We start from the raw sequence: 55,600 nt of genomic DNA, 5'->3' as shown, positions 1-55,600 counted from the left end.
TCGAAGGGGGGCAGGCCGTGGTCGAGCCGCAGGTCTGGAAGGGCGCCGTGAAGACGGTGAAGCTGGGCCAGGCGCAACCGCTGGTGCTGGCCGTGCCGGCCGGCAGCGGCAGCAAGATCAAGACGCAGGTCGTCCGCCCGGACCCGCTGGTGGCCCCTTTCACCAAGGGCCAGCAGGTCGGGACCCTGAAAGTCCTGGCCGGCGACCAGGTCCTGCGGGAAATGCCGCTGGTGGCCCTGGAAACCGTGGAGCAGGCCGGCATCTTCGGCCGGGCCTGGGACGCGATCCGGCTCTGGATCCGGTAATTCCGGTCCTGGGTCCCCACGTACGCTGCGCTCCTCCCGCGGGGATGACAACGCTCGGCCAAGGCCTCTGCGTTGTCAGTTTCCCCGTCCCGGGATATACTCGCGGGCTTTCCCGCAATTTGGGGCGGGAATTGCTTTCGCTTTTTCTTTTGCCGCAACCGCGGATTTCAGTGAACGTTTAGGGACGTTTTTTAATGCCAACCATCAATCAACTGGTGCGTCACGGGCGGGAGGTCGAAAAGACCAAATCCAAGAGCCCCGCGATGCAGAACAGCCCCCAGCGCCGGGGCGTGTGCACGCGCGTGTACACCACGACGCCGAAGAAGCCGAACTCGGCCCTTCGTAAAGTCGCCAAGGTCCGCCTGACGAATGGCTTCGAAGTCATCTCGTACATCGGCGGCGAAGGCCACAACCTCCAGGAACACTCGGTGGTCCTGGTGCGCGGCGGCCGCGTGAAGGATCTGCCCGGTGTGCGTTACCACATCGTGCGCGGCTCCCTTGACCTGCAAGGCGTCAAGGATCGCAAGCAGTCCCGCTCGAAGTACGGCGCCAAGCGTCCGAAGAAGGCCTAAGAGAGTTTTTGTTTGTCGGTGCTCGTTCGGCCCTGGCAGGCTGAATCGAAGCGTAGTGACCCACTGTCGGGTCGAGTAAGCGGGCCGCCAGGATGGCGCCCTGGGTCCTTCGAGGGCCAGCTGAAGCAAATCAAGAGGTGAAAAAATGCCACGTCGTCGCGAAGTCCCCAAACGTGAAATCCTGCCGGATCCCAAGTACGGCAATGTCGAGCTCGCCAAGTTCATGAACGTCATCATGCAAGGCGGCAAGAAGGCGATCGCCGAGCGCATCGTCTACGGTGCCCTCGAGCAGATCGAGAAGAAGAACCCCGGCCGTGACCCGGTCGAGGCCTTCACCTTGGCCATCAACAACGTGAAGCCCATGGTCGAGGTCAAGTCCCGCCGTGTCGGCGGCGCGAACTACCAGGTGCCGGTTGAAGTGCGCCCGGTGCGCCGCCTGGCGCTGTCGATGCGCTGGCTGAAGGAAGCCGCGAAGAAGCGCGGCGAGAAGTCGATGGCCCTGCGCCTCGCCAACGAACTCATGGAAGCCACGGAAGGCCGCGGCGGCGCCATGAAGAAGCGCGACGAAGTGCACCGCATGGCCGAGGCCAACAAGGCCTTCTCGCACTTCCGCTTCTAAGAAACGCCCCCATCTGAAGCATCTGGGAATGGGGCCCGCCACGAGCGGGCCTTTCCCCTTTTCAACGAAAGATCATCATGGCCCGCAAAACGCCTATCGAGCGGTACCGCAACATCGGTATCTCCGCGCACATCGACGCCGGCAAGACGACGACGACCGAGCGCATCCTGTTCTACACGGGTGTGAACCACAAGATCGGCGAAGTGCACGATGGCGCGGCCACGATGGACTGGATGGAGCAGGAGCAGGAGCGTGGCATCACGATCACGTCGGCTGCGACCACCTGCTTCTGGAAGGGCATGGACCTGTCGTTCCCCGAGCACCGCATCAACATCATCGACACCCCCGGCCACGTGGACTTCACCATCGAGGTGGAGCGTTCCATGCGCGTGCTGGACGGCGCCTGCATGGTGTACTGCGCCGTGGGCGGCGTGCAGCCGCAGTCCGAGACGGTCTGGCGCCAGGCCAACAAGTACCGCGTGCCGCGTCTCGCCTTCGTGAACAAGATGGACCGCACCGGCGCCAACTTCTTCAAGGTCTATGACCAGATGAAGGCCCGCCTGAAGGCCAACCCGGTGCCCATCGTCATCCCGATCGGCGCCGAGGAGAACTTCACCGGCGTGGTCGACCTGCGCAAGATGAAGGCCATCATCTGGGACGAAGCGTCCCAGGGCATGAAGTTCAACTTCGAGGAAATTCCCGCCGAGCTGGTCGAACAGGCCAAGGAATGGCGCGAGAAGATGGTCGAGGCCGCGGCCGAAGCCAACGAAGAGCTGATGAACAAATACCTGGAAGAGGGCGATCTGTCGGAAGAAGAGATCACCCACGGCCTGCGTACCCGCACGATCGCCGGCGAGATCCAGCCGATGCTGTGCGGCACCGCCTTCAAGAACAAGGGCGTGCAGCGCATGCTGGACGCCGTGATCGAGCTCATGCCTTCGCCGGTGGACATCCCCCCGGTCAAGGGCATGGACGAAGACGAGCAGCCGGTGTTCCGCAAGGCCGACGACAACGAGAAGTTCTCGGCGCTGGCGTTCAAGCTGATGACCGACCCGTTCGTGGGCCAGCTCACGTTCGTGCGCGTCTATTCCGGCGTGCTGTCCAAGGGCGACAGCGTGTACAACCCGATCCGCGGCAAGAAAGAGCGCATCGGCCGGATCGTGCAGATGCACGCGAACAACCGTCTCGAAGTGGACGAAATCCGCGCCGGCGACATCGCCGCTTGCGTGGGCCTGAAGGACGTCACCACGGGTGAGACCCTGTGCGATCCGTCCTCCATCGTCATGCTCGAGCGCATGGTGTTCCCGGAGCCCGTGATCGCGCAGGCCGTGGAACCCAAGACCAAGGTTGACCAGGAAAAGATGGGCATCGCCCTGAACCGCCTGGCCGCCGAAGATCCGTCGTTCCGCGTGCGCACCGACGAAGAGTCCGGCCAGACCATCATCGCCGGCATGGGCGAGCTGCACCTGGAAATCATCGTCGACCGCATGAAGCGCGAGTTCGGCGTGGAAGCCAACGTGGGCAAGCCCCAGGTGGCCTACCGCGAAACGATCCGCCGTGTCGTCGAAGACGCCGAAGGCAAGTTCGTGCGCCAGTCGGGCGGCAAGGGCCAGTACGGCCACGTCGTGCTGAAGCTGGAACCCAACGAAGCCGGCAAGGGCATCGAATTCGTCGACGCCATCAAGGGTGGCGTGGTGCCGCGTGAATTCATTCCCGCGGTCGAGAAGGGCATCAACGAAGCCGTCACGCAAGGCGTGCTGGCCGGCTACCCGGTGGTCGACGTCAAGGTCACGCTGCACTTCGGTTCGTACCACGACGTGGACTCGAACGAACTGGCGTTCAAGATGGCCGCGATCTTCGGCTTCAAGGAAGGCGCCAAGAAGGCCCAGCCGGTCATCCTCGAGCCGATGATGGCCGTGGAAGTCGAGACGCCCGAGGACTACGCCGGCAACGTGATGGGCGACCTGTCGTCCCGCCGCGGCATGGTGCAGGGCATGGAAGACATGGTCGGCGGCGGCAAGGCCATCAAGGCCGAAGTGCCGCTGGCCGAGATGTTCGGCTACTCGACGACCCTGCGCTCGATGTCGCAAGGCCGCGCCACGTACACGATGGAGTTCAAGCACTACAGCGAAGCTCCGCGCAACGTGGCGGAAGCCATCATCGCCGCGCGAGCGAAGTAACAAGCGATCGGTCTGCGATCGTGGGCCCCTCGTTCGTCGGTGGCGAGGGAGCAAGCACCGCGATGCAGACCTAAAACCCATACACCGGCATTGCTCTTTGGAGATCTGAAAAATGGCAAAAGGTAAATTCGAGCGGACCAAGCCGCACATGAACGTGGGCACCATCGGTCACGTGGACCATGGCAAGACCACGCTGACGGCGGCGATCACCTCGGTGCTGGCGAGCAAGTTCGGCGGCGAAGCCAAGGCGTACGACCAGATCGACGCGGCCCCGGAAGAGAAGGCGCGCGGCATCACGATCAACACCGCCCACGTGGAATACGAGACGGCGAACCGCCACTACGCCCACGTCGACTGCCCCGGCCACGCCGACTACGTGAAGAACATGATCACCGGTGCCGCCCAGATGGACGGCGCCATCCTGGTGTGCTCGGCCGCGGACGGCCCGATGCCCCAGACGCGCGAGCACATCCTGCTGGCGCGCCAGGTGGGCGTGCCCAACATCATCGTCTTCCTGAACAAGTGCGACATGGTCGACGACGCCGAGCTGCTGGAGCTGGTCGAGATGGAAGTGCGCGAACTGCTCACCAAGTACGACTTCCCCGGCGACGACACCCCGATCATCCACGGCAGCGCCAAGCTGGCCCTGGAGGGCGACAAGGGCCCGCTGGGCGAGCAAGCGATCATGAAGCTCGCTGACGCGATGGACACCTTCTTCCCGCAGCCCGCGCGCGCGGTCGACGGTGCCTTCCTGATGCCGGTGGAAGACGTGTTCTCCATCTCCGGGCGTGGCACGGTCGTCACCGGCCGCGTCGAGCGCGGTGTGGTCAAGGTCGGCGAGGAAATCGAGATCGTGGGCATCGTCCCGACGGTCAAGACCACCTGCACCGGCGTGGAAATGTTCCGCAAGCTGCTGGACCAGGGCCAGGCTGGCGACAACGTCGGCATCCTGCTGCGCGGCACCAAGCGCGAAGACGTGCAGCGCGGGCAAGTCCTGTGCAAGCCCGGCTCCGTGAAGCCGCACACGCACTTCACCGCCGAGATCTACGTCCTGTCCAAGGACGAAGGCGGCCGTCATACGCCGTTCTTCAACAACTATCGCCCCCAGTTCTACTTCCGCACGACGGACGTGACCGGTGCGATCGAGCTGCCGAAGGACAAGGAAATGGTCATGCCCGGCGACAACGTGACCATCACGGTCAAGCTGATCGCCCCCATCGCCATGGAAGAAGGCTTGCGCTTCGCCATCCGCGAAGGCGGCAAGACCGTGGGTTCGGGTGTCGTTGCGAAGATCATGGAGTAATCACATGGCCCAGCAAAAAATCCGCATCCGCCTCAAGGCCTTCGATTACAAGCTGATCGACCAGTCCGCCGCCGAGATCGTCGACACCGCCAAGCGCACCGGCGCCATCGTCAAGGGCCCCGTGCCCCTGCCGACGCGCATGAAGCGTTTCGACATCCTGCGTTCGCCGCACGTCAACAAGTCGAGCCGCGACCAGTTCGAGATCCGCACGCACCAGCGCCTGATGGACATCGTCGACCCGACCGACAAGACGGTCGACGCCCTGATGAAGCTGGACCTGCCGGCCGGCGTGGACGTCGAAATCAAGCTGCAGTAAAACCGGCCCTTCGCTGGGGTTGGAGGCGGCCATTTGCGGGAAACCGCGAATGGCCGCTATAATTTGCGGCTTCGCCCGAAACGCGGGCGGAGCATTTTTAACCCTCTTTCGTATCCAAACGCGCAGGCCAATTGCAGCAGGCGCGGCGAAAGCAACGGAGTAACAACATGAGTCTGAGCAGCCTCGGGTTGCTGGGCCGCAAGGTGGGCATGATGCGCCTATTCACCGATGACGGGGACGCTGTTCCTGTGACGGTGGTGGACGTGTCCAACAACCGCGTGACCCAGGTCAAATCCCAAGACAACGACGGCTACGTGGCCCTGCAGGTCACGTACGGTTCGCGCAAGACCTCGCGCGTGACCAAGCCGGTCGCCGGCCACCTCGCCAAGGCGGGTGTCGAAGCCGGTGAAATCATCCGTGAATTCCGTGTCGACGCCGACACCGCCGCCCAGTACAAGGCCGGCGCGCAGATCCCCGTGCAGGCGCTGTTCGCCGCCGGCCAGCGGGTCGACGTGCAGGGCACCTCGATCGGCAAGGGCTTCCTCGGCACGATCAAACGCCACAACTTCAAGTCGCAGCGCGCCTCGCACGGCAACAGCCGTTCGCACAACGTGCCCGGCTCGATCTCGATGGCGCAGGATCCCGGCCGCGTGTTCCCCGGCAAGAAGATGTCGGGCCACAAGGGCGACGTCACCGTCACCACGCAGAACCTTGACGTGATCCGCGTCGACGAAGCGCGCCAGCTGCTGCTGATCAAGGGCGCCGTGCCCGGCTCGAAGAACGGTTTCGTGACCGTCCTCACGGCCGTCAAGGGCCAGCCGAAGCCGGCCGCCGCGCCTGCCGCCGCCGCCGCGAAGAAGGGGAAGTGATGCAACTCGAACTCCTGAACGAGCAAGGCCAGGCCTCCTCCAAGTTCGACGCGCCGGAAACCGTTTTCGGCCGCGAGTACAACGAAGCGCTGGTGCACCAGATCGTGGTGGCCTTCCAGGCGAACGCCCGCCAGGGCACGCGCGCCCAGAAGGACCGTGAGCAGGTCAAGCACTCGACGAAGAAGCCGTTCCGCCAGAAGGGCACCGGCCGCGCTCGCGCCGGCATGACCTCCTCCCCGCTGTGGCGTGGGGGCGGCCGCATCTTCCCGAACATGCCGGACGAGAACTTCACCCAGAAGATCAACAAGAAGATGTACCGCGCCGGCATGGCGTCCATCTTCTCCCAGCTGGCCCGCGACGGCCGCCTGGCGGTCGTCGACTCCCTGACGGTCGACAGCCCCAAGACCAAGCAGCTGGCCGACAAGTTCAAGAAGATGAACCTGCAATCGGTGATGGTGATCGCCGATGAAGTCGACGAAAACCTCTACCTCGCGTCGCGCAACCTGGCGAACGTGCTCATCGTCGAGCCGCGTTACGCCGACCCGGTGAGCCTGGTGCACTACAAGAAAGTGCTCGTCACCAAGGGCGCGATCGACAAGCTCAAGGAGATGTTCGCATGAGCCGCGTCAATCCGACCCCCGCTTCGCGGAAGAACTACGACGAAGGCCGCCTGATGCAAGTGCTGGTCGCGCCGATCGTTTCCGAGAAGGCGACCCACGTGGCCGACAAGTCCAACGCTGTCACCTTCAAGGTGCTGCAGGACGCCACCAAGCCCGAGATCAAGGCCGCCGTCGAACTGATGTTCAAGGTCGAGGTCAAGGGCGTCTCCGTGCTGAACACCAAGGGCAAGCAGAAGAAATTCGGCCGCTCGGTGGGCCGCCGCGACAACGTGCGCAAGGCCTACGTCACCCTGATGCCCGGCCAGGAGCTCAACTTCTCCGGGGAGGCCGCTTAATCATGGCAGTCATCAAGATGAAACCGACTTCACCAGGCCATCGCGGCATGGTGAAGATCTCGCGGGACCACCTGCACAAGGGTGAGCCGTACGCGCCGCTGCTGGAACCCCAGTTCCAGAAGTCCGGCCGCAACAACAACGGCCACATCACCACCCGCCACAAGGGCGGTGGCCACAAGCATCACTACCGCGTCGTGGACTTCGTCCGCAACAAGGACGGGATCCCGGCCAAGGTGGAGCGCATCGAGTACGACCCGAACCGTTCGGCCCACATCGCGCTGGTGTGCTACGCCGACGGCGAGCGCCGCTACATCATCGCCCCGCGCGGCCTGGAAGTCGGCTCCACGGTGCTGAGCGGCTCGGAAGCCCCGATCCGCGCCGGCAGCACGCTGCCGATCCGCAACATCCCGGTGGGCTCGACCATCCACTGCATCGAACTGCAGCCCGGCAAGGGCGCGCAGATCGCGCGGTCGGCGGGCACCTCGGCGACGCTGCTGGCCCGCGAAGGCACCTACGCCCAGGTCCGCATGCGCTCCGGTGAGGTCCGCAAGATCCACATCGAGTGCCGCGCGACCATCGGCGAAGTGGCCAACGAAGAACACAGCCTGCGCCAGATCGGCAAGGCCGGCGTGAAGCGCCACATGGGCATCCGCCCGACCGTCCGCGGTGTGGTGATGAACCCGGTCGACCACCCGCACGGTGGCGGCGAAGGCAAGACCGGCGAAGGCCGCCATCCGGTGGACCCATGGGGCAACCTGACCAAGGGCTACCGCACGCGCAACAACAAACGCACGCAGACGTTCATCGTCTCGCGCCGCAAGAAATAAGGGGTCGCACGAATGACGCGTTCTCTCAAGAAGGGTCCGTTTGTGGATCACCACCTGGTGGCGAAGGTCGAGAAGGCCGTTGCCATCAAGGACAAGAAGCCGATCAAGACCTGGTCGCGCCGCTCCATGGTCCTGCCCGATTTCATCGGCCTGACCATCGCCGTGCACAACGGCAAGCAGCACGTGCCGGTCTACATCACCGACCAGATGGTGGGCCACAAGCTGGGCGAATTCGCCCTGACGCGCACCTTCAAGGGTCACCCCGCCGACAAAAAAGTCGTGAAGAAGTGAGGATGAACCATGTCTGAAACTCGTGCAGTCCTCCGCGGCGTGCGCCTGTCCTGTGACAAGGGCCGCCTCGTCGCCGACCTGATCCGCGGCAAGAAAGTGGACCAGGCGCTCAACGTCCTGAATTTCACCCAGAAGAAGGGTGCCGTCATCATCAAGAAGGTGCTGGAGTCCGCGATCGCGAACGCCGAGCACAACGACGGTGTCGACATCGACGAGCTGCGGGTCAAGACGATCCACGTCGAGCAGGGCGCCACGCTCAAGCGCTTCGACGCGCGCGCCAAGGGCCGCGGCAACCGCATCAGCAAGCCCACGTGCCACGTGTACGTGACGGTCGGCAACTAAGGCAGGAAGAAACAATGGGACAGAAGATCCATCCGACCGGCTTTCGCCTGGCGGTCACCCGCGCCTGGAACAGCCGCTGGTACGCGAACAACAACGACTTCGCCGGCATGCTGGGCGAAGACATCAAGGTCCGCGACTACCTGAAGACCAAGCTGAAGAACGCCGCCGTCTCGCGCGTGCTCATCGAGCGTCCCGCCAAGAACGCCCGCATCACCATCTACTCGGCGCGTCCGGGCGTGGTGATCGGCAAGAAGGGCGAAGACATCGAAGCGCTGAAGAAGGAACTGGCCACCCGCCTGGGCGTGCCGGTCGCGGTCAACATCGAGGAAGTGCGCAAGCCCGAAGTCGATGCCCAGCTGATCGCCGACTCCATCACCCAGCAGCTCGAGAAGCGCATCATGTTCCGCCGCGCCATGAAGCGCGCCATGCAGAACGCGATGCGCCTGGGCGCCCAGGGCATCAAGATCATGTCCGCCGGCCGCCTGAACGGCATCGAGATCGCCCGCACCGAGTGGTACCGCGAAGGCCGCGTGCCGCTGCATACCCTGCGCGCCGACATCGACTACGGCTTCTCCGAAGCCAAGACCACCTACGGCGTCATCGGCGTCAAGGTCTGGGTCTACAAGGGCGACACCCTGGGCCGCACCGACGCGCCTTCGCTGGACTCGACGCCGCGCCCCGAGGGCGAAGAGCGCCGTGGCCCGCGTGGCCCGCGCCGTGATGGCCGCGGCCCGGGCGGCCCCGGTGGCGATCGCGGCCGTGGCGCTCCCCCGTCGCGTGGCCGTGCGCCCGCCGGCGGCGGCGCCCCGGGAGCTACTTACGTTGCGCCGTCCGACGGCAGCGACAAGCCGGCGGAAGCCACCACCCCAGGTGCCGATGCACCGAAATCTACCGTTAAGCGCGTGCCTCGCAAGACCGCGCCGGCTGGGACTGCTCCCACCGACGGTAAAGGAGAGTAACCATGCTGCAACCCGCTCGCCGCAAATACCGCAAAGAGCAAAAAGGCCGCAACACTGGCGTCGCGACCACGGGCAACTCCGTGGCTTTCGGCGACTTCGGCCTGAAGTGCACCGACCGTGGCCGCCTGACGGCCCGCCAGATCGAGGCCGCGCGCCGCGCGATCTCCCGCCACGTGAAGCGTGGCGGCCGCATCTGGATCCGCGTGTTCCCCGACAAGCCGATCTCGCAGAAGCCGGCCGAAGTCCGCATGGGCAACGGCAAGGGCAACCCCGAGTACTACGTGGCCGAGATCCAGCCGGGCAAGGTCGTGTTCGAGATCGTCGGCGTGCCCGAGGAACTCGCGCGCGAAGCGTTCAAGCTGGCTGCCGCCAAGCTGCCGCTGCGCACGACGTTCGTCAGCCGCATGATCGGCCAATAAGGAGGACATGACATGACCAATGCCAAGACTCTCCGCGAGAAAGACGTTGCCGGCCTCGAAGCCGAATTGAAGAGCCTGCAGAAGGCCCATTTCGGCCTGCGCATGCAGAAGGCCACGCAACAGCTGAGCAACACGTCCACGCTGCGCAGCACGCGCCGTGACATCGCGCGCGCCAAGACCATCCTGGCCCAGAAGCGCGCCGCCACCACCGCAGGTGGTTCCGATGCCTCCGCTGCCAAGAATAAGGAATGACCATGACGGAAGCGAAAACCTCCCTCAAGCGCACCTTGGTCGGCAAGGTGGTGAGCGACAAGCGTGCCAAGACCGTGACGGTTCTCGTCGAGCGCCGCGTGAAGCACGCGCTCTACGGCAAGATCGTGATGAAGTCGAGCAAGTACCACGCCCATGACGAAAAGGGCGAGTACCACACCGGCGACGTGATCGAGATCACCGAGAGCAAGCCGATTTCGAAGACCAAGAACTGGGTCGCCACGCGCCTGGTCGAGAAGGCGATCGAAGTCTGACGGATCCCAGGCAAGCTGACCGCCTGCAAAACGCACGGAAACGGCCCACAATGTGGGCCGTTTTTGTTTTTCCCCTCATTCATACTGGAGCACGCAAATGATCAAGGTCGGAGACACCCTCCCTGAGGCCACCCTGCAGGAATACTCGGAAGTCGAAGGCAACGGCTGCAGCATCGGGCCGAACCCGGTGAAGGTGCAGGACGCCGCGGCCGGCAAGACGATCGCGCTGTTCGCACTGCCCGGCGCTTTCACGCCCACGTGTTCGGCCAAGCATGTTCCCGGCTACGTGGAGAAGTTCGACGATCTCAAGCAGGCCGGCGTGGACGAGATCTGGTGCGTCAGCGTGAATGACGCCTTCGTGATGGGTGCCTGGGCGCGCGACCAGAAGACCGGCACCAAGGTCCGCATGCTGGCCGACGGCAGCGGCGACTTCGCCAAGGCCACCGGCCTGACCCTGGACCTCACGGCACGCGGCATGGGCGTGCGCAGCAATCGCTATTCGATGCTCGTGAAGGACGGCAAGGTCGCGACCCTGAATGTCGAAGCGCCCGGCAAGTTCGAGGTGAGCGACGCATCTACTCTGCTCGCCCAGGCGAAATCGTAAAAACCGAAGTCCGGCCCGCGCCTCGGCGCGGGACGTTTCGCCTATAGATTCGCCTTCAGGTAGTGCGCGCCCGCGATGGGGTTGTGGTAGTAGGGCGGGATGTCCTCGAACCCCAGGTCCTCATAAAGCGCGCGCGCCGCTTCCATGTCGTCCAGCGTGTCGAGCAGCACGCAGCCATAACCCGCCTGCCGGCCGGCATCGAGGATCGCCTCGGCCAGCCGGCGCCCGAGCCCGAGGCTGCGAAACGCGGGGCGCACGAACAGGCGCTTCATTTCGGCGGCGTTCGGGTAGTCGGCGGTGTCGAGCGGGCGGAGCGCGCAGCAACCCGCGAGCTTGCCGTCGACGCGTGCCAGCAGCAGGGCACCGCGCGGCGGGGCGTAATCGCCCGGCAGGCCGGCCAACTCCTCGTCGAACTGCTGGAAGCAAAGGTCGACACCCAGGCCATCCGCATACTCGCGGAAGATGGCCCGGACTTCGTCCATGTCCTGCGTCGCCTGGGCCTCGGAAATATCGATGAGCGGTAGAGGGGCCGTGTCCACGTGCGTGGCGGAAGTGGTGGGCCGGCCAGTTTAGCGGGCGGCGGCCCGGAGCGCACTCGCTCGGGCTCAGCCGCCCCCGACGGTGCCCAGGCTGACCAGCCAGGTGACCGCGGCCGCGCCCAGGCCGAACACCACGGCGGCGGCCAGGCGCGACACGGCATCGTCCCGGGAGGACACGGCGGGCGCCGCGACCTCCTTGTCGCCCACGATCATCGGGCGGATCAGGTTGGTGCGCTTCTTCAGCAGGTAGTACATGACGGCGGCCACGTGGATGACGACCAGGCCGATCACCAGCCACTGGCCGATCTGCTTGTGGTACCAGGTGGCGGCCAGGCCCTTGCTGCTGGCGACGAAGCGGTTCAGTGGGCCCTGGAAGGCGATTTCGTCATCGCTGACCAGGCCGGTGCCGACTTGCGCCAGCAGCACCAGCAGCATCGCGAACACCGAGCCCGCGCCCAAGGGGTTGTGGCCAATCAGGTGGTCGGGGTGCGACTTGCCGCGCAGGTAGTTCAGGACACTCGAAGGAGCGTAAATGAAGCTTTTGAACCGGCTCCAGTGGCCGCCGACCAAGCCCCAGACGATGCGAAACAGCAGCAAGGCCAGCACCGTGTAGCCAAGGCGCGCGTGCCAAACCATGGCCGGGCCGCCGACATAGCCGGAAATGACCAGGCTCACGACGCAGAAAACCAGCAGCCAATGAAACAGGCGGGTGGGGAGATCCCAGACCCGGACGCGGAATGCCATGAAAGATCCCCTTGGTTTTTTGTTGGCCCGGTGCGACAGATTAGCGCTCCTCCGCGCCGCAGTGTTAGTAAATTCCCGGTGTGGCAAGTTCCCGGCCGAACTTTTGTCACGATACTCACTCAGCCGCAATGGCACCAGCCAATTCACAGCCCCAATCAGGAGAAGAAGCCAATGAAACTAGCCACCTCCCTGGCCATCGCGGCCGCCGCCTGCGCCCTGGCCGCGCCGGCCTCCGCGCAGAGTTTTCAGAAGCCGGAAGACGCCATCAAGTACCGCAAGAGTGTGATGACTTTGCAGGCGGCTCATTTCGGGCCGCTAGGCGCCATGGCCTCCGGCCGGGCTCCATTTGACGCGCAAGCGGCCGCGCGCCATGCGGACGTGCTCGCCGTGGTTGCCGGCTTGGGGTCAACCGGGTTCATTCCCGGGTCCGACAAGGGTGACACGCGCGCCAAACCCGAGATCTGGAGCGAGCAGGCCAAGTTCAAGGGCTATGGAGACAAGTTGCAGGCGGAAGCGCAGAAGCTGGCCGCCGCGGCGAAGACCGGCAACCTGGACAACCTGAAAGCGGCTTTCGGCCCGGCGGCTGCGACCTGCAAGGCCTGCCACGACGACTTCCGCAGGGATTGAACAGACGACAAAAAGGCCCGCTTCGCGGGCCTTTTGCTTGGGCATCACCGCTCGCGTCGTTCAGGCCTCGGCCAGCAGCTTCTCGATCAGCCGGTGCAGCTCGCCGAAGTCGGGCTCGCCGACATACCGCTTGACGATCTCCCCGCGCTTGTTGACGACGTAGGTGGTCGGCGTGAGCTTCACGTCCCCCCAGGCCTGCGCCACCGCCCCGGTGTTGTCGATGGCGACAGGGAAGGGCAGCTTGCGCGTCTGCGCGTAATTCACCACATAACTGGGCGGGTCGTAGGCCATGGCCACGGCCATGTGTTCGTAGCCCTTGGCCTTGTACTTGTCGTAAGTGGCGACCAGCTTCGGCATTTCAGCGACGCAAGTGGTGCAGCTGGTCGCCCAGAAGTTGACCAGCGTCACCTTGCCCTTGAGGTCGGCCGTCGTACGCTTGCTGCCGTCCAGCAGGACGAAGGTGGAAGCCGGCGCCGCTTGCGCGCTGGCGCCCCACCAGAAAGCCGCGGCCGCGGCCGCGAGGAGAAGCACCGCGCCAGCGGCCCACCGGAAAGTTTTTGCCATCACACCAGGATTCTGGCCCAGCGTGAAAGTTCACGCCGGCCGCCGTCTAGAAGACCTTGGCGAGCTCCATGGCCATGATCGACGACAGCTGCGTGCGCAGCGCGTCGCGGCTGATGCGGCTCATGCGGTCGCCTTCCCAGCTCGCCACTTCGACGACGTTGGGTTTGGAGGCGATCTCGATGCAGGGGAAATTGACGTCGTACCGGAGCAGGTCTTCCCGCAGCATGTCGAACTGCTCGTCCCGGATGCGTTCGTCGATGATGATCATGTGCGGCTTGTCCAGCTCGCAGTAGCGGATCGCCTGGGCGCAGCTGGGCGTCACATCCAGCACCAGCCGCATGTCCTCGCAGACGCTGCGCACGTCCCAGCGCAGCTTGTCGTCACCCGCGATCAGCAGCACGCGGTGTCCCGCGAGCGGACGGGACTCGCTCATCAGCGATGAATCCCCGCCACCGTCGATTTCGACGGCCGTGAGACCCTCCAGCTTCTTCACGGTCCGCGGGAACTCGATCGTGATCAGCACGTGGTCCGCGTACATCTCGCGCTCGACGATCACGCCCATGGCCTGGGCCAGGTGCAGCAGCATGATCCATTCGAGGTATTCCTCCTGCTCGCCCTGCGCTGGCTGGGTGGTGGCCACATGGGGGCGCGACTTCAACGTGAGCAGCCCGTGCTCCGGCCAGTTCTTGATCTTCAGCAAGAGGTTGATGACCTGGCCGTAACGCGCCGCGCAGTCGACCGCGACCTCGAGCAGGGTCACCAGCAGCGAGGGATCGAGGATGACCTCGACGGGCTGCAGGTGGTGTTCGATCTGCAGTCCGCCTTCGTAGTACCGCCAGTCGTTGTCGGCCAGCGCGCGGCGCATGAGTTCATCGAGGCTGACGCGTTCGTGGGACTGGCGCAGCCGGCCACCCGCGAGCCGGGACAGTTGCTGGCTGTACATGCCGATCCGCTGGATGCCCGCGGTGGCCGTGCGCAACGTGCCCATCTGGCTGCGCGTGATCGAGCGGGTCCGGCGGAAAGCGTTCAGCACGCTGTCCATCGCGGAGGTGTGTCGCGCGAGTTCAGCGCCGATCACGCCCGGCACGAGCATGGGATCGATCTTGGTCGCTTTGGCTTCCACGCCCGCGGCAACTGCCTGAACCATTCGTACTCCTGTTAGTCCCTAAGTATCACACTTGGATTTGCTACAAGATGTGAATTGAAGTATCTGCTCGTCACAGAAAATAGCAAGGCCGGTTACAAAGCAAGCAGGGTTTGCACCAACTCGTTGGCGGAACTGACCATCGGGTCGTGGCCGGTCCGCAACTCGACTATGGAACTTGGCGCGCCGCCGGCCCAGGCCCCGCCCCAGAACGATGGATCTCGAACACGTTGCCGGCTGATGTCGATGGTCGCGAGGGGTGGCTCGATGCAATCGACAAAGGTCCGTGCGACGCTGGCGACTCGCGCCGGTTCAAAGGCCAGCACAGCCTGGTAAGTGTGGCCGGGATGGGGTGTTTGGCGCCGCTGCACCCACGCATGGTCGCTGCCTTCCAATCCGTAGACCTTCGGATCGGGCGGCGGAATGCTGTAGTCCGGAGAAGCTTCCGCGGCCGCGATCCGCGCTTCACGCGTGACGCTCGGATGGCAGGCGCTCCAGCTCTCGCCGGGGTTCGGCACGACGGCATCGACATAGACCAGGTGACGCAACCGGCCCGGCATCCGGTCGGCCACGGCCGTTCCCAGCATCCCGGCGTACGAGTGGACAGCCAGGATGACGTCCTCGAGTTCCTCCGCGTCAAGGGCATTCACCACATCGGCGATATGCGTCTCGAGCGTGATGAGGGGCGAGCGCAGGTGGGCACGCTCCCCGACGCCCGTGAGTGTCACCGCGTGCACGCGATGCCCCTGGGCGGCCAGCGGCGCCGCCACCCGGCGCCAGCACCAGGCGCCATGCCAGGCGCCATGCACCAGAAGAAAATTCGCCATCAGACCACTCCTTGCGCGCGCAGCGCCTTCAGCCGGTCCGCGCCGCAGCCCAGCACCTCTTGCAAGACTTCGTCGGTGTGCTCGCCGAGCAGCGGCGGCACGCGGTCGGCCCGCACCGGCGTGCCGCTCAGCTTGAGCGGGCTGGCCACCAGCCGGAGGGGCCCCGCCAGCGGGTGATCCCAGTCCTGCACCATGCCGCGCTCGCGCACATGCGGGTCCGCGAAGACTTCGGCCAGGTTGTTGATGGCGCCGCACGGCACCTTGGCTGCTTCCAACGCGGCCAGCCAGTCCCGCTTGGTCCGGGTTTTCATGATCCCCTCGAGCAACGGCACCAGGACGGCCCGGTGGCGGACGCGGTCCTGGTTCTTGGCGAAGCGGGCGTCGCTGGCCAGTTCGGGTTGCCCGGCGACCTGGCAGAACTTCACGAACTGGCTGTCGTTGCCGACCGCGATGATCAGGTGGTCCTTGGCACCATCCGGGCCCGGCGCAACCTCGAACACCTGGTAGGGCACGATGTTCTGGTGGGCGTTGCCGGCGCGGCCGGGCACCTGGCCGTTCACCAGGTAGTTGGCGCCCAGGTTGGCCAGCATCGCCACCTGCGTGTCCAGCAGGGCCATGTCGACGTGCTGGCCCTCGCCGGTGCGCTCGGCATGGCGCAATGCCGCCAGGATGCCCACGGTCGCGTACATGCCGGTGAACAGGTCGGCCACCGCGACCCCCACCTTCTGCGGGCCACCGCCGAGGTCGTCGCGTTCGCCGGTGATGCTCATCAGCCCGCCCATGCCCTGCACGGCGTAATCGTAGCCGGCGCGTTCGCGGTAAGGGCCGGTCTGGCCGAAGCCGGTGACGCTGCAATAGACCATCCGCGGATTGACGGCCCGGATGGTGGCGTAGTCGAGGCCATAGCGGGCCATGTCGCCCACCTTGTAGTTTTCCACGAACACGTCGCAGTGCGCCGCCAGTTCGCGCACCAGCGCCTGGCCCTCCGGCTTCGCGATGTCGCACGTGATGGAGCGCTTGTTGCGGTTGGTGCCCAGGTAATACGCGGCCTCCGCCGTGTCCCGGCCGTCGCGGTCGCGCAGGAACGGCGGGCCCCAGGTGCGCGTGTCGTCGCCGGTGCCGGGCCGTTCGACCTTGATCACGTCCGCGCCGAGGTCCGCCAGCGTTTGCGTGCACCACGGGCCGGCCAGCACCCGCGACAGGTCCAGGACGCGAATTCCATCGAGAGCATTCATGGCGCGGTATTTTGAGGCCACGGATGCGGCCGAGCCGGAACCGTATCATTCCGCGATGCCCGTGTTAGCGCGCCGCCAGGCGGTGGTGGTCTTTCTTGCCTTCGCCTTCGCGTACTTTTTCTCCGCGCTGCTGCGCGCCGTCACCGCCACGCTGTCGCCGACGCTGTCCGCGGAGTTCCAGCTCCAGGCGCGGGACCTCGGCCTGCTGGCCGGGGGCTACTTCCTCGGCTTTGCCGCCACCCAGTTGCCGCTGGGGACGTGGCTGGACCGGCACGGCCCCAAGAAAGTCATCCTCGGATTCCTGTTCGTCGCCGTCCTGGGCTGCGCGGCATTCGCCCAGGCGTCCAGCTTTTCCGGCCTGCTCGCGGCGCGCGTCCTCTGTGGTGTCGGGGTGAGCGCATGCCTCATGGCGCCGCTCACCGGCTACCGGCGCTGGTTCACCCCGGCCGTGCAACTGCGTGCCAACTCCTGGATGCTGATGACCGGCTCGTTCGGCATGCTCGCCTCCACGCTGCCCGTTCAATGGCTCGTTCCCGTGGTCGGCTGGCGGCCCCTGTTCTGGGGCCTTGCCGGACTGGTCGCCGTCTCGATGGCCCTCATCGTCTGGCGGGTGCCGGCCTGGCAGGCGCCACAGGCGCCGGCCGAGGTGGACGCCGGAGCGCGCGCCAGCTATGCCGACGTCTGGCGCCATCCGTACTTCCGCAAGATGACTCCGGTCGGGTTCTTCAGCTACGGCGGGATGATCGCGGTGCAGACGCTCTGGGCCGGCCCCTGGATGGTGCGGGTGGCCGGCTACGAACCATTGCAGGCCGCCGGTGGCCTTTTCACCATCAACATCTGCATGCTGGCCGCGTTCTGGAGCTGGGGCATGGCCAACCCGTGGCTGCAGAAGCGCGGGATCAGCATCGACCTGTTGATCGCCTGGGGCCTGCCGCTCAGCTTCGTGATGCTGGGCGTGCTGATCGCGGCGGGGCCTGCCGCCGGAGCATGGACGCTGGCCCTGTTCTGCGTCAGCAGCACCTTCGTGTCGCTGGCCCAGCCCGCCGTCGGCATGGTGTTCCCCGCCAGCCTGGCGGGACGCGCGTTGTCCGCATACAACCTCGTGATCTTTCTCGGAGTGTTTGTCGTGCAGTGGGGCATTGGCCTGCTGATCGACGCGTTCCGCTCGGGCGGGCTCACGGAAGCCGCCGCTTTCCGCGCATCGCTGGGTGTCTTCCTGGCCTGCAGCGTCGCGTCGTATGCGTGGTTCCTGGGAGCTGGCGGCCATAATCGGCAGCAAGCCACATGAACGCCATCCTGCTGATCGCCCACGCGCCCCTGGCCAACGCCCTGCGGCAATGCGCGCTCCACGTGTTTCCCGACTGCGGCTCCACCGTGATGGCCATCGACGTGCAGCCGAACCTCCAGCCGGAGGAGACGTTGGGCGCCGCGCGGATCGCGCTGGACCAGCTGTCGCGGCTCCCGGGGGTGAAGGGCGTGCTGGTGCTCGCCGACATCTTCGGCGCCACGCCCAGCAACGTGGCGCAGCGACTGGTGGATGGCACACGTTCACGCCTCATCACGGGGGTCAACCTCCCGATGCTTCTGCGCAGCGTGAGTTACCGCCACGAGACGCTCGACTCGCTGGTATCGCGCGCCGTCATCGGCGGCACGCAGGGCGTGATGCAGGTCGCGATCACGGCACCGCAGCAGCAGCCACAACGCAACCATGATCAAGACGAACACGACCATCAGCAATAAGCTGGGCCTGCACGCGCGGGCTTCCGCCAAGCTGACCAAGCTGGCCGGCAGCTATCCCTGCGAGGTCTGGCTGAGCCGCGGCGAACGCCGTGTCAACGCCAAGAGCATCATGGGCGTGATGATGCTGGCCGCCGGCGTGGGCACCGAGATCACCGTCGAAACCGCGGGCGAACGCGAGCAGGAAGCGATGGACGCGCTGCTGGCCTTGATCGCCGACAAGTTCGGCGAAGGCGAATAGGTCCGGCACCATGACTTTCTCGCTCCACGGCATCGCAGTCGCCCGCGGCATTGCCATCGGGCGCGCCGTGGTGATGGCGTCGGGCCGCGGCGACGTCGCCCACTACTTCATCCAGCCTGCGCAGATCGACGCCGAGATCGACCGCGTGCGCGTGGGCCGCAACGCCGTCGTCGACGAGATCCACCGGCTGCAGCAGACCATCGCGGGCATGGGCCCGAAGGAAGCGCCGCACGAGCTGACGGCGCTGCTGGACGTGCACCTGATGCTGCTGCAGGACGAAGAGCTGATCATCGGCGTCAAGCACTGGATCACCGACCGCCTCTACAACGCCGAATGGGCGCTGACCACGCAGCTGGAAGTGCTGTCGCGCCAGTTCGACGACATGGAGGACGACTACCTGCGGGAACGCAAGGCGGACCTCGAGCAGGTGGCCGAACGCATCCTGCGCTACATGAAGGGCGTGCAGTCGCCCGTGGTGCAGCCCCCAACGCCCCGCCGCAAGACCCAGCAGGACCTGCTGCTGGACGACAGCATCGACGTGCCGCTCGTGCTGATCGCGCACGACCTGTCGCCGGCCGACATGATGCAGTTCAAGCAGAGCGTGTTCGCCGGCTTCGTCACCGACGTCGGCGGCAAGACTTCGCACACGGCCATCGTCGCGCGCAGCATGGACATCCCGGCGGTGGTGGGCGCGCGCAGCGCGAGCCAGCTGGTGCGGCAGGACGACTGGGTCATCATCGACGGCGACGGCGGCGTGATGATCGTCGACCCCTCGCCCATCATCCTGGCCGAGTACGGCTTCAAGCAACGCCAGGCCGAACTCGAGCGCGGGCGGCTGAACCGGCTGCGCCATACGCCTGCCGTCACGCTGGATGGGCAGAAGGTGGAACTGCTGGCCAACATCGAGCTGCCCGACGACGCGGCTGCCGCGCTCAAGGCCGGCGCGGTCGGCGTCGGCCTGTTCCGCAGCGAATTCCTTTTCATGGGCCGCAAGGGCCAGCTGCCCGATGAGGAAGAGCAGTACCAGGCCTACCGCCGCGCCGTCGAGGGCATGGAGGGCATGCCCGTCACCATCCGCACCGTCGACGTGGGTGCCGACAAGCCGCTGGACGAATCACGGCGTGACGAGGCGCACCTGAACCCCGCGCTGGGCCTGCGCGCCATCCGCTGGAGCCTCGCCGAGCCCGACATGTTCCGCACGCAGTTGCGCGCGATCCTGCGCGCGGCCGCGCACGGGCGGGTGAACTTGCTGGTGCCGATGCTCGCGCACGCCGGCGAGATCCGCCAGACGCTGTCGCTGATCGACTTCGCGCGGGCTGAACTCGACAATCGCGGCGCCGTCTACGGCGCCGTGTCCATCGGCGCGATGATCGAGGTGCCCGCGGCCGCCTTGTCGCTGCGCACCTTCCTGAAGTACTTCGACTTCCTGTCGATCGGCACCAATGACCTGATCCAGTACACGCTGGCGATCGACCGGGCCGATGAATCGGTTGCGCACCTGTACGACCCTTGCCATCCGGCGGTGCTGCGCCTGGTGACCGAGACGATCGCGGAGTGCAACGCGCAAGGCAAGGGCGTGAGCGTGTGCGGCGAGATGGCGGGCGACGTGGCATTCACGCGCCTGTTGCTCGGGCTCGGCTTGCGCAGTTTCTCGATGCATCCGGCGCAGATCCTGGCGGTCAAGCAGGAGGTCTTGCGGGCGGACGCAGGGCGCCTGCAGCCCTGGGCCCAGGAAGTGATCCAGTCCGAAGACCCCGCGCAAGCGCTGGCGCTGTGAAGGACGGGGCGATGAAGCTGGTCGCGGAAAAAACAACGCGTATCATCAATATGGTCGATGCGTCATTTCTCGGCGAGGGTGTTGATCTGCCGCAACGGCGACGCCCCGGTTTCCGTGAAGCAGATAGCTTTTCGCGCAGCGAGTGTGTAACAACAGAGGCGAAATAGGCGTTCGCACGCCCTGTTCTGGTTCCCTGGGATTGCCTCTCAGGTGTGTGTTGCATTAGGATGCAACTGTAAATGGTCTGAGCCCTGGGCGGCCGAAGGCAGTGGTAACGCCATCGCGTGCACCAGGTTCGCGCCCCTTCGGCTCTGTTGCCCGCTGATTGAGGGGATGTTGAATGACGAAAACTTCTGGTTCCTGGTTGCGATGCCTTGCTGCGGCCGTGTGCCTCGGCGGCGCCGCGCTGGGTGCGTTCGCGCAGGCACAAGCGCCCATGGCGACTGCCGCCAAGCCGGCCGCCTCGGTGACCCCCATGCCGGCGGCTTCCGCGGTGGCCGCCAAGCCGGCCGCCGCGGCGTCGGGCACTGCGGCTGCGGCCCCGACCGGCCACGGCACGGCACTGGTCAAGGTGCCTGATGGCCGCCTGCTGGCCCCCGACATCGCCCGCATCGTCACGCGCGGCGAACTCGTCGTCGCCATGCTCGGCGTCGACACGCCGCCCTTCTTCTACGAGAAGAACGGCGAACTGGTCGGCCTCGAAGTCGACCTCGCGAAGGCCATGGCCAAGGAGCTCGGCGTGAAGGTGCGCTTCAACCGCAGCGCCAAGACATTCAATTCCACCGTGGACCTGGTCGCCAGGGGCGAGGCCGACATGGCCGTCAGCAAGATCTCCCGCACGCTGGCCCGCTCGCAGATCATCAGCTTCACCCAGCCGTACCTCACGCTGAACCACGCGCTCATCCTGAACCGCGTGGCCTTTGCCCAGTTCGCGCGCGAGCGCCCCGTCACGGACGTGATCCGCCGCTACAACGGGACCATCGGCGTGATCGCCAAGTCGTCCTTCCAGGACTACGCGGGCCGCTACTTTCCCAAGGCCAAGGTCAAGGAATATCCCGGCTGGCCCGACGTGCTGAAAGCCCTGGAAAAGGGCGAAGTGATGGCCGCGTATCGCGACGAATTCGAGATCAAGCGCATCCTGAAGACGGACCCGACCTCCTCGCTCACGCTGCGCACGGTCACGCTGAAGGACCTGGAAGACACGCTGGGCATCGCCATCGGCATCAACGACCGCACGCTGCTCGCCTTCGCCAACGAATACCTGACGCAGCGCACGGACAAACTGAACATCAACAAGGTCCTCGCGGCCCTTGAGAACTGAATCCAGAGGTAAGTCATGGAAGCCAAGAAGTCGAAAACCTGGGACGCGAAGAAGCTGTACTCACTCGCATTGAACCCCTGGGTGATCCTCGGCAGCCTGTGCCTGGGGTTCCTGGTGGGCTCGATCTTCCCGCAGCAGTCCATCCAGCTCGGGTTCCTGGGCGACATCTACGTCGACCTGCTGAAGATGATCACGCTGCCCTTCATGGTGTCGGCCATCATCTTCAGCCTGCAGCGCCTGTTCCGCGAAGGCGGCACCGGCAAGCTGCTGGGCCGCCTGGCCGTGGTGTTCCTCGCGGCTTCGGTCATCGTGGCCATCATCGGCGCGCTGACCGTCATCGTGCTGCGCCCCGGCACCGACCTGCCGCCCGAAACCATGCAGAAGTTCGGCCAGATCGTCGGCAATGACCTGAGCTCCAGCGACACCGCCATGAGCCTGCAGGGCGCCGACGAGGTCAAGAAGCAGATGGGCTTCTCCGAAATGCTCGTCAGCATGGTGCCCGCGAACATCTTCAACGCGCTGGCCGTGGGCGACACGCTGAAGGCCCTGGTCTTCGCGATGCTGTTCGGGCTCGCCGTGGGGCACGTGCCCACCAAGATCTCGGACGGCCTGACCGTTTCATTGGAGACGATCTACCAGGCCTGCCAGACGCTGGTGCGCTGGCTGGCGTACCCGATGCCGATCATCCTGTTCTGCATGAGTGCGGCGCAGCTCGGCAAGACAGGGATGGAGCCATTGCAGGCGATGCTCCATTTCGTGGTGACTTTCTTCGTCGCTTCGTTGATCATTCTCGCGCTCTCCGTGTTCGTCATCTGGCGCCGCTCGAACCGGCCGATGTCCGAGGTGCTGAACGCGTTGCGTGAGCCTTTCGCGCTGGCGCTGGCCACGCGCAGCAGCGCGACCTGCATGCCGGTGATGATCGAAAGCCTGGCGGACAAGCTGGGCTTCGCCCGCGCCCGCGTCGAGCTGCTGGTGCCGCTCTCCGTGTCGCTGCTGCGAGTCGGCCCCGTCGTGTTCTATGTCTGCGCCACGCTGTTCATCGCGCAGCTGTACGGCCGCAGCCTCTCGGTCGCCGACATCATGCTCGTCATGGCCACCTCGGTCCTGGCTGGCTTCGCGTCGGCCGGCATGACGGGCCTGGTCACCGTTTCGCTGGTCGGCATGACCTGCGCCTACCTGGGCCTGCCATTCGAAGCTGCGTTCATCCTGTTCCTGGCGGTCGACCCGATCTGCGACATGCTGCGCACGCTGGTCCTGGTGATCGGCAACATGGCTTCCGTCACGGTGATCGTGCCGCCGCCGGCCGACCTGTCGTACCTGCTGACCCCGACGACGCCGGCCGCGCCGGTGGGAGGCTCTGCCGGTTCGGTCGCCATACCGGTGGCTGCCGGCGCCGCCGTTGCGGGCGCTGCAGCGGCCGCGGCCAGCAAGCCCGCCGAAGGCGCTCTGCTGCCCGACTTCGACATCCCCACCGGCAAGGATGCCTTCGGCACGGCGCGCTGAGCGGATTCAACCAGCACCTTCGGGGCCAGCCACCGCAGGGGGGCCGGCCCCGATTTCATCGGGGTGGGCGAACGTGCTGCCAGAGATGCAGCTACCTGCCGCGCCGGCGCTGTTCCCACTGCCAGGCGTGCGCGATGATGGTCTCGAGCGCGGCGTATCGCGGCGTCCATCCGAGCTCGAGCTTCGCCTTGGCCGCGTCTGCCACCAGCACCGGCGGGTCGCCTTCGCGAGCCGGGTCGTCCCGCACCGGGATCGGATGCCCGGTGATCTGGCGCGCCGCCTCGATCACCTGGTTCACGGAGTGGCCAAGGCCATTGCCGAGGTTGTAGCTGGCACTGTCGCCTCCCGCGTCCAGGCGCTGCAGCGCCAGCAGGTGAGCCTCACACAAGTCCTGCACATGCACGTAGTCACGGATGCACGAGCCATCCGGCGTGTCATGCTGCGAACCGAAGCGCGAGATGAACCCGCGCTGGCCGGAGGCCACCTGCAGCACCAGCGGAATGAGGTGGGTTTCCGGCTCGTGCCGCTCGCCCAGCGTGCCGTCCGGGTGTGCTCCGGCGGCATTGAAATAGCGGAAGGTGACGTAGCGCAGCGCATAGGCGCGCGCATAGTCCTCCAGGGCGTTCTCCACCGCCAGCTTGCTTTTGCCATAGGGGTTGATCGGCAACCGCCGGTGCGACTCGCCCATCGGCACTTCGAGGGGGTCGCCGTAAACCGCCGCCGTGGACGAGAAGATGAACTGCTTCACGCCGCATTCCACCATCGCGTCCAGCAGCGCCAGCGTCTGCACCGTGTTGTTGCGCCAGTACTTCGCGGGCGCCACGATCGATTCGCCGACCAGGCTGGCCGCCGCAAAATGCATCACGCACCGGGGCTGGAATTCACGCAGCAGGGCGGTGATGAAAGCGGCATCGCCGATGTCGCCGGTGCGAAAGATGGCATCGCCCGCCGCTTCGGCATGGCCGGTGGCCAGGTTGTCCACCACCACGGTCCGCAAGCCGTTCTCCTGCAGCATGCGCACCATGTGCGAGCCGATGTAGCCGGCGCCGCCGGCCACGACCACGGTTGTCTGATTGGAGGCCATCTGAATGGCGCGGCTGGCGGGGATCGAACCCACGACCCTTGGCTTCGGAGGCCAATACTCTATCCACTGAGCTACAGCCGCATGCTGTTGCGAGCCCGCATTATCGCCCATGACGGGGCACGGCCTGCGCGCCCAGGGGGTGGGGACGGGAGGCCGGCACCTGCTGGCTATAATCGAAGGTTGATTTTGTTGAGGACGCCATGAGCGACAGCACGCAGGAAGAAGCCCACACCGGCCCGATCAAGACGCCCAAGCAGCTTCTGCTGGCGGTGTTCTTCTCTTTCTTCGTGCCCGTCTTCGCCATCATCGCGCTGGTGGCGTACGTGGTGGCCGACAACAAGCCCGCGGGCAGCGCCCAGGCGGAGAAGTACGCGCTGGGCGGCCTGACCGCCCAGGACATGGACCGTGGCGTCGCCAGCCGCATCCGCAAGGTGGGCACGGTCGAGATCCGCGACGCCAACCGTCCGCTCAAGAGTGGTGAAGAGGTCTACAAGGCGCAATGCACGACGTGCCACACGGCCGGCGTCGCGAACGCGCCCAAGCTCGGTGATGCCGCGGCCTGGGCGAACCGCCTCAAGACCGGCTTCGAAGCCCTCGTGGGTTCCGCGCTGAAGGGCAAGGGGGCCATGCCGCCGCAGGCGGGCGGCGACTTCGAGGACACCGAGATCGCGCGTGCCGTGGCTTACATGGCCAATACCGCGGGCGGCAAGTTTGCCGAGCCGCAGCGCGCTGCCGTCACGGCGGCCGCCCCGCAAGCTGCGGTGCCGGTGACAGCTCCCGTTGCTGCGACCGCCGCTGCTCCCGCTGCCGCAGCCCCTGCTGCCGCAGCCGCGCCGGCCACCGCTGTGGCTGCCGGCGGCGGCGAAGCGCTCTACAAGCAGGCCTGCGCCGCCTGCCACATCGCGGGCGTGGCCAATGCGCCCAAGCTGGGCGACAAGGCAGCCTGGGCCCCCCGCCTCCAGCAGGGCATGCCGCAGCTGGTGCAGTCGGTCCTGAAGGGCAAGGGCGCCATGCCGCCCAAGGGCGGCACGAATGCCTCGGAAGCCGAGATCAAGGCGGCGGTGGATTACATGGTGAGCGCAGTCAAATAAGGGACCGCGCGGGCGCAACAGGAAGCCGGTCGTCGACCGGCTTTTTTCATGGTCCCGGCTGGCCGGCCGCCGGGCTGCGCACGAAGCCGAATCGCGGCGGCAGGTCGGCGGAGCAAACTTCCTCCGGCCGCCACAACCCCTCTTCGATGGCGTCCGCGGCTTGCGCCATATCCAGGGTGTGGACCAGGCCCAGGCCCAGGTCACTGTCCAGGTACAGATGGCCCTTCTCGTCCACCAGGCAGGCCGCGGGCTTCGCAGTTTGCCCCGTGTGGCTGGTGATGCTGTGGCCACTGCCCAGCCGCCAGACCCAGGGCGCCACTTCCAGCTCGACATAGACGCGCTGCGGGCCGTTCTGGAAGAACCATTGACCTGCGGCGTCGCGGTCGTAGTTGCGGTGGATGAACGCCAGCAGCTTTTCGTGGCGCAACAGCGATCCCTTGGGGGTGGGGAACGGCCCCGAGTGCTGCACGCGGTCGTCGCGCATGTACCAGTCACCCCGCGCGTCGAGCCCGAGCCAGCCATAGCAATGCGGCACGTTGGGCCACTTGGCCAAGGCCTGGCGCACGATGTCGTCCATGCGTTGATTGTGCACCCCGCCAAATAAAAAGCGCCGCATCGGCGGCGCTTGAAGTGGACGCGTACGACAGGGTACGGTCCGCAATTTATTCGTGTTCTGGGGGTGTCTCCTCGGTCCCTCGCCCTGGTACCCCGGAGGGCGCTTTGCGAGTGCACGGACTGTAGCGGCCCGCACCCCCGCAGTGCATCAGGGCTTTCCCACCCTGCTCAAGCGTGCCGGCGCCCGCCACGAAAGTTTGCAGAAGTGCGGCCCGGCGCGCGGGCGATCCGCTTTTCGCACCAGGCCGCGCTGGCACGACTTATGCGGAACGTGCTTGTTGGGGTAACACAAGGACACACAATGCGCCGAGCCGTCACGCTCGCCCTGTTGGGGGCGATCATTGCCTGGAGTGGCCATGCCTGGAGCCAGGCCGTGCCTGCGGCTCCGGTGACGACACCCGCCGCGGCAGAACCGGCGCCCGCCGGGCAAGTGGGAGCGCCCGCCGCCGCCATCGCGGCCCCCGCGGCAACGCCCGCCGCCCCAACTGCGCTCACGAAGCCCAGCCTCGTTTCCGTGGACCGCCTCAGCAGCGCCGATACGGCCTGGATGATGACCTCGACGGCCCTGGTGCTGCTGATGACGCTGCCGGGCATCGCGCTCTTCTATGCCGGCATGGTGCGCAAGAAGAGCGTGATCAACACCATGGCCAGCGTGGTCGCGATCGCCGCGCTCGTGAGCTTGCTGTGGTTCCTGGTCGGCTATTCGTGGGCCTTCACGCCGAACAACAGCTTCATCGGCAACGGGAGCCGCATGGGCTTCGCCGGCATGGAATACCTGAAGGACGCCGGCAAGGTGATGGTGAGCCACATCGCGCCGAACATCCCCGAGTCGGTCTACGCCATGTACCAGCTCACCTTTGCCATCATCACGGCGGCGCTGGTGGTCGGTGCCTTCGTCGAGCGCATGCGTTTCTCGGCGATGCTGGTGTTCATCGGGATGTGGTCGCTGTTCGTCTATGCGCCCATCGCCCACTGGGTGTGGGAGCCGGGCGGCTGGCTCGCGCAACTGGGCGCGCTGGACTTCGCCGGTGGCTCGGTCGTCCACATCAACGCCGGCGTCAGCGGGCTGGTCTGCGCCTACTTCCTGGGGCCGCGCCGCGGTTACGGGCGCGAGGCTTTCGAGCCCTTCAACCTCGGCCTGACGATGGCCGGCGCCGGCATGCTGTGGGTCGGCTGGTTCGGCTTCAACGCCGGCTCCGCCGTTGCGGCCGATGGCCGGGCCGGCCTGGCGATGCTGGTCACGCACATTGCCGCCGCGGCCGGCGCCATGGCCTGGATGATCGGCGAATGGGTGATGCGCGGCCGGCCTTCATTGCTGGGACTGTGCTCGGGCCTGGTGGCGGGCCTGGTGGCCATCACCCCGGCTTCGGGGTTCGTGACGCCGCGCTCCGCGCTGTTGATCGGGGCCGTCGCCGGCATCATGTGCTACTGGGGGGCGACCGGCCTGAAGCGCCTGCTGCGCGCGGACGATTCTCTGGACGTCTTCGGCGTCCATGCCGTGGGCGGCATCGTCGGTTCGCTGCTCACCGGGCCCCTCGCGAGCAAGGCCGTTTCGGGCGTCACCGGTGACCTGCTCACGCAGCTCATCGGTGTCGCGGCGGTCTTCGGCTATGCGCTCGTGGTCACGGCCCTTCTGCTCGTCATCACCAAGGTGCTGGTGGGCCTGCGGGTCGACGAACAGACCGAGCTGGCGGGACTGGACATCGGCCAGCACCGCGAACGCTTGGGCACCTGATCCAAGCCCCAGGAGGTTCCTCATGCTCGTCAGCCAGAAACTCGCCATTGCCGCCCACATGCACGTGCTGCTGCGCCGCAAGACCGGGCGCGTGACCGACACCGAGTGGATGGCGGAGAACCTCGAGTACGCACTGGAGGTCGTGCGCTTCGCCCGCGCCAAGGCCACCGAGGACAGTCACCCGGATTTGCACGAGTGGGCGGACAAGCTGGAGCGCGCCGTGCTGGACAAGACGGCCGCGCCCGCCAAGCCGCTTGTCCAAAGCGCGGTGCAGGCCATGCGGGTCCGCACGGCCGCCGTGCCGGCGCCCGCTGCGCCGCCGTCGGAGCGCACCGGCAGCTTTGCCGCATCGATCTTCGGCGCGAGTTCCGGCTTTTCGGATTCGACGCTGGACCCCGAGCGCGAAGCCCGGCGCGATCCGAACGTGCCGCGTTACGTGGGTGGCATCCGTTAGCCCACCGCGTTTCCTGGAATCAGGCGGCGGCCCTGGCCTCGCGCACGATCCACTCCGCGGCCTTCTCCGCCATCATCAGCGTGGGGGAGTTGGTGTTGCCGCTGGTGATGCTGGGCATGGCGCCGGCATCCACCACCCGCAGGCCGGCGATGCCGCGCACCCGCATCACCGGGTCGAGCACGGCCGCAGGGTCGCCGTCCGCGCCCATGGCCGTGGTGCCGACGGGGTGGAAGATGGTGGTGGCGATGTCGCCGGCCAGCCGGGCGAGCTCTTCGTCCGATTCGTACTGCGTGCCGGGCCGCCATTCCTGCGGCTTGAACTTCGCCAGCGCCGGCTGCGCGGCGATCCGCCGCGTGACGCGCAATGAATCGGCCGCGACCTTGCGGTCCGCTTCCGTGCTGAGGTAGTTCGGCGCGATTGCCGGCGCATCCTCGAACTTGCTGCTGCGAATGCGTACCCAGCCGCGGCTGGTCGGGTTGAGGTTGCAGACGCTGGCGGTGAACGCGTTGAAGCCGTGCAGCGGCTCGCCGAAAGCGTCCAGGCTCAGGGGCTGCACGTGATATTCGATGTTGGGATAGGGCTGGTCCGGCGAGCTGCGCGTGAAAGCGCCCAGCTGCGATGGCGCCATGCTCATGGGGCCGGAGCGCTTCAAGGCGTACTCCATCCCGATCTTCATCTTGCCCCACCAGCTGTTCGCCAGGGTATTCAGGGTCGCGACGCCATCCACCTTGAACACCGCGCGGATCTGCAGGTGGTCCTGCAGGTTCTCGCCCACGCCCGGGAGGTCGTGCACGACCGGGATTCCGTGCGCGCCCAGCAGCGCGGCCGGCCCGATGCCCGAAAGCTGCAGGATCTGCGGGGAGCCGATGCTGCCCGCGCACAGCAGCACTTCGCGCGTGGCCTCGACGTTCGTCATCGCCTCGCCGGTCCAGACCTGCGCGCCGGTGCAACGCTTGCTGCCATCGGGTTGCGTCTCGATGACCAGGCGCGCCACCTGCGCCGCCGTCCACAGCTCGAAGTTCGGCCGGCCATAGCAGGTGGGACGCAGGAACGCCTTGGCCGTGTTCCAGCGCCAGCCGTCCTTCTGGTTCACCTGGAAGTAGCCCACGCCTTCGTTGGTGCCGCGGTTGAAGTCCTCGCTGTGCGGGATGCCGGCTTCCTGCGCGGCCTGCGCGAAGGCGTCCAGCACGTCCCAGCGCAGCCGCTGGCGCTCCACGCGCCATTCGCCGCCCGCGCCGTGCATGGCGTCCGCGCCCTTGTAGTAGTCCTCGTGCTTCTTGAAGTACGGCAGGCAGTGGTCCCAGGTCCAGTTGGCGTCGCCCAGCCGCTGCGCCCAGCCGTCGTAGTCGCGTGACTGGCCGCGCATGTAGATCATCCCGTTGATGCTGGAGCAGCCGCCCAGCGTCTTGCCGCGCGGGTAGCGCAGGGTGCGGCCGTTCAGGCCGGCATCGGCTTCGGTCTGGTAGAGCCAGTCCGTGCGCGCGTTGCCGATGCAGTAGAGGTAGCCGACCGGAATGTGGATCCAGTGGTAGTCGTCGCGCCGACCGGCCTCGATCAGCAGGACCCGCTTGCTGCGGTCGGCGCTCAGCCGGTTGGCCAGCAGGCAGCCCGCCGTTCCGGCGCCGATGATCACGTAGTCGAAGGTGTTTTCGCTCATTGCTTCGCCATGTCGCGGATGGCCTGGAACAGCATGTCGGAGCCCTCCTGTGGGTTGTTCGGCCGGATCTCCAGCGCGCGAATGGCCGAATTCGCCGCCGCGCCGCGGTCCGCCGCGATGGACACATAGTAGGGGCTGACGAAGCGCGCGCCTAGTTGCCGGTGCAAGCGCAGCGCCTCCAGGTGCGCCGCCGGCCGCTTCGTCTGCTGGGGGTGGAATTCCGGGACGCCATAGCCGGCCATGCCCCGGGCGCGGACGAAGCGCCGGATCCATTCGCCTCCCGTGACCCCGCCGTACATGTTGATTCCGTGCACCCAGGGCACGCCCGCCGCCACGCTGCCGTCGGTCGCGAACAGGTCGGCGTTCCAGCTCGAATTCGCGCGCACCAGGATCTGGTGCGAGAACAGCTTGGCGGCCGGCAGGCCGGCGGCCAGCGCCACCCGGTGGAGCTCGCCCATGAACCCGGTCACTTGCGCCGCCCTGAAATCGTTCCAGTCGCGCGCCAGTGGATTGAACATGACCCGCTGGTCCCCCAGGGGGGCGTCGAGCGCGCTGCGGACCCCGTCGAGCGGGCTGAATGCGCGTTGTGCCAGCCCGCGCGCCCGCGCCAGCGCACGCTGCCAGCGATTGGCGAGCCAGGACGCGGGGGTGCCTCCGACCACCAGCAGCCGGTCGGCCAGCGCGTGCTCCCCCGTGGCTGAATGCGCCACGACCTGCAGCCGGTAATTGCCCGCGGGCCATGAGGAGAAGTCGAGGTCGTGCCGGAAACCGACATTCGGATCCTGCACGTCCGCGACCGCACGATAGACGTCGAGCCGGTTGAAACCGCGCTCGATCTCGGCCCACGCGCGGCCGTCCACCCGCAGTTCGAGCCGCTGGACGCGGTGGTCCGGGTCCCACAGCCATCCGCGCAGCGCGAGCTTGCCGCCGGCAGAACCGTCGTAGTGCTGCCAGCGCGGCACGCCGCTGTCGACGAGCGCGTTGCGCGCGGGGGGCGCCACGGCATCGAAGGACCCGAAGGCGGTTCCAGCCGCCGCGTTCAGCTTGTCGATGCCCCCGTACTTGCGCGCCAGCCAGGCGCGGAACTGCCGCACCGAGGCCTCGCCGAAGTCGGTGACGCGCGGCGTGTCGTGCATCCCCATGCCGCCGCTGAAATCGGGGAACAGGTGGTGCAACTCACCCCCGAGGGCCACACCGACCAGCCGGCCCTGCACCGCCGGCGGCAGCGCCGCGAGCCGGCTGGCGAGGAGCCGGAGCGCCTCGAACCGGTATGCATTCACCGGGATGGCGGGATCGGTGAGAAGCGTGAAAGGGGCCACCTGGTAGCCGAAGTAGTCCGTCGCAGGCGGCTGCCCGTTCGCGAGCAGCATGAGGTTGCCGCGATCCCTCGCGAGCGCCTGCGCCAGCGGGCCTTGCGAATCGAAATGGTTCGCCGCCAGGTAGACGACCACCGGCCGATCAATTTCGAGAAGCAGTTCGGCGATGCGCTGCAGCTTGCCGGCATCGACGATCCAGCGGTCGCCTTCCGCGCGGTACAGGCCGAGCAGTTGCACGGTCAGCACGTAGCCCACCTGGACCGAGCCGCGGGGCCCGCCCGGCTCCAGGTCGTCCAGCAGTTGGCGCAAGGCGGGAACGGCGTGGCCATTCGCGGCAGCGCAGTAGGAGCCGGCTTTCGGCGGTGGCGAGCCGGGCGCGCCGCACTCGAACAGGCCTTCGACGACCGGCGCAACGACGAACGGGGCGGGCCCGGCGGCCAGCGCCGAGCCTGTCAGCACCAGCAGCGACAGGCTGCGCACCCACCGTCGCATCACGCCTTGTCCTTCTGCAGGGCGTCGAGTGCCGGCTTCTCGACGAGGTGCCAGGTCGCCGCAGCCAGCAGCACCGTGGCAACCAGGACGAAGGTCAGCAGACGGTCTTCGCGCCAATCCAGCTTGCGCTGGATGACGCTCAGGATCACCGGGACATGCCACAGGTAGATCCCGTAACTGATCTCGCCCAGGTAGCGCAATGGCCGGTGCAGCAGGGACCGCGGGTGGGGGAACGTGATCGCGGCTGCCACGAGTGCCGACAGGCCCGCGGCGAGCAACGTGGGGAAGCCGACGATCATGAGCGGGTTGTCCCAGTAGGGCCGGTCCACCAGGACCCAGCCGGCCAGGCGCAAGAGAACGGCAGCCACCAGCGCCCAGGCGACGAACGGCCGCCAGCCTGTCCGCAGGCATGCCTGCAGGCGCGAGCCGGCTTCGCCGCGCACGGCCTTCGCGAGGAAGATGCCGAGCGCGAAGTGGTCGAGCACGCCGGGCAGCCAGACGCTCACGACATGCTGCTGCATGGTTGGGGCCACGCCCGGCACCAGCACCAGGGTGGAAGCCCAGCGAAACAGCATCGCAGCGGCCAGGCCGGACACCAGCGTGGTCCAGGCCGGCGCGCGCGCCAGCCAGGGGGTGATGAACAGGACGAGCAGGTAGAACTGCATCTCCAGCGCCACCGACCAGTTCGGACCGTTGATGGTGCCGAAGGTGGACTCGCTGAAGTTGTGGACGAACAGCAGGTGCACTGCCACCTGCTTGACGAGGTTGCTGATCGGGCCCTGCAACAGGCTGCTTTCCACCAGCAGGACGTAGACGACTCCGGTCAACAGGTAGAGCGGCAGGATGCGGGCCAGCCTGCGCCGTACGTACGGCGCGCGGAACCCGCTGCCATTTCGTGCGTAGCCATTCAAGGCGGTCAGCCCGATGACGAACCCGCTGATGACCAGGAACAGGTTGACACCGACCCAGCCGTAGCTGAACACCAGGCGGCCGTGACTCGTCGGAAACCCCGGCCAGCCGGTCATCGCGATGACGTGATAGACCACGACCGTCAGAGCCGCGGCGCCGCGCAGGATGTCGATGACCGGGTACTTGTCGCCACCCGGCCATGCCGGGCCCGTGCCCGTCACTGCGCCGTCGGCATCACGAATTCGGCACCCTTGGGCGTGCTCTCCGGCCAGCGCTGCATGATCGATTTCTGCTTGGTGTAGAAGCGGACGCCTTCCTCGCCATAGGCGTGCATGTCGCCGAAGAGGCTCTTCTTCCAGCCGCCGAAGCCATGCCAGGCCATGGGCACGGGGATCGGCACGTTGATGCCGACCATGCCCACCTGCACGCGCCGAGAGAACTCACGCGCCACGTTGCCGTCGCGGGTGAAGCACGAGACGCCATTGCCGTACTCGTGGCTGTTGATGAGCGCGGTGGCCTCCGCCAGGTCCTTCACCCGCACGCAGCCCAGCACCGGCCCGAAGATCTCTTCCTTGTAGATTTTCATGTCCGGCTTGACGTTGTCGAACAGGGTGCCGCCAACCCAGAAGCCGCCGTCGCAGCCGGCGCCGGCCATCGCGCCCTGGAACTTGCGGCCGTCCACCACCAGTTTTGCGCCTTCGGTTTCGCCCTGGCCGATGTAGCCGGTGATGCGCTGCTGCGCGGCGGCGCTGACGATCGGGCCCATCTCGGCGTCGAGCTCCACGCCGTTCTTGATCTTGAGTTCCTGCGTGCGCTTCTCGAGCATCGGCATGATCTTGTCGGCTGCATCGCCGACCAGGACGCCCAACGAGATCGCCATGCAGCGCTCGCCGGCCGAACCGAAAGCCGAGCCGATGAGCGCGTCGACCGCCTGGTCCATGTCGGCATCGGGCATCACAACCATGTGGTTCTTCGCCCCGCCCAACGCTTGCACGCGCTTGCCATGCTTCGCGCCGGTTTCATAGATCTTCTGCGCGATCGCGGTGGAACCGACAAAGGACAGGGCCTTCACGTCCGGATGCTCCAGCAGCGCGTCGACGGCGTCCTTGTCGCCCTGGACCACGTTGAACACGCCGTCGGGCAGGCCCGCTTCCTTCAGCAGTTCGGCCATGCGGATGGAGGCGCTCGGGTCGAGCGGGCTGGGCTTGAGCACGAAGCAGTTGCCGGCCGCGATGGCCACCGGATACATCCACATCGGCACCATCACCGGGAAGTTGAAGGGTGTGATGCCGGCCACCACGCCCAGGGGCTGGCGCATCGTCCAGTTGTCGATCCCGGTGGAGACCTGGTCCGTGTAGTCGCCCTTCAGCAGCTGCGGAATGCCGCAGGCGAATTCGACGATGTCGATGCCGCGGGTGACCTCGCCTTGCGCGTCGGTGAACACCTTGCCGTGTTCGGCGGTGATCGTGCGGGCAAGGTTGTCCTTTTCCTTGTTCAGCAGCTCCAGGAACTTGAACATCACGCGCGCGCGCCGGATCGGCGGGGTGTCGGCCCAGGCGGGGAACGCGGCCTGGGCGGAGGCAACGGCCTGAGCCACTTCGGCGGCATTCGCCATGGCGACGCGGCCGCTGACCTGGCCGGATGCCGGATTGAAGACGTCGGTGCGGCGGCCACTCTGGCCGGGAACGATGCGCCCACCGATCCAGTGTTCGATGGAAGCGAGTTCGGCGCCGGAGCGGCTCTTGTCAGGTGCGTTCATGGTGGGCGGCTTGCTTGGAAGATCGGGAAGTGGGGCGGCCAGTCTAGGCCCTGCGCTGTACTTTGCATAGGCCGCACCGCTGACCACGTTGTTCGGTAAACTGAACAATCCACATGACATCGTCCGGGCCACCCGTCTTCGCCGACCTGCACCTGTTGACGGTGCTGGCGGAGACGCGCAGCTATACGCAGGCGGCGCGGCGGCTGGGGGTTTCGAAAGCTTCGGTCAGCGCGCGCATCGCCGAGCTGGAGCGCCAGGCGGGGTTGCCGCTGGTGCATCGCACGACACGTTCCGTGGGCCTGACACAAGCCGGCCAGCAGTTGGTGGACGACACCGGCGCGGCCTTCGAACGCATCGCGCAGAGCTTCACGGCGGTGCGCGACCAGGCTGGCGCGCCGCGCGGCCTGGTGCGTGTCACGGCGCCCGTGGCGCTGGGGCGGCAGGCGGTGGCGCCGGCGCTGCCGGAATTCCTGGTGCGCTACCCCGAGATCCGCCTCGATCTCGACTTGAACGACCGCTTCGTGAACCTTGCGCAGGAGGGCTTCGACGTCGCGATCCGCCACACGCAGAGCCCTCCGGAAAGCTACGTGGCCTGGCCTTTGTGCGCGACGCGGTCGCTGCTGGTGGCGAGCCGGGAATACCTCATACGCCGTGGCGTCCCCGCGCACCCTTCGGAACTGTCTGGGCACGAATGCCTGTCCTACCTGCGGGCCACCGCGGGCCAGAGCTGGGTGCTGGAGCGAGAAGGCGGGCGCAGGCCCGAGCGCGTCGCGGTCAACGTGGCCGGGCCGATCCGCGCCAACAACAGCGAAGTGCTGCGGCACGCCGCACTGGGTGGCCTGGGCATTGGCCTGCTCCCGGATTTCAGCGCGATCGAGCATCTCCGCAGCGGCGAACTGGTGCAGGTCCTGCCAGGCTGGCGGCCGCTCGGCTTCTTCGGTGACCGCATCTATGCGTTGCGCCCCGGGGCCGCGCGGCCGCCGCGGGCCGTGCAATGCCTGGTGGACCACCTGCGCGCGAGCCTGGCCGGGGGCTTCCCGCAGAGCTGAATCAGGCCTGCCAGCCGGCAGGCGCGCGCACGGGCATCGCCAACAGGATCTGCGCCATGCCCTTGCCCAGCGGGTCGTTGCGCAGCGACGCCATCCCGCCCCCGTCCAGCGCCTGCGTGCAAAGAAAATTCATGGCATGGATGCCGGGCAGGTCGAAGCGCGTCACGTCGCCTTCGACGAGGTGCGCCAACCAGGCCTTGACACGTTCGGCCGTGAGTTCCGCGCGCAGGTGCGGCAGCCACTCGGGCCGCCGCGCGATGACGCCGATGTTGGAGTGGTTGCCCTTGTCGCCGCTGCGCGCCCAGGCCAGCGCGATCAGTGGCACTTCCACGCCATCGACCGTGCGCGGCCCGCGGCCGGGGGCGGACGCCGAAGGCTGTGCCTGCGCCGGCACCACGGCGGGGAGCGCAGGCTGGCCGGTGGGCACTTCGACGGCCAGTTCTTCCCCGCCGACCAGCACAGTAGGCGCGAGACGGCTCTTGTCCACCAGGAAGGCGAACTGCTTGATGGCGGGCGATGGGCTCGGGCGCCCGCCGGCCCCCGTGGTGCCGGGCGACCAGCTGGTGCCGGCCGGCGCGATCTCGCGCGCGAAGAGCTCCAGCGCGTTCTTGTCCGGATGCATCACCGCCAGGTGCAGCACCGCTTCGCGCACGCTCGCGGCCCGCGCGTGCGGGCCGTAGTTGGCCTGCTCCGAACCCAGCACTTCGATGCGTGTGCGCGTGTAGTCGGCGAATCCCTGGCGGGCGAACAGTTCGCGCGTGCGCAGCAGGATCGCTTCACCGGTGCGTCGCGCCTTGAGCGCGGCGTTCTCGCCCACGATGGTGAGCTGCGCGTTGCAGCGAAAGCCATCGAGGTAGGTCGCCGAGACCTTGTAGCCCGGTCCCGGTGGCTGGCCGCGCGCGCCGTTCACGCGCACGCGGTGCTCGCCCTGCTGCTCCAGGCGCACGTGGGTGAAATCGCAGCGCACGTCGGGCAGCAGGTAGTTGGCGGGATCGCCGATCTCGTAGAGCATCTGCTCCGCGATCACGGAGGTGTTGACGAGGCCGCCGGTGGCGGGTGGCTTGGTGGCGATGAAGCTGCCGTCCGCGCGGCACTCGAGCACCGGGTAGCCGATGTGCGCCCAGTCGGGCACGCTCTCCCAATCGGTGTGCAGCCCGCCCGTCGCCTGGCAACCGCATTCGATGATGTGGCCGGCCAGGCTGCCTTGTGCGAGGCGGTCGTGGTCGTCTGCGCTCCAGTGGAACGCATGCATCAATGCGCCCAGGGTCACCGCGCTGTCGACGCAGCGGCCGGTGATGACGATCTGCGCCCCCGCGTCCAGCGCCGCCTTCACCGGCAGCGCGCCCAGGTAGGCGTTGGCAGTGAGCAGGCGTGCGGGCAGCGGCGCGCCCGTCTGCAGTTCTGCGACGCCTTCCTCGCGCAACTGCGGCACCAGGGGCAGCACGTCGTCGCCCTGCACCACGGCAATCTTCACCGCGACGCCCTGTTCCAGCGCCAGCGCCGCGATCGCCTTCGCGCAGGCCTGCGGATTGACGCCGCCGGCGTTGCTGATCACGCGGATGCCCTGCAGCGCCACGTCGCGCAGGATGGCCTTCATGGTGACCTGCACGAAGTCGGTGGCGTAGCCGAGTTCGGGGTTCTTCCCGCGGGCCGCCGCCAGGATCGACATCGTGAGTTCGGCCAGGTAGTCGAACACCAGGAAGTCCAGCTCGCCGCGCTCCACCAGTTGCGGCGCGCCCACGCTGCTGTCGCCCCAGAAGCCCGAAGCCCCGCCGATGCGGATCACGTCCTTCATCTTCAACGCCCCTTCCATTCCGGTTTGCGCTTCTGCTGGAAGGCCGCCTGGCCTTCCTTCGCATCCTCGGTGAGCGTGAAGAGGGCGATCTGGCTCTCGGTGAACGACATCGATTCCTCGAAGGCCATGGATTCGATCTTCTTCATGGTGTAAAGCCCGCGGCGGATCGCGGCGGGCGACTTGTCCAGCAGGCGCGCCAGCAGCCAGTCGAGCCGCGTGTCGACGTCGTCGTCGACGTAGTTCACCAGCCCCAGCTCCAGCGCCTGGGCGGAATCCAGCGGTTCGCCGGTGAGGCAGAGTTCGGCCAGCTTGCGGCGCGGGATCAGGTGCTGCAGAACGCTGAGCACCTGGGCGGGGAAGACGCCCACTTTCACCTCTGGCAGGCCGAACACCGCGTGCCTTGCGGCCACGGCCATGTCGCACATCGCCAGCAGGCCCATGCCGCCGGCCATGCAGGCGCCATTGACGCGGGCGATCAGCGGGACGTTGCTGGCCTTGACCTCGCGCAACAGGCGCGCCAGGTGGCCGACCGGCTCCGAGTAGTCGTTGGTGAAAGCATTGGCGGACTGCAGGTCGGCGCCGGCGCAGAAGGCCTTCTGGCCCGCGCCGGTGATCACGATCGCGCGCAGCGCGCGGTCGGCCTGCGCCGACCGGATGGCCTCGCCCATGGCCGCCAGCACGCCATGGCTCATGGCATTGCGCCGCTCCTCGCGCTGGATGGTGAGCCAAAGCACGGCGCCACGGCGCTCGATGCCCAGTTCGGCAAGAGAGGAATCTGGCACGGGTGTCTCCTTTTGGCCCGGTTATACCCCCGGCTTCAGGGGGTGCTTGTCCCCGCAGCGGCACTGCGGTCACTTCTCACAGCACCACGGGCGACTCTGCCGTTAGGATTGGGCGCTTCCCATGCCACCGACAGACGCCACGCCCCGCTTCGACCAGGCGCCCGCGACGCAGGGCGCCGCCGTGCGCCTGCTCGGCGAATGGACGGCCGCGCAGTTTGCGCGGCCCCGGCTGTTCCGCCAGTTGCAGGCCTCGTTGCCGCCGGCCGGTTCGCAGCGCGCCTGGGATTTGCGCATGACGGCCCAACTCGATCACGTCGGCGCCCAGTTGCTGTGGGACCACTGGGGCCGACGCTGGCCGGAGCAGCTGGAACTGCTGCCGGCCCAGCGCGCGGTGCTGGAGCGCGTGGCCGACTTCACCATGCCCGGGCCGCGCGCGCCGCGCAAGAGCTGGATGCGGCTGTACCTGGAGTTCGGGGAGTCCCTGCTGCGGGCTTTCGGCCACGTGCGCGGCTTCGTGCGCCTGCTCGGCCAGCTCGCGCTCAACCTGGTGCAACTGGCGCGCCGGCCGCACGAAGGGCCCTGGCGCGACCTGTCGGGTCACCTGTACCGCATCGGTGCCACGGCGCTACCCATCACGGCGCTGGTCGGCTTCCTGATCGGCATCGTGCTGGCCTATCTCACTTCGCAGCAGCTGCGGCAGTTCGGCGCCGACGCGTACATCGTCAACATCCTGGGCATCGCGCTGGTGCGCGAGCTCGGCCCCATGCTGGCCGCCATCCTGGTGGCGGGCCGCTCGGGCTCGGCGATCACCGCGCAGATCGGCGTCATGCGCGTGACCGATGAACTCGACGCCATGCGCGTCATGGGCATCTCGCACAGCTACCGCCTGGTGATGCCGCGCGCCATTGCCCTGGCGATCGCCATGCCGCTGATCAGCGCGTGGACCACGCTCAGCGGGCTGATCGGCGGCATGATCGCGGCCGACCTGTCCCTGGGCATCAGCCCGATCTTCTTCCTGAACGCGCTGCCGCAGGCCGTGCACGTGCACAACCTCATCCTCGGCAGCGTCAAGTCGGTGTTCTTCGGGATCCTGATCGCGATGATCGGCAGCCACTTCGGCCTGCGCGTCCAGCCGAACACGCAGAGCCTGGGGCAGGGCACGACGGCTTCCGTGGTCACCGCCATCACGGTCGTGATCCTGGTGGACGCCCTGTTCGCCGTGCTGTTCAGCAACGTGGGGATCTGAGTTTGGAAGACGAAGACCTGCCCCAGCCCATCCCCGAAGGGCCCGTCGTCGACATCCGCAAGCTGTCGTCGGTGTTCGTCATGCCCGAGCGCCGCGTCGTCATCCACAAGGATCTCGACCTGCAGGTCATGCGGGGCGAAGTGTTGTCGATCGTCGGCGGCTCGGGCTCGGGCAAGACGGTGCTGCTGCGCCAGATCCTCGGGCTCGAAACCCCGGCCGCGGGCGAAGTACGCGTCATGGGCCAGCCGGTGCAGGCTCTCTCGCGTCGCGGCGCATCCAGCCGCATCGGCATGCTGTTCCAGCACGGGGCGTTGTTTTCAGCCTTCAGCGTGCTGGAGAACATCGCCTTCCCGTTGCGGGAACTGAAGACCTTGCCACCGGCGCTGATCCAGGAAATGGCCATGGTGAAGCTGCAGATGGTCGGCCTGAAGCCCTCCGACGCGACCAAGGCGCCGTCCGAACTCTCCGGGGGCATGATCAAGCGGGCGGCGCTCGCCCGGGCCCTGGTGATGGACCCGCCGCTCCTGCTGCTGGACGAACCGACGGCCGGCCTCGACCCCGACAGCTCGGATGGTTTCGTCAACCTGCTGCGGTCGCTGCACCGGGACCTGGCACTCACGGTCATCATGGTCACGCACGACCTCGACACGCTGTTCGAACTCTCCACCCGCATCGCCGTCATCGCGGACCAGCGCGTCGTCGTCGCCGGCAAGCCGCGCGACGTGATCGGCTTCCAGCACCCCTTCGTGGAAGACTACTTCCTGGGCGAGCGTGGTCAGCGCGCCATGGAACTGCTGCGCGAATACCCGTTCGCCATCTAGAAAGGCCAGAATCCGATCATGGAAAACAAAGCCCATGCCCTGGCCGCCGGCCTGTTCGTCGTGGTGGTCACGGCCCTGCTGCTGGGCCTGGCGGCCTGGCTGACGCGCGACACCGGCATCCGGGACAGCTACGAGATCTCCACCCGGGAAACCGTCACCGGCCTGCAGGAGCAGGCGCCGGTGCGCTTTCGCGGTGTTGACGTCGGCAAGGTGTCGGCCATCGGCTTCGACCCGGGCGTCATCGGCAACGTGCTGATCCGCCTGGAGGTCGACCGGGAAGCGCCAATCACCAAGGAAACCTACGCCATGCTCAGCTTCCAGGGCGTCACCGGCCTGGCCTTCGTCCAGCTGGCCGACGATGGGAAGACCACGGTCCGACTACAGCCCGACCCGGCGAAGCCGCCCCGCATCCCTCTCAAGCCCGGGCTGCTGGCACGGCTGGAGGCGCGCGGCGAAATCATCCTGGAACAGGTGGAGCAAGTGACCCAGCGCGTGAACAGGATGCTCGGGGACGACAACCAGAAGAAGTTCACGGTCGCGCTCGACAACTTCGGTGTGGCCGCGGACAGCGCCGGCCAACTGGCGAAGCGGCTCGACGCCACGGTATCGCAGAAGCTCGATCCGGCGCTGGCAGAGGCGACGGTCACGCTGCGCAGCATCCAGAAGAACGTGGACGAGGTCGGCAAGACGGCCGCCGATTTCGGCCGCACGGCGCGGCGGCTGAACGAGCCGGACGGGCCGATCGACCGGTTGGCGGAAGGTACGCAGGCCCTGTCGCACGCGGCCGACGGCTTCAACAACGCCACCTTGCCGCGGCTCAACCGCGTGACGGAGGATGCATCGCGCGCGGTGCGCGGGCTGGGACGCACCGTGAACAACATCAATGACAACCCGCAGGCGCTGATCTTCGGTTCGGGCGCGGCCCGCCCCGGGCCCGGCGAGCCGGGCTTCCAGGCACCCGGGGGCCCGCGATGAGGATGCCGCTCGTCCTGGCCATCGCTCTCCTCCTGGCCGGCTGCGGCCTGACGCCCGACAAGCCGGTCCGCCCGACGCTGTACGACTTCGGGCCGCAGCCCGTGGCAGCCGCCGGCGCGGCGCCAGCGGGGGCCCCGCTGGTGCTGGACGACATCGACCCGAGCGGCTCGCTGGATACGTCAGCCCTGCTGTACCGGCTCGCCTACGCCGACCCGCACCAGCTGCGGCCTTATGCGTTGGCGCGCTGGAGCGCCCCGCCCGCGCAGCTCATCCGGCAGCGCCTGCGTGAACAGATCGGGCGCGACCGCGCGGTGATCGACGCGGGGGCGGCGGCGGCGCTGGCGCGCCGGTCGGGGCAATCGCCCCACGTGCTGCGCGTGGAACTGGAGGAGTTCAGCCACCAGTTCGACAGCCAGGCGCAGAGCAAGGGCGTCGTTCGCCTGCGTTGCACGCTGCTGGAGAACACCGCGGGCGGCGAGCGGCTGATCGCCCAGCGCAGCTTCGCATCGGAGCAGCCGGCGCCCACACCGGACGCTCCGGGCGGCGTGCGCGCACTGGCTGCCGCGACCGACGCGGCGGCGCGGGACATCGCCGCCTGGCTCAAGCAGCAACGCTGAAGTGGAAGCCCACCCCCGAAGCGCCTTCGGCGCCTCCCCCTCAAGGGGGCGCCACCAGCGGCCCGGCAAAGCCGGTTCCGCGGTGGCCCGCGCGGGGGTCCGCTGACATGCCCGGACATGCGCTCGAACAGGCCATGCGCGACGCGGGGCTGGAAGTCCTGGGGCCTTGCCAGCGCCTCTCCGCCATGCCGGAGCTGCTGCACCGCAGCCAGCTCCTGCAGGACTTCACGGCGGCGGAAGCCGACATCCTGGGCACGCTCATGCTGCACGTGCGCGCCACGCCGGGGCAGCTCCTGATCCAGGAAGGGGCTTCCAGCGACTGGATGATGCTGCTGTTGCGCGGCACGGTGGACGTCGGCAAGCGCAAGGTGGACGGTGAAGCCGACACCGACGGACCGGGTGGCAACACGCGGCTCGCCGTGCTGCCGGCCGGCTCCGTGCTGGGCGAGATGTCGATGTTCGACGGCGAGCCGCGCTACGCGAGCTGCTGGGCGCTGAGCGAAGTGGAAGCCGCCGTGCTGGACCGCGCAGCCGTCGCGCGGCTGATCGTTGCCAAACCGGAAGTCGGCGCCAAGCTTCTGGTGAAGCTCACGCAGTTGCTGGCGCAGCGGCTGCGCAACACCAGCAGCCAGCTGGTGCGGGTGCTGCGCAGCAAGGCGGTCTGAAAACTCAGGCCGCGGCAGCGGCGAGTGCCAGGCGGTGCTCGCGAACGGCTTCCACCGTCGTGCAAAGCAGGCCATGCCGCTCGGCGAAAGCCACGACCTGCGCGCCACGCGCCATGCTGCCGTCGGGGTTCATCAGTTCGCACAGCACACCCGCCGGGGCACAGCCGGCGAGCTCGGCCAGATCCACCGCGGCCTCCGTGTGGCCGTCACGTTCCAGCGTGCCGCCGGGCCGCGCGATCAGCGGGAACACGTGGCCGGGGCTCACGATCTCGCTGCGCTCCAGGGTCGAGCGCAATGCGCACTGGATCGTCTGCACGCGGTCGGCGGCCGAGACGCCGGTGCTGACCCCGTGCGCGGCTTCGATCGATTGCGTGAACGCCGTCGCATAGCGCGAGCGGTTCACTTCCACCATCGGCCGCAGGCGGAGGGCGCTGGCCTGTTCGGGGCGGATGCAGAGGCAGACGATGCCGCTCCCCTCGCGGATCAGCATGGCCATGGTGGCCGGCGTGATGCGGTCGGCAGCGACGATCAGGTCGGCCTCGTTTTCGCGGCCGGCGTCGTCGAGAACGAGCACGAGTTGGCCGGCCGCGATGGCGGCCAGCACCTCGGGCATGGGGGCGAGCGGCACCGTGGCCGCGGAAGGGACGGGAGAAATGGCAGAGATCATGAAACGCTCCTGTTGGTTGAACAAAAACGCTTCAAGGCGGCAAGAACGCTCGCGCCTCGCCCGCAAGGGTGAAGCACGCGCACACCGGCGCGCGCAGGCATCCGCACGCACCAGATCTTCTTTCATCCGGACTGTGACCGTCGGCCCCAGAATTCGACTGGGTCTGCTGACCCCGTGGATCTTTCGAAAGGTTCTCTCTCGAAAGAAGCCGCGGGCGCTCGCGGGCTTGCGGCGAGAACATCGCCGCCTACCGCCGGTGGGGAATTGCACCCCGCCCTGAAGACCATTCGATAATAGACAAAGCGCGATGGCCTTGCAGGCTGCGCAGTCACCGTGGCGTCAGGCCGAACCTCCAGCAGCAAGAACAACCTCCTCCTCCGGCATGCCCACGTGGCGCGCTGGCGGGCGGGCCGCTGGCCCGCGACGTTGCGTGCGTTGCTCTGGTCCGCCGCGGCTGGCCTGCTGTTCGTGGTGCTCAATACCCTGATGCGCAAGCTGAGCCTGCAGCTCGATCCGTTCGAGACGCAGTTCCTGCGCTACCTGACGGGACTGCTGGTGATGCTGCCGCTGGTGTTCTCGGCCGGGCTGGCGGCGTACCGGCCGCGCAACGTCGGCGGGCAGTTCACGCGCGGTGCGGTGCACACGCTCGGCCTGTGTCTGTGGTTCATCGCGATCCCGCACATCACACTGGCGGACACCACGGCGATCGGCTTCACCACACCCATCTTCATCATGTTTGGCGCCGTGCTGCTGTTTCGGGAGCCGATGCGGTGGGAGCGCTGGGCGGCGGCCGGCATCGGTTTCGCCGGCGTGCTGATCGTGGTCGCGCCGCAGCTCACGGGCCAAGGCGGCGTGTACACGCTGGTGATGCTCGCATCGGCGCCCGTGTTCGCGGCGTCCTTCCTCATCACCAAGGCGCTCACGCGCTACGAAAGGGCCGAGGTCATCGTCGTCTGGCAGTCCATCACGGTCACCCTCTTCAGCCTGCCGCTCGCCTTGCTGAACTGGCGCATGCCGACGCTGGGCGAATGGGGGATCGCGCTCGTCTGCGGCCTGCTCGGAAGCGTCGCGCACTACTGCCTGACGCGTTCGTATGCCACGGCGGACATCTCGGCCAGCCAGTCGGTGAAGTTCCTGGACCTGGTCTGGGCCACGCTGCTGGGGTGGCTCGCGTTCGGCGACCAGCCGAACCGCTACACCTTGGTCGGTGGGGTGATCATTGCCGCGTCCACGGTGTGGATTGCGCGGCGCGAGGCGCGCCGGCCCGGCTGATCTGCTTCAGGCGCGGTTCGTGATGCCCGCAGCCACGTGGCCAGCCGGCACGTGCAGCGCCGCGTGGTCGACGTGCCGGGTCTGGTCGTCGAAAAAGAAATCGGGCTCGAACTCGCGCAGGAATTCGCCCTTGGCGAGTCCACCCAGGAACATGGCTTCGTCGACCTGGATCTTCCAGTCCATCAAGGTCCGGATGGCACGTTCGTGCGCAGGCGCGCTGCGGGCTGTCACCAGCGCCGTGCGGATGCGCATGCGGGCATCGCCCGCCTGCTGCAGCCGGTGCAAGGCCAGCAGCAGCGGCTTGAAGGGGCCGCCAGGCAGTGGCTGCGCCGCCTTGCTGCGCTCGTGGTCCTGGAAAGCCTGCAGGCCCTGCGCCTGGAACACTTGCTCGGCCTCGTCCGAGAACAGCACCGCATCGCCGTCGAAAGCGATGCGCACTTCATGCGGATGGTTGCTGCCCGCCAGCACCGATTCAGTCAGGACCCGGGCCGCGGGGAAGCCGGCGGCCAGCGCTTCACGCACGTCCTCGGCGTTGGCCGACAGGAACAGGTGGGCACGCAACGGGCGCAGGTAGCCGAACGGCGGGCGCCCCTGGGTGAACACGCCACGCTCCAGGCGGATCCCGGCGGCCTTGGCGGAGCGGAACACGCGCATGCCGGACACCGGGTCGTTGCGCGACAGGATGACCACCTCGACCCGCTGTGCCGCGTCATTGAACGCCAGCAGCTTGCGGATGAGCGAAAACGCGATGCCGTGGGCGGCGGGATGGTCGAGCCGCTCGAGCTGCAGCTGCATGTAGCCGGCGGCGTCGCCGCTTTCGAAGATGCGGTTCTCTTCCTCGAAGTTGAACAGGGCCCGCGACGAGATCGCCACGACCAGCTTGTCGTCGAGGGTGGGAATCACGTCACCGGACCCACTGGTTGAGCTGGATGATCGGCAGCAAAACCGCCAGCACGATCAGCATCACGACCATGCCCATGCCGACGATGAGCAGCGGTTCGAGCAGCGTCGCGAGCTGCAGCGAGCGGCGCTGCACCTCGGCAGAGAGCTGCGCCGCCGCCCGCTGGAGCATGTGAGGCAACTGGCCCGTCTGTTCGCCGAGCCGGGCGAACATGCTCAGCAGGCTGGGGAAGCGCTTCTTCTGCGCCAGCGCGGAGGCGAGCGGGGCACCTTCGCGGACCAGCACCAATGCGTCGAGCGCGTCGGCGCGCATGGCCCGGTTGCCCAAGGTTTCGGCGGCCGCCTGCAAGGCTTTCAGGATCGGAACGCCGGCGCCGGAGAGCATCGCCAGCGTGCCGGCGAACCGTGCTGCGTTGTACCCACGCGACAGCCGGCCCAGCAGCGGCAACGTGAGCCAGGCGGCGTCGAAACTCTCGCGAAATGCCTCGCCGCGCAGCGCCACACGGAAGGCGGCAAATCCTGCGCCGAGGACCACCAGCCCCGCGAGACCCCACGAGCGGACCAGGTCGCTCAGGGCCAGCATCGCCACCGTCAGGAACGGCAGCGCCCGCTTGCTGCCGGTGAACACGTTGGCCACTTGCGGCACCACGTAGGTCATCAGCAGCAGGACGATCGCGATGGCTGCGACCGTGACGATGGCCGGGTACAGCGTTGCGGCCAGGAGCTTGGCGTTGAGGGCCTGCCGTTCCTCGAGATCGTCCGCCAGGCGCTCGAGAACCCGCCCCAGGTGGCCGCCCTGTTCGCCCGCGCCCACCACGGCGACGTAGATGTCGGTGAACTCGCGCGGGAACCGGCTCAAGGCCTTGCCAAAGGAAGAGCCGGCATTGACCTCGGCGCGCAATGCGGCAACCAGGTCGCGCTGCCGCTCGTTGTCCGCCTCGTCGGCGAGAGCGGTCAACGCGCGCTCGAGGGTCAGGCCTGAACCGACCAGCCCGGCCAGCTGCCGTGTCCAGATCGCCAGCGCCGTGCCGCCGAGGACGGGGCGCGTCCAGAAGGCGGTGGCCGCCTGCTCGGCCGGTCCGCCCTCGGCCACGCTGCGGACCTGGAGGGGGACGAGTTCGCGGGCACGCAGCACACCACGTGCCGCCTTCGCCGAGTCCGCCTCGACGACGCCGCGCGTGGTCTTCCCCTCGCCGTCGAGGGCTTCAAATGCGTACGCGGGCATGGGGCGTGGAGGGTGAGGGCTGGCGGATGGCGCCCGGTTTTAACACGCCTCGTTGGGGTGCCCTCCGTTCATGGTCGCGGCGGTTCGAATCCCACAGCTTTGTAACAACCCGGAACAACGGGACGTCGGAACGTTCCTACACGTGGGCAAGGCGGTGCGTGCGAACGGCCTGTGGTGATTCTTGAGCAAAAACAACACAATGCCGGCAACATTTGAAGCTCTTGTTTACGTTCGGCCTTGATTTGCCCGGGGGCGGCATCAACAATCCGAGGTATCTCCGCTGTGCAGGATGGATGTACAGCTTGGTTACACTTTGTTCCTGCTGGCACGGCTGAGCTGTGACAGATCCGTCCCATCTTTGCTTGGAGCCGCATGAGTGACATCGACGCGCCGGCCCGTGTTGGCACGGCTCCCGGCCGGGACCATTTCCGAAAGGAACTGCGCGAAGACACGCTTCAGGTGGACCCGCTGCTGGACTGCCTCGTCGAGATCACGCGCTTGCTGGGCCGGCCGACGAGCCGAGCCGCCCTGTCGGCCGGCCTTCCCCTGACGAAGGCGGGCATGACCCCCAGCCTCTACGGGCGGGCGGCGGCACGCGCCGGGCTCGCCACGCGGGTGCTGCGGCGGCCGCTCGAGCGGATCGACCGCGTGCTGATGCCTCTGGTGCTGCTGCTTCGCGGCGACAGCGCCTGCGTGCTGCTCGGCTGGTCCGAAGACGGTGAGACCGCGCAGGTGCTGCTGCCCGAAGCCGGCCAAGGCACCGTCCAGATGGCCCGTACGGAGCTGGCCGAGCGCTACTCCGGCGTCCTGATCAGCGCCCGTCCGAAGTTCCGCTTCGACCAGCGGGCTCCGGCGGCCAGCAATTTCCGCAGCCAGCACTGGTTCTGGGGGGCCATGTTGGAGCAGATGCCGCTGTACCGCGACATCCTGGCGGCCGCGCTGCTGATCAACGTGTTCGCCCTGGCGTTGCCCTTGTTCACGATGAACGTGTACGACCGGGTGGTGCCGAACTTCGCGGTCGAGACCCTGTGGATGCTGTCGGTCGGTCTGGCGCTGGTCATCGGCGTCGACTACCTGCTGCGCATGCTGCGTGGCTATTTCGTCGACCTTGCCGGCAGCCGTGTCGACGTCAAGCTGTCCGCCGTCATCATGGAGCGGGTGCTGGGCATGCGCCTGGAGGACAGGCCGGTTTCCGTGGGCAGCTACGCGGCGACGCTGCGCTCGTTCGAACAGGTGCGCGATTTCATCGCCTCGGCGACCGTCACGGCGGTGGTGGATGTGCCGTTTGCCCTGCTTTTCCTGGGCGTGATCGCGTGGATCTGCTGGCCGCTGGCGTTCGCCCCGATCGCCGGGCTGCTCCTCATCCTGCTCTACAGCTACGTCGTGCAAGGCCGGATGCACCAGCTTTCCGAAACCACGTTCCGGGCCTCGGCCATGCGCAACGCGACCCTGGTGGAGTCGCTGACGGCGATGGAAACCATCAAGGCCCACGGTGCCGAGCGCGTGATGCAGACCCGGCTCGAGGAGACTTCGGTGTTCCTCGCCCGGGTCAGCGCGCAGCTGCGCCTGCTGTCGTCGTCCGTGGTGAACGGCGTGGCCAGCCTGCAGCAGCTGGTGAGCCTGGCGACCGTGATCATCGGTGTCTATCTCATCCATGCCGGCGAACTGACCATGGGCGGCCTGATCGCCACCAGCATGCTGGCCGGACGGGCCTTGCAACCGCTGGGGCAGATGGTCGGGCTGCTGATGCAGTACCAGAACACGCGCACCGCGCTGGAGTCGCTGGACAAGACCATGGCTGCCCGCAGTGAGCGCCCGGCCGACACCACCTTCCTGCATCGGCCGGAGCTGCGCGGCGACATCACATTCGAGAACGTGCATTTCACTTATCCTGGCCGGGAAGTCGAGTCCCTCCGCGGCATTTCGCTGCGCATCAAGGCCGGCGAGAAAGTGGTGGTGATCGGCCGCGTCGGCTCGGGCAAGACCACGCTGCAGCGTCTGTTGCTCGGCCTTTATGCGCCCACGCAGGGCAGCGTGCGGATCGACGGGATCGACTTGCGGCAACTCGACCCGGCGGACGTGCGCCGCAACATCGGCTACGTGGCCCAGGACCCGATGCTGTTCTACGGCACGTTGCGCGACAACATCGCCATTGCCGCGCCGTATGCCGACGGAAGCGCGATCCTGGCGGCGGCCCACGTGGGCGGTTTGCAGTTCGTCGATGCCCATCCGCAGGGGTTCGAAATGCTCATCGGGGAGCGCGGCGAATCGCTGTCGGGCGGTCAGCGCCAGGGCGTCGCGATCGCGCGCGCCGCTTTGCTCGACCCGCCGATCCTGGTCATGGACGAGCCGTCGGGCGCGATGGATTACAGCTCGGAAGCCCAGCTGAAGGACCGGCTGCGTGAATACGCGCGCGACCGAACGCTCCTGGTGGTGACGCATCGGGGCTCCTTGCTCGACCTCGCCGATCGCCTGGTCGTGATGGACGATGGGCGCATCGTGGCCGACGGGCCCCGCGACCAGGTGCTGGCCGACTTGAAGGCCGGCAAGGTCGGGAAGGCTTCGGCATGAAGTTCTGGCGTGACGCATTTGGCGGGCAGTCCGCCGCACAGTCCGCGGACGCAAGCTTCGCGACCGACGCCGACCGCGTCCTGCTCGAGCAGGAGCCGACGCGGGCGCGCGTGCTGCTCGCTGTTTTCTGGGGGACGCTCATCCTGGCCGTGGTGTGGGCAGCCGTCACCCAGGTCGACGAGATCACCAAAGGGGAAGGCCGCGTCATCCCGTCGCGGCAACTGCAGGTGTTGCAGAGCCTCGATGGCGGTGTCGTTTCGGAAATCCTGGTGAAAGAAGGTCAGGTGGTCGAGGCCGGGCAGGTGCTGGTGAACATCGACCCGACGCGCTTCGACTCTTCGCTCGCTGAAAACCGCGCACAGTACCTGGCGCTGCTCACACGGGGTGCCCGGCTGCGCGCCCTGGCTGAAGATTCTGCGTTCGTCCCGCCGCCCGAGGCCGCGCGGGAAACGCCCAAGACCGTGGAGGCGGAATTGCTCGCCTACCAGGCGGCTCGTTCCACACTCTCTGCACAGGTCTCGGTGGCAGAGCAGCAGATGGCGCAGCGCCGCCAGGAACTGACCGAAGCCCAGGCGCGGCGCGACCAGGCCGCCAAAGGCTATCAACTGACGTCGCAGGAGCTCGGTTACACCAAGCCGCTGGTCGCCAGCGGGGCGGTGTCGGAAGTCGACGTCTTGCGGCTGGAGCGGGACGCCAGCCGCTATCTCGGTGAGCGCGACGTCGCGACCGCCCAGATCGCCAAAGCCCAGTCCGCGATCGCGGAGGCCGGCCGCAAGGTCCAGGAGATCACGCTGAACCATCGGAGCGAAGCCCGCAAGGAGCTCTCCGAGACCATCGGCCGCCTCAACATGAGTTCGGCGGGTGGCGTCGGCCTGGCTGACAAGGTCGACAAGTCCACCCTCAAGTCTCCCGTGAAGGGGACCGTGAAACGGCTCTTCGTCAACACGGTCGGTGGTGTCGTGCAGCCTGGCAAGGATGTCGTGGAGGTGGTGCCGCTCGAGGAATCGCTCCTGCTGGACGCGAAGGTGCTGGCCAAGGACATCGCATTCCTGCGGCCCGGCGACCGTGCCGTGGCCAAGTTCACCGCCTACGACTTCACCATTTATGGCGGACTCGAGGGCAAGGTCGAACTGATCGGCGCCGATTCGGTCACCGACGAGCGCGGTAATACGTATTACATGGTCCGTGTCCGCACGGACAAGTCACAACTCGGCCGGAACATGCCGATCATCCCCGGCATGGTCGCCGAGGTGAACATCTTGACGGGCCAAAAGAGCATACTTTCGTATTTGCTCAAGCCCGTGCTGCGCGCGCGCAGCCTGGCACTGACCGAGCGATGAGGCGGGTCGCCAAGTCTGCTCCGCAGGTCATCCGAATGCGGGATTGCTGCGTACCCTTGATGGCCGCAGGTCCGAAATCCGATGCAATCGTCTCCTATGTCACGGCTGGACGATTGCTGAGGCGTAACAGTGCTTTTTCATTGAGTTACACAAAGATACAATGAGGAAGACGGTCTAACTCTGCGTTGGGATAGTCATGGATCCGCGGGTCATCGGTAAAGTCGTCCTGATCGAAGGCGTTGTGTTCGCGCGCTCGCTCAGCGGGGCGCAGCGTCAGCTCAAGTTCGGCGACAGTGTTTTCGAAGGCGACGTCATCACCACGATGGCGGAATCGCATGTCGAGTTGGCGTTCGAGCAGGGCGCGCGCTTCCTGCTGCGCGCCAAGGAAACCGTCACGCTCGATTCGACGGTGTTCGACAACGTGTTCGGCCAGTCCGAGGGGGACGCGAGCGGCCTGCTGTCCCGCGTGGGCGAGCAGACCACGGCGGCGAGCCTGGATTCGCTCGGGGGCCTCAATCGATTCGCCAACAATTCCGATGGCGCCAACGGGCGTGCATCCGGGGACCCGCGGAACGAGTCGAGCACGGGCGGCAGCCTGTTGGACCGGATCCGTTTCGATGACGGCAACAGTTTCGTCCAGCTCCTGCGCATCAACGAGAACCTCCCGCCGCCCGACTACAACTACGGGTTCGGTGGCGGCCTGCCCGGCCTGCGTCCCATCGTCGGCGTCGAGTTCGAGGACGTGCCTGACAGCCCGGGGCTCTCTCCGGGCCTGATCGACCCGTTGCCGGGCGTGCCGACGCCGGCACCCTCGGCGGCGCCCACGCCTGCACCAACGCAGGCCCCCACCCCGGCGCCGACCCCTGCGCCGACTCCCGCGCCCACGCCGGGCCCAAGTCCCGCGCCCAGCCCGCAGCCCACGCCCGCGCCCACGCCGGCTCCCTCGCCAGGACCGACGCCGGCTCCGACACCTGAGCCCACGCCCGGGCCGACGCCAGCGCCGACGCCGGCACCCGGGCCCGTCCCGCCTCCGGGCCCTCCCCTCACGCCGGAACACACGGTGCCTCCGCCGCAGACGCGCGACGAGGACCTCGCGCTGACGTTCAGCAGCGGCAATGGCAACGCCATCACGATTTCAGACGCCGGGACTGTGGTCACGACCACGCTGACCGTCACCAATGGCGTGCTGACCGCGGTCGCGGCTCCGGGCGCCGTCATCACCAACAACGGAACGGCCACGGTCACCATCCAGGGCACGTCCGCCCAGGTGAACGCGGCGCTCAATGGGCTGCGCTTCAACCCGACGGCAGATTACAACGGTGCGGCGACGCTCACGCTGAGCTCGATCGACACCAACGGCCTGGGTGACTCGGACACCATTGCCATCACCGTCACCCCCGTTGTCGACATCGTTTCCGATGCGGTCACGACGGCGCTGAACACGCCGGTGACGATCAACGTCCTCGCGAACGACAGCTTTGAAGGCACGCCGGTCATCAGCGCGGTGAATGGCAGTGCAATCACCGAGGGCGGGCCGGCCGTGGCTGTCTCCGGCGGCACGGTCAATCTCACGGGCGGCCGGCTCGTCTACACCCCGACGACCGGCTTCACCGGGACGCCGTCGTTCACCTACACGGTGACGTCCGCGGGCACGACCGAGACGACCACGGTCAACGTGACCGTCGCCGCTGGCGCCATGCCGCCCGTGAACACGGTGCCCGGCGCGCAGAACACCGCGGAAGACGGCGTCCTGGCCTTCGCCGGTGCCAGCCGCATCAGCGTCACCGACCCCGACGGCAACCTCGTGGGCGTGCGGCTGACCGTCACCAACGGCGTGCTCAACGTGAGTCTCGCCGGCGGGGCCACCATCAGCTCCGGAGCGGACGGGACCTCCACGCTGACGCTTGCGGGTTCGGAATCGCAGATCAATGCCGCCCTCGGCACGCTGACCTTCAGCCCAACCGCCGACTACAACGGCCCGGCCCTCCTGACGGTGGTGAGCACCGACGGCGTCCTCACGGACACCGACACGATTTCGATCACGGTCACGCCGGTGGCCGACGTGGTCACGGACACCCTGACGACCAACGAGGACACGCCCATCACGGCAAACGTGCTGACCGGCACGAACGGCGCGAGCGCGGACAGCTTCGAAGGCGCCCCTCAGATCACCGGGGTGACCCAACCTGCGAACGGCAGCGTGGTCTTCACCGGCCCCGGCTCCATCACCTACACACCCAACGCGAACTTCAACGGCACCAACACCTTCACGTACACGGTCACTTCCCCCGCGGGCGTGACCGAAACGGAGACGGTCACGGTGACCGTCACACCGGTGAACGATCCGACGACGTTCACCGTGCCGGGCGGCCAGACCATCGCCGAGGACGGCGGCATCGCCTTCACCGGCGCGCGCCAGATCAGCCTGGCCGACGTCGATGGCGACGTCACCAGTGCGCAGCTCACGGTGACGAGCGGAACCCTCAATGTCGCCTTGGCGGGCGGCGCGACCGTCAGCGCCGGCGCCGTCGGCACCGCCACGCTCACCATCAGCGGCACGCAGGCGGACATCAATTCCACGCTGGCCAGCCTCACCTACACGCCCATCGGCGACTACAACGGCGCGGACGCGCTCGTGATCGTGGCGACCGACAGCGTCGGCACCACGACGAGCGGCGTGAACATCACGGTCACGCCCGTGGTGGACATCGCCCCCGACAGTGCCACCACCGCACAGGACACGGCGATCCCGTTGAGCGTCCTGGTGAACGACACGTTCGAGGGCACGACCCCGCTGATCACGCAAGTCAATGGAGTGGCCATCACCGATGGCGGCGCGGCGGTCCCCATCACGATCGCGGCCGTCACTTACGGCGCGATGACACTGTCCGCCGGCGTTCTGACGTTCACGCCGGCCACGGGCTTCTCCGGCACCGTCCCGGACTTCAACTACACCGTCACATCGGGCGGCGTGACCGAATCGGCCGCCATCACGATCACCGTCACCCCCGCGCCCACGCCGAACTCGCCTGTCAATACGGTTCCGCCTGCACAAAGTACCAGCGAAGACACGGACCTGGCCTTCACGGGCGCAAACGCCATCACCGTCACGGATCCGGATGGCAACCTCACCGGGGTGACGCTGAGCGTCACCCGCGGCCTGTTGAGCGCCACCGCGTCCGGCGCGGCCACGGTCAGCGCCACCAGCTCCACCATCACCATCACGGGCACCGAGGCCGACATCAACGCGTCGCTCGCCAGCCTGGTCTACAGGCCGAACGCGGACTACAACGGCCCGGACACGCTGACGGTCACCAGCACGGACGGCACGCTGACCGACATCGACACCGTGGCGATCACGGTGACGCCGGTGATCGACATCACCAGCGACTCGATCACGACCGACGAAGACACGGCCATCACGGCCGACGTCATTGCCGGCACGAACGGGGCGACGCCGGACACGTTTGAAGCGCTGGCGCCGGTGGTCACTGGCGTGACGCAAGGCGCGAAGGGCACCGTCACGTTCGCCGCGGGCGGGAGCATCACCTACACGCCGAACGCGAATGCGGTCGGCGGCGACAGCTTCACCTACACCGTGACCTCGGGCGGCGTGACCGAAACGGCCAACGTCTTCGTCGCGATCACCGCGGTCGAAGATCCGCCTGTGAACACGGTCCCGGGTGCGCAGAGCACGGTGGAAGATGGTGTCGCCCTCGCGTTCACCGGCGCGCGCCAGATCAGCGTGGCCGATGTCGATGGCAACGTGAACAGCGTGCAGTTGTCGGTCCTCCAGGGGGCCTTGACGGTCAGCCTGGCCGGCGGCGCGACCGTCACGGCGGGCGCCAACAGCAGCGCCGCGTTGACGCTGGGCGGCACCCAGGCGCAGATCAATGCAGCACTGGCGACGCTCAGCTATTCGCCAGCGGCCGATTACAACGGTGCCGATACTCTCACGGTCGTCGCCACGGACGGCACGCTCGTCGATACGGACACCGTGGCCATCAGCGTGACCGCTGTCCCGGACATCGTCAACGATACGGCAACGACGGCGCAGGACACGGCTGTCAGCATCAACGTCATCGGCAACGACACCTTCGAAGGCACGCCGCTGATCACGGCGGTGAATGCGACCGCCATCACGGCGGGTGGTGCCGCGGTCCCCGTCACGAATGGCGCGGTCAGCCTGACGCTCGCGGGGGAACTGGTCTTCACGCCCGCCACCGGGTTCTCGGGTGCGGTTCCGGCGTTCACCTACACCGTGACGTCCGGCGGCGTCACCGAGACGGCGTCGGTGAACGTCACGGTGACGGCCGCGCCGCCGCCTGATGCCCCGGTGAATGCGGTGCCGATCGCGCAGGGCACGGCGGAGGACGTGGCGCTGGTGTTCAGTACCGCGAACGGCAATGCCATCACTGTCGCGGATCCGGACAGCGCGAGCCTGACCACGACGGTGAGCGTGACCAATGGCCTCTTGACGGCAATCGGCTTCGCGGGAGCCGCGATCACGAACAACAGCACCGCCAGCGTCACGATCCAGGGGACGGCCGCTGCGATCAATGGGGCCTTGAACGGGTTGAGTTTCGCGCCCACGGCCGACTACAACGGCTCGGCCGTGCTGACGGTTTCCACCACGGATGGCGCGCTGACGGATGTGGACACCGTGAATATCGCCGTGACGGCGGTGGTGGACATCGTGGCCGACACGGCCACCACACCCCAGAACACGCCCGTCACGATCAACGTGGCTGCGAATGACGGGTTCGAGGGCACGCCCGTGATCACGGCGGTCGGCGGGTCGGCGGTGACCGACGGGGGCGCAGCCGTTGCCGTGACCGACGGTACGGTGAGGCTGCTGGGTGGGCAACTGATCTTTACGCCGACGACCGGTTTCAGCGGATCGACCAATTTCCTCTACACCGTGACTTCGGGTGGGGTCATCGAGACGGCCAACGTCAATGTGACGGTGACGGCGGCGTCGGTACCGACGCTGGACCTGGACGGTCCCGGCGGGACCAACGATTACGCGACCACCTTCACGGAGAACGGTGCGGCCGTTGCCTTGGCGGATGTCGATCCGGTCATCACGGATCCCGATAGCGCCAACCTGGTGAGTGCGACCCTGACCCTGACCAATGCGCAGGCGGGCGACGTGCTGGCCGCGGGCGCCTTGCCCGCGGGCATCACGGCGGTGGTGGCCGGCAACGTGGTGACCCTCT

At 67.2% G+C, this 55,600-nt stretch carries 55 protein-coding genes, 1 tRNA gene and 1 riboswitch (1 of these 57 cut by a window edge); of the genes, 38 read left to right on the top strand and 18 right to left on the bottom strand.

Annotated elements, in window-relative coordinates:
* The 17 genes from FN976_RS23430 to FN976_RS23350 all read left to right on the top strand — a co-directional run.
* Positions 1-305, top strand: partial view of a D-alanyl-D-alanine carboxypeptidase family protein gene (locus FN976_RS23430; protein WP_145895504.1) — the 3' portion only. The gene continues 859 nt to the left of window position 1, outside the view; 305 of the gene's 1,164 nt are visible here — the last part of the coding sequence; its start codon lies off the left edge, out of view; the stop codon is at positions 303-305.
* 194 nt (positions 306-499) lie between these two features.
* Positions 500-877: a 30S ribosomal protein S12 gene (rpsL, locus tag FN976_RS23425; RefSeq protein WP_145895503.1), complete on the top strand. Its 378-nt coding sequence runs from the start codon at positions 500-502 to the stop codon at positions 875-877.
* Between the two features lie 145 nt (positions 878-1,022).
* Positions 1,023-1,496 (top strand): 30S ribosomal protein S7, encoded by a 474-nt coding sequence (gene rpsG / locus FN976_RS23420; protein ID WP_145895502.1) that lies wholly within the window; start codon positions 1,023-1,025, stop codon positions 1,494-1,496.
* A 77-nt stretch (positions 1,497-1,573) separates the two neighbouring features.
* Positions 1,574-3,676: an elongation factor G gene (gene fusA, locus FN976_RS23415; protein WP_145895501.1), complete on the top strand. Its 2,103-nt coding sequence runs from the start codon at positions 1,574-1,576 to the stop codon at positions 3,674-3,676.
* Positions 3,677-3,788: 112 nt separating this feature from the next.
* A complete protein-coding gene (gene tuf / locus FN976_RS23410) occupies positions 3,789-4,979 on the top strand; it encodes an elongation factor Tu (protein ID WP_145895500.1) in 1,191 nt (396 codons plus the stop codon).
* A gap of 4 nt (positions 4,980-4,983) precedes the next feature.
* Positions 4,984-5,295: a 30S ribosomal protein S10 gene (gene rpsJ / locus FN976_RS23405; RefSeq protein ID WP_145895499.1), complete on the top strand. Its 312-nt coding sequence runs from the start codon at positions 4,984-4,986 to the stop codon at positions 5,293-5,295.
* Positions 5,296-5,462: 167 nt separating this feature from the next.
* Positions 5,463-6,164, top strand: a complete 702-nt coding sequence (gene rplC, locus FN976_RS23400) for a 50S ribosomal protein L3 (RefSeq protein ID WP_145895498.1) — start codon at positions 5,463-5,465, stop codon at positions 6,162-6,164.
* Positions 6,164-6,784, top strand: a complete 621-nt coding sequence (gene rplD, locus FN976_RS23395; RefSeq protein WP_145895497.1) for a 50S ribosomal protein L4 — start codon at positions 6,164-6,166, stop codon at positions 6,782-6,784. Before rplC ends, rplD begins: the two co-directional genes overlap by 1 nt.
* Positions 6,781-7,119: a 50S ribosomal protein L23 gene (gene rplW / locus FN976_RS23390; RefSeq protein ID WP_145895496.1), complete on the top strand. Its 339-nt coding sequence runs from the start codon at positions 6,781-6,783 to the stop codon at positions 7,117-7,119. The genes rplD and rplW overlap by 4 nt, the downstream gene beginning before the upstream one ends.
* Before the next feature lie 2 nt (positions 7,120-7,121).
* On the top strand, positions 7,122-7,946 hold the full coding sequence (gene rplB, locus FN976_RS23385) for a 50S ribosomal protein L2 (RefSeq protein ID WP_145895495.1): 825 nt from the start codon (positions 7,122-7,124) through the stop codon (positions 7,944-7,946).
* Positions 7,947-7,958: 12 nt separating this feature from the next.
* Complete coding sequence (gene rpsS / locus FN976_RS23380; RefSeq protein WP_145895494.1) at positions 7,959-8,237, top strand: 30S ribosomal protein S19; 279 nt, start codon at positions 7,959-7,961, stop codon at positions 8,235-8,237.
* 9 nt (positions 8,238-8,246) lie between these two features.
* Positions 8,247-8,579 (top strand): 50S ribosomal protein L22, encoded by a 333-nt coding sequence (gene rplV, locus FN976_RS23375; protein ID WP_145895493.1) that lies wholly within the window; start codon positions 8,247-8,249, stop codon positions 8,577-8,579.
* A 14-nt stretch (positions 8,580-8,593) separates the two neighbouring features.
* Positions 8,594-9,538 (top strand): 30S ribosomal protein S3, encoded by a 945-nt coding sequence (rpsC, locus tag FN976_RS23370; protein ID WP_145895492.1) that lies wholly within the window; start codon positions 8,594-8,596, stop codon positions 9,536-9,538.
* A 2-nt stretch (positions 9,539-9,540) separates the two neighbouring features.
* Entirely contained in the window at positions 9,541-9,957 is a 417-nt protein-coding gene (gene rplP / locus FN976_RS23365) for a 50S ribosomal protein L16 (protein ID WP_145895491.1), read from the top strand.
* A gap of 12 nt (positions 9,958-9,969) precedes the next feature.
* The gene (gene rpmC / locus FN976_RS23360; protein WP_145895490.1) at positions 9,970-10,209 is read left to right on the top strand and encodes a 50S ribosomal protein L29; all 240 of its coding nucleotides are present in this window, start codon (positions 9,970-9,972) and stop codon (positions 10,207-10,209) included.
* A 2-nt stretch (positions 10,210-10,211) separates the two neighbouring features.
* A complete protein-coding gene (gene rpsQ / locus FN976_RS23355) occupies positions 10,212-10,481 on the top strand; it encodes a 30S ribosomal protein S17 (RefSeq protein ID WP_145895489.1) in 270 nt (89 codons plus the stop codon).
* 97 nt (positions 10,482-10,578) lie between these two features.
* A complete protein-coding gene (locus tag FN976_RS23350) occupies positions 10,579-11,085 on the top strand; it encodes a peroxiredoxin (protein ID WP_145895488.1) in 507 nt (168 codons plus the stop codon).
* Between the two features lie 41 nt (positions 11,086-11,126).
* On the opposite strand, the gene FN976_RS23345 is transcribed toward FN976_RS23350, so the two are convergent.
* Both FN976_RS23345 and FN976_RS23340 read right to left on the bottom strand, forming a co-directional pair.
* Positions 11,127-11,567: a GNAT family N-acetyltransferase gene (locus tag FN976_RS23345; RefSeq protein WP_145895487.1), complete on the bottom strand. Its 441-nt coding sequence runs from the start codon at positions 11,565-11,567 to the stop codon at positions 11,127-11,129.
* Between the two features lie 123 nt (positions 11,568-11,690).
* Positions 11,691-12,368 (bottom strand): cytochrome b/b6 domain-containing protein, encoded by a 678-nt coding sequence (locus FN976_RS23340; RefSeq protein WP_145895486.1) that lies wholly within the window; start codon positions 12,366-12,368, stop codon positions 11,691-11,693.
* A gap of 171 nt (positions 12,369-12,539) precedes the next feature.
* Here FN976_RS23340 and FN976_RS23335 point away from each other — a divergent pair, with 171 nt between their 5' ends.
* Complete coding sequence (locus FN976_RS23335; protein ID WP_145895485.1) at positions 12,540-12,995, top strand: c-type cytochrome; 456 nt, start codon at positions 12,540-12,542, stop codon at positions 12,993-12,995.
* A 60-nt stretch (positions 12,996-13,055) separates the two neighbouring features.
* Here the strand turns inward: FN976_RS23335 and FN976_RS23330 are convergent, their stop codons facing one another.
* From FN976_RS23330 to FN976_RS23315, 4 genes are all read right to left on the bottom strand, one after another.
* Positions 13,056-13,559 (bottom strand): TlpA family protein disulfide reductase, encoded by a 504-nt coding sequence (locus FN976_RS23330; protein ID WP_145895484.1) that lies wholly within the window; start codon positions 13,557-13,559, stop codon positions 13,056-13,058.
* A 46-nt stretch (positions 13,560-13,605) separates the two neighbouring features.
* Positions 13,606-14,706, bottom strand: a complete 1,101-nt coding sequence (locus FN976_RS23325) for a hypothetical protein (protein WP_145895483.1) — start codon at positions 14,704-14,706, stop codon at positions 13,606-13,608.
* A gap of 92 nt (positions 14,707-14,798) precedes the next feature.
* Complete coding sequence (locus FN976_RS23320) at positions 14,799-15,530, bottom strand: alpha/beta fold hydrolase (protein ID WP_145895482.1); 732 nt, start codon at positions 15,528-15,530, stop codon at positions 14,799-14,801.
* The gene (locus tag FN976_RS23315) at positions 15,530-16,765 is read right to left on the bottom strand and encodes a CaiB/BaiF CoA transferase family protein (RefSeq protein ID WP_145895481.1); all 1,236 of its coding nucleotides are present in this window, start codon (positions 16,763-16,765) and stop codon (positions 15,530-15,532) included. The genes FN976_RS23320 and FN976_RS23315 overlap by 1 nt, the downstream gene beginning before the upstream one ends.
* A gap of 55 nt (positions 16,766-16,820) precedes the next feature.
* On the opposite strand from FN976_RS23315, the gene FN976_RS23310 reads away from it, so the two are divergent.
* The 7 genes from FN976_RS23310 (at position 16,821) to FN976_RS23285 (ending at position 23,344) form a co-directional block, all read left to right on the top strand.
* Positions 16,821-18,053, top strand: coding sequence for an MFS transporter (locus FN976_RS23310; RefSeq protein ID WP_145895480.1), 1,233 nt, complete (start codon positions 16,821-16,823; stop codon positions 18,051-18,053).
* The gene (locus tag FN976_RS23305; RefSeq protein WP_145895479.1) at positions 18,050-18,505 is read left to right on the top strand and encodes a PTS sugar transporter subunit IIA; all 456 of its coding nucleotides are present in this window, start codon (positions 18,050-18,052) and stop codon (positions 18,503-18,505) included. Before FN976_RS23310 ends, FN976_RS23305 begins: the two co-directional genes overlap by 4 nt.
* The gene (locus FN976_RS23300; protein ID WP_145895478.1) at positions 18,474-18,743 is read left to right on the top strand and encodes an HPr family phosphocarrier protein; all 270 of its coding nucleotides are present in this window, start codon (positions 18,474-18,476) and stop codon (positions 18,741-18,743) included. Before FN976_RS23305 ends, FN976_RS23300 begins: the two co-directional genes overlap by 32 nt.
* 10 nt (positions 18,744-18,753) lie before the next feature.
* Positions 18,754-20,520, top strand: coding sequence for a phosphoenolpyruvate--protein phosphotransferase (gene ptsP, locus FN976_RS23295; protein ID WP_145895477.1), 1,767 nt, complete (start codon positions 18,754-18,756; stop codon positions 20,518-20,520).
* Between the two features lie 11 nt (positions 20,521-20,531).
* On the top strand, positions 20,532-20,687 hold the full coding sequence (locus tag FN976_RS29015; protein ID WP_186511127.1) for a hypothetical protein: 156 nt from the start codon (positions 20,532-20,534) through the stop codon (positions 20,685-20,687).
* Positions 20,688-20,860: 173 nt separating this feature from the next.
* Complete coding sequence (locus tag FN976_RS23290) at positions 20,861-21,841, top strand: ABC transporter substrate-binding protein (RefSeq protein ID WP_145895476.1); 981 nt, start codon at positions 20,861-20,863, stop codon at positions 21,839-21,841.
* Positions 21,842-21,856: 15 nt separating this feature from the next.
* A complete protein-coding gene (locus FN976_RS23285) occupies positions 21,857-23,344 on the top strand; it encodes a dicarboxylate/amino acid:cation symporter (protein WP_186511125.1) in 1,488 nt (495 codons plus the stop codon).
* A 91-nt stretch (positions 23,345-23,435) separates the two neighbouring features.
* On the opposite strand, the gene galE is transcribed toward FN976_RS23285, so the two are convergent.
* A complete protein-coding gene (galE, locus tag FN976_RS23280) occupies positions 23,436-24,461 on the bottom strand; it encodes a UDP-glucose 4-epimerase GalE (RefSeq protein ID WP_145895475.1) in 1,026 nt (341 codons plus the stop codon).
* Positions 24,434-24,509, bottom strand: a tRNA-Arg gene (locus tag FN976_RS23275). The genes galE and FN976_RS23275 overlap by 28 nt, the downstream gene beginning before the upstream one ends.
* A gap of 119 nt (positions 24,510-24,628) precedes the next feature.
* Between FN976_RS23275 and FN976_RS23270 the strand changes: the two genes are divergently transcribed.
* Positions 24,629-25,519: a c-type cytochrome gene (locus FN976_RS23270; protein WP_145895474.1), complete on the top strand. Its 891-nt coding sequence runs from the start codon at positions 24,629-24,631 to the stop codon at positions 25,517-25,519.
* A gap of 46 nt (positions 25,520-25,565) precedes the next feature.
* Here the strand turns inward: FN976_RS23270 and FN976_RS23265 are convergent, their stop codons facing one another.
* On the bottom strand, positions 25,566-26,096 hold the full coding sequence (locus FN976_RS23265) for a DUF2946 family protein (RefSeq protein WP_145895473.1): 531 nt from the start codon (positions 26,094-26,096) through the stop codon (positions 25,566-25,568).
* Between the two features lie 300 nt (positions 26,097-26,396).
* Here FN976_RS23265 and FN976_RS23260 point away from each other — a divergent pair, with 300 nt between their 5' ends.
* Together FN976_RS23260 and FN976_RS29725 are read left to right on the top strand one after the other, a co-directional pair.
* On the top strand, positions 26,397-27,869 hold the full coding sequence (locus tag FN976_RS23260; protein WP_432417888.1) for an ammonium transporter: 1,473 nt from the start codon (positions 26,397-26,399) through the stop codon (positions 27,867-27,869).
* 22 nt (positions 27,870-27,891) lie between these two features.
* Positions 27,892-28,323, top strand: a complete 432-nt coding sequence (locus FN976_RS29725) for a hypothetical protein (protein WP_349291405.1) — start codon at positions 27,892-27,894, stop codon at positions 28,321-28,323.
* Positions 28,324-28,342: 19 nt separating this feature from the next.
* Here the strand turns inward: FN976_RS29725 and FN976_RS23250 are convergent, their stop codons facing one another.
* Genes FN976_RS23250 through FN976_RS23235 form a run of 4 tightly spaced genes read right to left on the bottom strand, consistent with a single transcriptional unit; the run spans position 28,343 to position 34,456 of the window.
* Positions 28,343-29,980, bottom strand: a complete 1,638-nt coding sequence (locus FN976_RS23250) for a GMC family oxidoreductase (RefSeq protein WP_145895471.1) — start codon at positions 29,978-29,980, stop codon at positions 28,343-28,345.
* Positions 29,977-31,788, bottom strand: a complete 1,812-nt coding sequence (locus FN976_RS23245; RefSeq protein WP_255440782.1) for a beta-galactosidase — start codon at positions 31,786-31,788, stop codon at positions 29,977-29,979. Before FN976_RS23245 ends, FN976_RS23250 begins: the two co-directional genes overlap by 4 nt.
* A complete protein-coding gene (locus FN976_RS23240; RefSeq protein ID WP_186511121.1) occupies positions 31,788-32,918 on the bottom strand; it encodes an acyltransferase family protein in 1,131 nt (376 codons plus the stop codon). Before FN976_RS23240 ends, FN976_RS23245 begins: the two co-directional genes overlap by 1 nt.
* Complete coding sequence (locus tag FN976_RS23235) at positions 32,915-34,456, bottom strand: CoA-acylating methylmalonate-semialdehyde dehydrogenase (protein ID WP_145895468.1); 1,542 nt, start codon at positions 34,454-34,456, stop codon at positions 32,915-32,917. The genes FN976_RS23240 and FN976_RS23235 overlap by 4 nt, the downstream gene beginning before the upstream one ends.
* Positions 34,457-34,569: 113 nt before the next feature.
* Here FN976_RS23235 and FN976_RS23230 point away from each other — a divergent pair, with 113 nt between their 5' ends.
* On the top strand, positions 34,570-35,505 hold the full coding sequence (locus tag FN976_RS23230) for a LysR family transcriptional regulator (protein ID WP_145895467.1): 936 nt from the start codon (positions 34,570-34,572) through the stop codon (positions 35,503-35,505).
* A 1-nt stretch (position 35,506) separates the two neighbouring features.
* Here the strand turns inward: FN976_RS23230 and FN976_RS23225 are convergent, their stop codons facing one another.
* Both FN976_RS23225 and FN976_RS23220 read right to left on the bottom strand, forming a co-directional pair.
* Positions 35,507-37,300, bottom strand: a complete 1,794-nt coding sequence (locus FN976_RS23225; protein ID WP_145895466.1) for an acyclic terpene utilization AtuA family protein — start codon at positions 37,298-37,300, stop codon at positions 35,507-35,509.
* 2 nt (positions 37,301-37,302) lie between these two features.
* A complete protein-coding gene (locus FN976_RS23220; protein WP_145895465.1) occupies positions 37,303-38,082 on the bottom strand; it encodes an enoyl-CoA hydratase/isomerase family protein in 780 nt (259 codons plus the stop codon).
* Between the two features lie 121 nt (positions 38,083-38,203).
* Here FN976_RS23220 and FN976_RS23215 point away from each other — a divergent pair, with 121 nt between their 5' ends.
* From FN976_RS23215 to FN976_RS23195, 5 genes are all read left to right on the top strand, one after another.
* Positions 38,204-39,328 (top strand): MlaE family ABC transporter permease, encoded by a 1,125-nt coding sequence (locus FN976_RS23215; protein ID WP_145895464.1) that lies wholly within the window; start codon positions 38,204-38,206, stop codon positions 39,326-39,328.
* Positions 39,329-39,408: 80 nt separating this feature from the next.
* On the top strand, positions 39,409-40,149 hold the full coding sequence (locus tag FN976_RS23210; RefSeq protein WP_145895627.1) for an ABC transporter ATP-binding protein: 741 nt from the start codon (positions 39,409-39,411) through the stop codon (positions 40,147-40,149).
* Between the two features lie 18 nt (positions 40,150-40,167).
* Complete coding sequence (locus tag FN976_RS23205; RefSeq protein WP_145895463.1) at positions 40,168-41,124, top strand: MlaD family protein; 957 nt, start codon at positions 40,168-40,170, stop codon at positions 41,122-41,124.
* A complete protein-coding gene (locus FN976_RS23200) occupies positions 41,121-41,741 on the top strand; it encodes an ABC-type transport auxiliary lipoprotein family protein (protein WP_145895462.1) in 621 nt (206 codons plus the stop codon). The genes FN976_RS23205 and FN976_RS23200 overlap by 4 nt, the downstream gene beginning before the upstream one ends.
* Positions 41,742-41,848: 107 nt before the next feature.
* Positions 41,849-42,406: a Crp/Fnr family transcriptional regulator gene (locus FN976_RS23195; RefSeq protein WP_145895461.1), complete on the top strand. Its 558-nt coding sequence runs from the start codon at positions 41,849-41,851 to the stop codon at positions 42,404-42,406.
* Positions 42,407-42,410: 4 nt separating this feature from the next.
* Here the strand turns inward: FN976_RS23195 and ribB are convergent, their stop codons facing one another.
* Positions 42,411-43,073: a 3,4-dihydroxy-2-butanone-4-phosphate synthase gene (gene ribB / locus FN976_RS23190; protein WP_145895460.1), complete on the bottom strand. Its 663-nt coding sequence runs from the start codon at positions 43,071-43,073 to the stop codon at positions 42,411-42,413.
* A 110-nt stretch (positions 43,074-43,183) separates the two neighbouring features.
* Positions 43,184-43,361: riboswitch (FMN riboswitch) on the bottom strand.
* 45 nt (positions 43,362-43,406) lie between these two features.
* Here ribB and FN976_RS23185 point away from each other — a divergent pair.
* Entirely contained in the window at positions 43,407-44,345 is a 939-nt protein-coding gene (locus FN976_RS23185) for a DMT family transporter (protein ID WP_145895459.1), read from the top strand.
* Positions 44,346-44,351: 6 nt separating this feature from the next.
* Here FN976_RS23185 and FN976_RS23180 read toward each other — a convergent pair whose 3' ends face one another.
* Together FN976_RS23180 and gspF are read right to left on the bottom strand one after the other, a co-directional pair.
* Positions 44,352-45,248 (bottom strand): 5'-nucleotidase, encoded by an 897-nt coding sequence (locus tag FN976_RS23180; protein WP_145895458.1) that lies wholly within the window; start codon positions 45,246-45,248, stop codon positions 44,352-44,354.
* A gap of 1 nt (position 45,249) precedes the next feature.
* Entirely contained in the window at positions 45,250-46,470 is a 1,221-nt protein-coding gene (gene gspF, locus FN976_RS23175) for a type II secretion system inner membrane protein GspF (protein ID WP_145895457.1), read from the bottom strand.
* 372 nt (positions 46,471-46,842) lie between these two features.
* On the opposite strand from gspF, the gene FN976_RS23170 reads away from it, so the two are divergent.
* From FN976_RS23170 to FN976_RS23160, 3 genes are all read left to right on the top strand, one after another.
* Positions 46,843-49,041, top strand: a complete 2,199-nt coding sequence (locus FN976_RS23170; protein WP_145895456.1) for a type I secretion system permease/ATPase — start codon at positions 46,843-46,845, stop codon at positions 49,039-49,041.
* The gene (locus FN976_RS23165; protein ID WP_145895455.1) at positions 49,038-50,381 is read left to right on the top strand and encodes an HlyD family type I secretion periplasmic adaptor subunit; all 1,344 of its coding nucleotides are present in this window, start codon (positions 49,038-49,040) and stop codon (positions 50,379-50,381) included. The genes FN976_RS23170 and FN976_RS23165 overlap by 4 nt, the downstream gene beginning before the upstream one ends.
* A gap of 196 nt (positions 50,382-50,577) precedes the next feature.
* Positions 50,578-55,600 (top strand): tandem-95 repeat protein (locus tag FN976_RS23160; RefSeq protein ID WP_145895454.1); only part of this gene is annotated, 5,023 nt, incomplete at its 3' end.

The sequence above is a fragment of the Caenimonas sedimenti genome (assembly GCF_007833165.1).
Lineage (GTDB): Bacteria > Pseudomonadota > Gammaproteobacteria > Burkholderiales > Burkholderiaceae_C > Ramlibacter > Ramlibacter sedimenti.
Note: the sequence above shows the minus strand (reverse complement) of the source record. Positions and strands in the feature narration are given on the sequence as shown.

Excerpts from the sequence above, each read along its gene's own strand:
- rpsL (WP_145895503.1), top strand. The coding sequence starts at position 500 with ATGCCAACCATCAATCAACTGGTGCGTCACGGGCGGGAGGTCGAAAAG.
- rpsG (WP_145895502.1), top strand. The coding sequence starts at position 1,023 with ATGCCACGTCGTCGCGAAGTCCCCAAACGTGAAATCCTGCCGGATCCC.
- fusA (WP_145895501.1), top strand. The coding sequence starts at position 1,574 with ATGGCCCGCAAAACGCCTATCGAGCGGTACCGCAACATCGGTATCTCC.
- tuf (WP_145895500.1), top strand. The coding sequence starts at position 3,789 with ATGGCAAAAGGTAAATTCGAGCGGACCAAGCCGCACATGAACGTGGGC.
- rpsJ (WP_145895499.1), top strand. The coding sequence starts at position 4,984 with ATGGCCCAGCAAAAAATCCGCATCCGCCTCAAGGCCTTCGATTACAAG.
- rplC (WP_145895498.1), top strand. The coding sequence starts at position 5,463 with ATGAGTCTGAGCAGCCTCGGGTTGCTGGGCCGCAAGGTGGGCATGATG.
- rplD (WP_145895497.1), top strand. The coding sequence starts at position 6,164 with ATGCAACTCGAACTCCTGAACGAGCAAGGCCAGGCCTCCTCCAAGTTC.
- rplW (WP_145895496.1), top strand. The coding sequence starts at position 6,781 with ATGAGCCGCGTCAATCCGACCCCCGCTTCGCGGAAGAACTACGACGAA.
- rplB (WP_145895495.1), top strand. The coding sequence starts at position 7,122 with ATGGCAGTCATCAAGATGAAACCGACTTCACCAGGCCATCGCGGCATG.
- rpsS (WP_145895494.1), top strand. The coding sequence starts at position 7,959 with ATGACGCGTTCTCTCAAGAAGGGTCCGTTTGTGGATCACCACCTGGTG.
- rplV (WP_145895493.1), top strand. The coding sequence starts at position 8,247 with ATGTCTGAAACTCGTGCAGTCCTCCGCGGCGTGCGCCTGTCCTGTGAC.
- rpsC (WP_145895492.1), top strand. The coding sequence starts at position 8,594 with ATGGGACAGAAGATCCATCCGACCGGCTTTCGCCTGGCGGTCACCCGC.
- rplP (WP_145895491.1), top strand. The coding sequence starts at position 9,541 with ATGCTGCAACCCGCTCGCCGCAAATACCGCAAAGAGCAAAAAGGCCGC.
- rpmC (WP_145895490.1), top strand. The coding sequence starts at position 9,970 with ATGACCAATGCCAAGACTCTCCGCGAGAAAGACGTTGCCGGCCTCGAA.
- rpsQ (WP_145895489.1), top strand. The coding sequence starts at position 10,212 with ATGACGGAAGCGAAAACCTCCCTCAAGCGCACCTTGGTCGGCAAGGTG.
- FN976_RS23350 (WP_145895488.1), top strand. The coding sequence starts at position 10,579 with ATGATCAAGGTCGGAGACACCCTCCCTGAGGCCACCCTGCAGGAATAC.
- FN976_RS23345 (WP_145895487.1), bottom strand. The coding sequence starts at position 11,567 with ATGGACGAAGTCCGGGCCATCTTCCGCGAGTATGCGGATGGCCTGGGT.
- FN976_RS23340 (WP_145895486.1), bottom strand. The coding sequence starts at position 12,368 with ATGGCATTCCGCGTCCGGGTCTGGGATCTCCCCACCCGCCTGTTTCAT.
- FN976_RS23335 (WP_145895485.1), top strand. The coding sequence starts at position 12,540 with ATGAAACTAGCCACCTCCCTGGCCATCGCGGCCGCCGCCTGCGCCCTG.
- FN976_RS23330 (WP_145895484.1), bottom strand. The coding sequence starts at position 13,559 with ATGGCAAAAACTTTCCGGTGGGCCGCTGGCGCGGTGCTTCTCCTCGCG.
- FN976_RS23325 (WP_145895483.1), bottom strand. The coding sequence starts at position 14,706 with ATGGTTCAGGCAGTTGCCGCGGGCGTGGAAGCCAAAGCGACCAAGATC.
- FN976_RS23320 (WP_145895482.1), bottom strand. The coding sequence starts at position 15,530 with ATGGCGAATTTTCTTCTGGTGCATGGCGCCTGGCATGGCGCCTGGTGC.
- FN976_RS23315 (WP_145895481.1), bottom strand. The coding sequence starts at position 16,765 with ATGAATGCTCTCGATGGAATTCGCGTCCTGGACCTGTCGCGGGTGCTG.
- FN976_RS23310 (WP_145895480.1), top strand. The coding sequence starts at position 16,821 with ATGCCCGTGTTAGCGCGCCGCCAGGCGGTGGTGGTCTTTCTTGCCTTC.
- FN976_RS23305 (WP_145895479.1), top strand. The coding sequence starts at position 18,050 with ATGAACGCCATCCTGCTGATCGCCCACGCGCCCCTGGCCAACGCCCTG.
- FN976_RS23300 (WP_145895478.1), top strand. The coding sequence starts at position 18,474 with ATGATCAAGACGAACACGACCATCAGCAATAAGCTGGGCCTGCACGCG.
- ptsP (WP_145895477.1), top strand. The coding sequence starts at position 18,754 with ATGACTTTCTCGCTCCACGGCATCGCAGTCGCCCGCGGCATTGCCATC.
- FN976_RS29015 (WP_186511127.1), top strand. The coding sequence starts at position 20,532 with ATGAAGCTGGTCGCGGAAAAAACAACGCGTATCATCAATATGGTCGAT.
- FN976_RS23290 (WP_145895476.1), top strand. The coding sequence starts at position 20,861 with ATGACGAAAACTTCTGGTTCCTGGTTGCGATGCCTTGCTGCGGCCGTG.
- FN976_RS23285 (WP_186511125.1), top strand. The coding sequence starts at position 21,857 with ATGGAAGCCAAGAAGTCGAAAACCTGGGACGCGAAGAAGCTGTACTCA.
- FN976_RS23270 (WP_145895474.1), top strand. The coding sequence starts at position 24,629 with ATGAGCGACAGCACGCAGGAAGAAGCCCACACCGGCCCGATCAAGACG.
- FN976_RS23265 (WP_145895473.1), bottom strand. The coding sequence starts at position 26,096 with ATGGACGACATCGTGCGCCAGGCCTTGGCCAAGTGGCCCAACGTGCCG.
- FN976_RS23260 (WP_432417888.1), top strand. The coding sequence starts at position 26,397 with ATGCGGAACGTGCTTGTTGGGGTAACACAAGGACACACAATGCGCCGA.
- FN976_RS29725 (WP_349291405.1), top strand. The coding sequence starts at position 27,892 with ATGCTCGTCAGCCAGAAACTCGCCATTGCCGCCCACATGCACGTGCTG.
- FN976_RS23250 (WP_145895471.1), bottom strand. The coding sequence starts at position 29,980 with ATGAGCGAAAACACCTTCGACTACGTGATCATCGGCGCCGGAACGGCG.
- FN976_RS23245 (WP_255440782.1), bottom strand. The coding sequence starts at position 31,788 with ATGCGACGGTGGGTGCGCAGCCTGTCGCTGCTGGTGCTGACAGGCTCG.
- FN976_RS23235 (WP_145895468.1), bottom strand. The coding sequence starts at position 34,456 with ATGAACGCACCTGACAAGAGCCGCTCCGGCGCCGAACTCGCTTCCATC.
- FN976_RS23230 (WP_145895467.1), top strand. The coding sequence starts at position 34,570 with ATGACATCGTCCGGGCCACCCGTCTTCGCCGACCTGCACCTGTTGACG.
- FN976_RS23225 (WP_145895466.1), bottom strand. The coding sequence starts at position 37,300 with ATGAAGGACGTGATCCGCATCGGCGGGGCTTCGGGCTTCTGGGGCGAC.
- FN976_RS23215 (WP_145895464.1), top strand. The coding sequence starts at position 38,204 with ATGCCACCGACAGACGCCACGCCCCGCTTCGACCAGGCGCCCGCGACG.
- FN976_RS23210 (WP_145895627.1), top strand. The coding sequence starts at position 39,409 with ATGCCCGAGCGCCGCGTCGTCATCCACAAGGATCTCGACCTGCAGGTC.
- FN976_RS23205 (WP_145895463.1), top strand. The coding sequence starts at position 40,168 with ATGGAAAACAAAGCCCATGCCCTGGCCGCCGGCCTGTTCGTCGTGGTG.
- FN976_RS23200 (WP_145895462.1), top strand. The coding sequence starts at position 41,121 with ATGAGGATGCCGCTCGTCCTGGCCATCGCTCTCCTCCTGGCCGGCTGC.
- FN976_RS23195 (WP_145895461.1), top strand. The coding sequence starts at position 41,849 with ATGCCCGGACATGCGCTCGAACAGGCCATGCGCGACGCGGGGCTGGAA.
- ribB (WP_145895460.1), bottom strand. The coding sequence starts at position 43,073 with ATGATCTCTGCCATTTCTCCCGTCCCTTCCGCGGCCACGGTGCCGCTC.
- gspF (WP_145895457.1), bottom strand. The coding sequence starts at position 46,470 with ATGCCCGCGTACGCATTTGAAGCCCTCGACGGCGAGGGGAAGACCACG.
- FN976_RS23170 (WP_145895456.1), top strand. The coding sequence starts at position 46,843 with ATGAGTGACATCGACGCGCCGGCCCGTGTTGGCACGGCTCCCGGCCGG.
- FN976_RS23165 (WP_145895455.1), top strand. The coding sequence starts at position 49,038 with ATGAAGTTCTGGCGTGACGCATTTGGCGGGCAGTCCGCCGCACAGTCC.